Below are 41,133 nucleotides of genomic sequence, written 5' to 3' on the forward strand. Positions count from 1 at the left end.
CCATCGCCGGCCTGGTGGCTGGCGTCGCTGGCGTGGTGCGAGGCGTCGGCGGCGTTGCGGGCGATTTCCTGGGCGGCGGCGCCCAGCTCGTTGATCGCCGCGGCCACGCTGTTGGTGCGGTTGGACTGCTCGTCGGAGTTGGCCATCGACGAGTTGGAGGCGTTGACCACCAGCTGCGAGACGTCATGCAGTTGGCGCGCGGTGCCGGCGACTTCGCGGATCGACTGGTGGATACGCTCGACGAAGCGGTTGAAGGCGTTGGCCAGCACGCCGAATTCATCGTGGCTGTGCACCACCAGGCGCTTGGTCAGGTCGCCCTCGCCCTGGGCGATGTCCTGCATGGCGCGGCCCATGGCGGTCAGCGGCTGCATCAGCACGCGGATCAGCATGCCCAGCAGGAGCAGGATCGCGACAATCGCCACCAGCGCGGCAATCACAGCGGTAGTGCGGAACTTGCTGAGCATGGCATAGGCCTTGTCCTTGTCGATGGACAGGCCGATGTACCAGTTCACCGACGGCAGGCCCTTCACCGGGGTGAAGGCGAGGATGCGGGTATTGCCGTTCAGCTCGCTTTCGCTGAAGCCGGCGCCGACCCGCGGGGTGTTCTGCGGGTAGATCTCGCTGAGGTTCTTCATCACCTGCTGCTTGTCCGGGGCGACCAGCACCTTGCCGTCGCCGCTGACCAGGAAGGCGTAGCCCATGCCGCTGAAGTCCAGCGAGTTGATGATCTGCACGATGGCCTGCAGGTTGAGGTCGCCGCCGACCACGCCGAGGGTCTGGCCGTTGGCCTGGGACGGGGTGGCGATGGTGATGATCAGCTGGCCGGTGGCGGCGTCGACGTAGGGCTCGGTGAGGGTGGTGCCGCCGGCGTTCAGGGCGTCCTTGTACCAGGGGCGGGTACGCGGGTCGTAGCCGTCGGGCATCTTGTCGTTCGGGCGCATGGTGAAGACGCCGTCGGCCTGGCCCAGGTAGGTGAAGTTGAAGGTCGAGGTCAGCGCCTTCTGTTCCAGCAGGGCGCCGAGGGCGGCCGGCGAGCTGTCATGGCTGATGTTCTGCGCGGTCATCTCGACCAGCAGCAGGCGGCCGCTGAGCCAGTTCTGGATGTTGTTGGCGGTCACCTCGCCCATTTCCTGCAGGTAGGACTCCAGGTCGGCGCGGATGGCGTTGCGCTGCAGCGAGTCGTTGTACAGGGTGAAGAGGGCGAACGCGGCGAAAACCACCAGGGAAGCGGCCAGCAGTATCTTGTGGCTGAACTTCAGGTTTTTCATCATCTTGTTTTGCATCCAGGAGGAGGCCAGTGGGTGACGGGGTTCGGCGATGGGTCCGAGTTCCGTTATGGTCGGCCGCGCGCGGGGTAGGCGGCGGTTGTCGGCGCGTCACGCGGATGGCGTGCGGCCTGGTGGCAGTCCTGTGCCGAGCAGCCCTTGCCCGGGGCTGGAGCGCCCGCAGAACGGGGCATCCAGACTAAAAGTCGGCATTTTCTGTCAGAAGCTTTAGCGAGGCGGACGAACGGTCGTAGGTAGGGCCTGAAGTGCAGAGGAAGACCTTCGCGAGCAAGCGCGCTCCTACAGGCGATACGAACGCTTTGCGTAGGAGCGAGCTTGCTCGCGAACATACGAAAAAGGCGCCCTTGGGCGCCTTTTTCGTGGGTGGTTGCTGGGTCAGATGCGGAAACTGTCCACCAACTGGCGCAGGCGGCCGGCCTGGTTCTCCAGGTCGGCGCAGGCGCGCAGGGTGGCCTGCAGGTTCTCCACGCCTTCCTGGTTGAGGGTGTTGATCTCGGTGATGTCCATGTTCAGCGAGTCGACCACGGCGGTCTGCTCTTCGGTGGCGGTGGCCACTGACTGGTTCATCGCGTCGATCTCGCTGATCCGCCCGGTCACGCTGGCCAGGCGCTGGCCGGCGCGGTTGGCGATCTCCACGCTTTCCAGGCTGTAGCGCTGGCTTTCGCCCATGGTGTTCACCGCCTCGCGGGCGCCAACCTGCAGTTCCTCGATCATGCCCTGGATCTGCTGCGCCGATTCCTGGGCGCGGTGCGCGAGGTTGCGCACTTCGTCGGCGACCACGGCGAAGCCACGGCCGGCTTCCCCGGCGCGGGCCGCTTCGATGGCGGCGTTGAGGGCGAGCAGGTTGGTCTGCTCGGAGATGCCCTTGATGACTTCGAGGATCTGCCCGATGTTCACCGTGCGGCTGTTCAGCGACTCGATGTGGGTGCTGGCGTAGCTGATCTTCTCCGACAGCAGGTTCATCGCGCTGATGCTCTGCTCCACGACCTGACGACCGTCGCCGGCCTGCTGGCTGGCGTCGCTGGCGTGGTGCGAGGCGTCGGCGGCGTTGCGGGCGATCTCCTGGGCGGCGGCGCCCAGCTCGTTGATCGCCGCGGCCACGCTGTTGGTGCGGGTCGACTGCTCGTCGGAGTTGGCCATCGACGAGTTGGAGGCGTTGACCACCAGCTGCGACACGTCATGCAGCTGGCGCGCGGTGCCGGCGACTTCGCGGATCGACTGGTGGATCCGCTCGACGAAGCGGTTGAAGGCGTCGGCCAGCACGCCGAATTCGTCGCGGCTGTGCACCACCAGGCGTTTGGTCAGGTCGCCTTCGCCCTGGGCGATGTCCTGCATGGCGCGGCCCATGGCGGTGAGCGGTTGCATCAGCACGCGGATCAGCATGCCGAGCAGGAAGATGATCGCAACTATGGCCACCAGGGTGGCGATGATGGCCGAGGTGCGGAAGTCGCTGAGCATGGCGAAGGCGGCGCTCTTGTCGAGCACCAGGGCGACGTACCAGTTGACCCCGGGCAGGCCCTCGATGCGGGTCATCGAGACCAGCTGGGTTTTACCGTCCACTTCCACTTCCTGGACCCCGGCGCGCACTTGCGGCGCGCCGTGCGGGTAGACCTCGGCGAGCGTCTTGAAGACCTTGTCGGCGTCCGGGTGCAGGAGGATCTTGCCGGCGTCGCTGACCAGGAAGGCGTAGCCGTCGCCGTCGAACTTCAGCGAGTTGATGATGGCGGTGATGGTTTCCAGCTTCATGTCGCCGGCGGCCACGCCGACCAGCTGGCCGTTGCGCATGACCGGCATGGACATGGCGAGGATCTGCTCCTTGGTGCCGGCGTCGAGGAACGGCTCGGTGACGATCAGCCGGCCGGCGGCCACGGCGTCCTTGTACCAGCCGCGCTGGCGCGGGTCGTAGCCGTCGGGCATGGGCGCGTAGGGGCGCATGGTGAACACGCCGCTGGCGGCGTCGCCCAGGTACACCGACTCGAAGTTCTGCTGCAGCACCCGCTGTTCCAGCACGTGCTGGACGCGTTCCGCGGTGGGCTCGCCGTCGGCCAGTTGCGCGGCCTCCATTTCCACCAGGTGGATGCGGCCTTCCAGCCAGCTCTGGATGTTGCTGGCGGTGAGGGCGCCGATCTGCCGCAGCGAGGTCTCGGTGTCCTCCTGGATGGCGCGGCTCTGGCGGAAGTCGTTGAAGAAGATGAAGCAGGCGAAGGCGAAGGTCACCACGAGGGAGGCCGCCAGAAGGATCTTCTTGGCGAAGGACAACGAGCGAAGCATGGGGAAAGCATCCTGCGGGAACAGCGGAGTGGGCAGGGCTTATCGGCCGTTTCCTACGGGACTTTAGCGTGGTGATGGCAAAATGGCGTCAGATTTTTCGCGCAAACGAAAACTCCCATGCTCTGGTGAGGGCATGGGAGTGCTCTGGAATAGTGGACAGGGCAACGTGCTGCATCCTGATGGTTATTGATCAGTTGCCAGAACCGGTACCTGTGAGCGCAGTGGTAATTGCAGTAAAAGTTGCTGCCAGTTGGGTTTTGAGACCGGTCAGTGTGCCAACCAGCGCAACAATGATAAGTCCGGCGATAACCGCGTACTCGATGGCGGTCGCGGCCTCTTCATCCTGGGCGAAAGCCTTGCACTTGCAGTAGAGATTCAACGAGAGGTCTTTGATGTTCATGGCCGCGGCTCCTTGCACGTCCAACTTCCAGGGCGGATGCCCCGAACACGTCTTCAGGCTAGGCAGGCCGGGCGCGAAAGCAAGCGGTCAAATGGCATTAAGACCTTCTGATTAATACCGGGGATATAGTCGGCAAGGTGTTTGGCAAAGCGCCACTATTGCATTTGACGGCAGAGGATGGGCGGCTAAATTCTCAGTCGTAACAAGCAATTTCTTATTATCGGGAATCGTTCTTAAACGTTAGTTTCCGACCGCCGAGAAGAACAAGCAGTAATTGCTCGAACTCGGCATTGCATTGAATAAGCCCGGTTCATCCAAGCGACTCCTGTCCTCCCGAAGTAGTGCAAGGAAGTAGCCATGAATAGCAAGGTGCTGATGGTTTTCGCCGGGCTTCTGCTGGTGGGAGCGGTGGTGGTGGGTTACCTGGGGCTGTCCATCGGCAAGCCCCAGGCGCCGGTGGTCAGTGCGCAACCATCGGCTGTCGAGCTGCCCGCCCAGGTCGACAAGTTGCAGCGCACCCCCGTTGTTGTCGTCACCCGCGACCTGCCGGCGCTGGCCGTGCTGGGCAAGGACGACCTGCGCCTGGAGTACCTGCAGACGCCGCCGGCAGGCAGTTTCGCCAAGCTCGACAGCCTGCTCGGGCAACGTGTCTGGCTGGCGGTGCCGGCCGGCAGCATCCTTTCCGGCGCCGTGCTCGAACCTGGCGGCCCACTGGCGCGGACCATCCGTCCGGACGAGCGGGCCATGGCCATCGCCGTGGACGATGTGGTCGGCGGTGGCGGCTTCGTCCTGCCCGGCGACTATGTCGACGTGATGCTGTATGTCGCCGACCAGCAGGGCATGGAGCGCAATCTCAGCGCCCAGGTGGTGCTGCCGGGGGTACGCGTACTCACCTATGGCGAGCAGATCGCGGTGGCCCAGGATGGCCAGGCACGCGACGACAAGGCCAAGGACGGTGAGCGCAAGGTCGCGCGCACCGCGGTGCTGGCGGTGCCGGCGGACGCCACCGCGCGCCTGATGCTGGCCAGCCAGGCCGGCTCGCTGCGCCTGGCGATACGCAGCAAGGACGAGAACCTCTACGAGAAAGAACAGCAGGGCCATTACCTGCGCGCCTCGCTCGATGCGTCGGGCAGCGAGGCGATCAGCCTCGACCAGTTGCTTGGCCGCCGCGCGCCGGCAGCTGCCGCCGCCCAGCCGGCCAGCCGCCGCCAGGTGGGGCCGGCCGTCGGCGCCGGGGTAGTGGTCTACCGCGGCAGCACAGTCACCCACGAAGCGCCTTGAGCTAGGGAGTAGCGACATGATTCGGGGATTGCGGTCGGGGATTTCCCGGCGCCGCCTTGGCGCCTGCCTGGCGGGCGCGTTGCTGTGTTCGGCGGTGGGGGCCGCCCAGGCGGTGCCCAGCGCCTGCGAAGGCCTGGCCCTGCAGAAGCTGGTGCTGGCGTTGGAGCAGGGCGGCCAGCGCGACCAGCAGCTGCCGCTGCCGATCAGGCGGCTGGCCATCGGTGATCCACAGGTGGCCGACGTGCAATTGCTCGACAAGCGCAGCTTCCTGGTCACCGGCAAGGCCCAGGGCGAAACCAGCCTGCTGGTCTGGACCGGTTGCCCGGGCGACCCGTTGCGCGCCCGTGTGCAGGTCGCCGGGCGCGCCATCGGTGACGTCGCTGCGGCCAGTGATGCGAGCGCCGCCGGCCTGACCAGCCAGGTGCAAACCGACATCCGCTTCGTCGAGGTCAGCCGCAGCAAGCTCAAGCAGGCCAGCACCTCGCTGGTGCGCAAGGGCTCCAACCTCTTCGTGTTCGGCTCGCCGGGCAGCCTCAACGGCATCAGCGTTGGCCAGGACGGCGGCGTCAGCGGTAACTTCGGCACCGGCAGCAGCGGTTTCAACATCATCTGGGGCGGCGGCAGCAGCAAGGTCCTGGGCTTCCTCAACATGCTCGAAGGCAGCGGCTTCGCCTACACCCTGGCGCGCCCCAGCCTGGTCGCCACCAGCGGGCAGAGCGCGTCCTTCCTGGCCGGCGGCGAGTTCCCGATCCCGGTGCCCAACGGCGATAACAACAACATCACCATCGAGTACAAGGAGTACGGCGTGCGCCTGACCCTGACGCCGACGGTGATGTCGACCGGGCGCATCGCCCTGAAGGTGGCGCCGGAAGTCAGCGAGCTGGACTTCTCCGCCGGCATCCAGACCGCCGGCATCTCGGTGCCCGCGCTCAATGTGCGGCGCACCGATACCAGCGTGATCCTCGCCGACGGCGAAAGCTTCGTGATCAGCGGGCTGACCAGCAGCAACACGGTGAGCAACGTCGACAAGTTCCCCGGCCTGGGCAACCTGCCGGTGATAGGCGCGTTCTTCCGTTCCTCGCAACTGAGCAAGGACGACCGCGAGCTGCTCATGGTGGTCACCCCGCACCTGGTCCAGCCGCTGGCGGCCAACGCCAGCCTGCCGAAGATGCCCGGCGAAGGCCTGCGCAACTACGACCCCGGTTTCGGCGAGTTCTATTTCCTGGAGAACGGCAAGTTCGATGGCCGTGGCTCCTCCAGCGGGATGTCCGAGTGATGGCCGGCGACCTGCTGATCCGGCCCGCGGGCCGCGCGTCGACCGCACAGAACAGGAGCGCCAGCATGAGCCAGACGTTCGTCGCCTTGACCCAGCACCCGGGCGAACTGGAGTGGCTGCAGAGCAGCCTGGCCAGCAACGGCCAGGTGATCTCCGCCGGCAGCGGCACCCTGGAGGAGCTGCTGGCACTGCTCGACGTGACCGGCGCCGGGGTGCTCTTCATCAGCCTGAACAAGGCCAACCTGGTGGTGCACAGCGCCCTGGTCGAGGGCCTGGTTTCGGCGCGGCCGATGCTCTCGGTGGTGGCCATCGGCGACGGCCTGGACAACCAGCTGGTGCTGGCGGCGATGCGCGCCGGCGCCCGCGACTTCATCACCTACGGCGCCCGCGCCAGTGAGCTCAGCGGGTTGGTCCGGCGCCTCGGCGGGCGCCTGCCGAGCGTGCCGGTGAGCGCGGCGCGCCAGGGCGAGCTGCTGACCCTGGTCAGCGCGCGGCCGGACGCCGACGGCGCCTTCGTCGCCCTGCACCTGGCCATGGCCCTGCAGACCCAGGCGGAGCACCAGGTGCTGCTGGTGGACATCGGCCAGCCCAGCGGCGAGGCCCTGGCGATCCTCGGCATGGAGTCGGCCTTCAGCTTCGCCGACGCCATGCGCAACCTGCGCCGCCTCGACCAGACCCTGATCGACAGCGCCTTCACCCGCCACGAATCCGGGCTGCGCGTGCTCAGCCTGTCGGACGAGCCGGGGGTGCTGGAGCGCCTGACCACCGCTGAGCTGTACCTGCTGCTGGGCAACCTGCGCAGCGCCTTCAGCCACGTGCTGATCAACCTCACCGGGGTGCCCGAAGGCGAGCTCAGCAGCCAGTTGTTGCAACAGGCCAACCGCATCCTCTGGCTGGTCGACCAGAGCGTGCCGTCGTGCAAGAAAGGCCTGGAGCGCCTGCGCCGCCTGCGCGAACGCAGCCAGGCGCTGCCGCGCATCGAACTGCTGGTGGAGCGTTACCTGCCGGCGGTGCCGCCGGACGAGCAGGCGCTGTGCCGGATGTTCGGCCTGGAGACCTTCGGCGTGTTGCCGGCCTCGGCGGAGGCGCGGCTGCGCTCGAAGAACCTCGGCCGCAGCCTGTTCGAGATCGCCCCGCGCGACCCGCTGTCGGTGAAGCTGCGGGCCATGGCCGAGGAGCTCGGCGCGCTGCCCGGTGAACAGCGTCGGCGCTTCCCCTGGTTCGGCCGGGCCAAGGCGGTGCGCACATGAGCTACGGCGGCGTCGGCGGTTTCGCCAACAAGCACGAGCAGGAGATGCAGGCGCTGAAGATGCGCCTGCATCGCTACATCATCGACGAGATCGACGAAGACGGCATGAACCTGCTGGAGGGCGCGCGCCCGGCGGTGGCCCAGTACGTCTCCGAGAAGGTCTGCGAATACGCCGCGCGGCGCCAGCTGGCGATTTCCCGCTACGAGCTGGACCGCCTGGCCGAGGAAGTGGTCGACGAGCTGACCGGCTTCGGCCCGCTGGAAATCCTGCTGCGCGACCCGGGCATCAGCGAAATCCTGGTCAACGGTCCCGACCGGGTGTTCGTCGAGCACCAGGGCCGGCTGTACCAGAGCGACCTGCGCTTCATCGACGACCACCATGTGCAGCGGGTCATCCAGCGCATCCTCGCGCCGCTCGGGCGGCGCCTGGACGAGTCCAGCCCGATGGTCGACGCGCGCCTGCCCGACGGCAGCCGGGTCAACGCGATCATCCCGCCGGTGGCCCTCGACGGCCCGTGCATCTCCATCCGCAAGTTCAGCAAGGAACTGCTGCAGAGCGCCGACCTGCTGGCCTACCAGAGCGTCGACGAGGCGCTGCTGGGCTTCCTCCGCCAGGCCGTGGGCAACCGCTGCAACATCCTCATCAGCGGCGGCACCGGTACCGGCAAGACCACCCTGCTCAACGTCCTCAGCGGCTTCATCGACGAGCGCGAGCGCATCGTCACCATCGAGGACACCGCCGAACTGCAGTTGGGCCACGACCACGTGGTGCGCCTGGAAACCCGCCCGCCGAACGCCGAGGGCCACGGCGAAGTGACCGCCCGCGACCTGATCCGCAACGCCCTGCGCATGCGCCCGGACCGCATCATCCTCGGTGAGATCCGTGGCGTCGAAGTGCTCGACGTGCTGCAGGCGATGAACACCGGCCACGACGGCTCGATGAGCACCGTGCACGCGAACACCGCGCTGGATTCGCTGCTGCGCATGGAGATGCTGGTCGGCCTGACCGGCCACAAGATCCCCGAGACCACCCTGCGCCAGATGATCTGCGCGGCGCTCGACGTGGTGGTGCAGATCACCCGCCAGGCCAACGGCCGGCGCTGCATCAGCGAGGTGCTGGAGGTGCTGGAGGTACGCGATGGCATCTACGTGACCAACTCGCTGTTCACCCTCGACCGGCGTGGCACCGGGCAGTTCGTGCGCACCGGCGCGCCGTCCGGGTTGAAGTTCCGCCAGGTGCCGGCATGAGCGCCGGTGCCACGCTGCTGATCGTCGCCAGCCTGGTGCTGGTCGGCCTGGCCTGCATGCTGGCGGGCCTGAGCGTGCGCGCGCGGCACAACGAACTGGTGGTGCGGCGCCTCGATCCGGGCCTGGTCCCTTCAGGGGCGACGCCGGTGCGCCAGCGCAGCCAGCACTGGCTGGCGCGACGCATGCGGCGCGCCGGGATCGTCAACATGCAGCCATGGCTGCTGGGGGCGGTGACGGCGGTGGCCGTGCTGACCATGCTGGGGGCGCACCTCGCTGGCGTGCCCGGGGCGGTGCTGGCTGGCGCGTTGGCACTGCTGCTGTGCGGCGGTCTGCTCGGCGTGCTTTACCGCCGCCGGCTACAACGGATGATTCAGCAGATGCCACGCTTCCTCGACCAGATCGTGCGCAGCCTGCACGCCGGGCGCACCCTGGGCGACGCCATCGAGCAGGCGGTGAACGCTGCCGACGACCCCCTGCGCTCGATCTTCGCCCAGGCCAGCAACCATGTGCAGCTGGGCATCAGCCTCCCCGAGGCGTTGCAGGAAATCGCCGAGCTGTACGACGTCGAGGAACTGCACATCCTGGCCTTGGGGGTGGCGGTCAACTACCGCTACGGCGGCAACACCACCGACCTGCTGGACAACATCATCAAGGTCATCCACGAGCGCGAGAAGATCAGCCGCCAGTTGCGCGCCATGACCGGCGAGACCCGCTTCAGCGCGCTGGTGCTGGCGGTGCTGCCGGCGGCGCTGGGTGGCTACATCCTGGCGACCAACCCCGGCTATCTCGCGTCGATGTGGAACGACCACGCGGGGCGCATGATGCTGCTCACGTCGCTGGGCCTGCAGCTGCTGGGCTGCTTCACGCTCTGGCGGATGCTCAAGAGCGTATAGGGAGGGAGCGAGATGGGCGCATCCTGGTACGTGGCGTTGGCCCTGCTGCTGGCGGTGGCCGCCATCGCCCTGGCTGTTTCCCAGAGCCGCGCGGCGAACCGCGAGCAACGCCTGATCGAACAGCGCCTGGGCGGCGGAACGGGCGCCCAGGACCTTGGGCGCTGGAGCAGCCGCACCCTGGAGCGCCTGAGCGGCAGCGGTCTGGGGCGGCGCCTGCACCTGCGCGACAACGAAGTGCGTCAGTTGCTCACCCGCGCCGGCTGGAGCGGCAACCTGCCGCGTAGCCTGTACCAGACCCTGCAAGTGGCCACGCCGCTGCTGCTGTGCCTGCTGGTGGTGCTGTTCGGCGTGATCAATGGGCGCAGCCCGGATGGCCTGGTGTTGCCATTGGTGTTCGCCGGCGGCATCGGTTTCCTGCTGCCCAAGCGCGTACTCGCGCACCTGGCGGGCAAGCGCAGCCGCAAGCTGGCCGAAGAGACCATCGTGTTCATCCAGTTGATCCGCATCCTGTTCGACGCCGGCCTCACCGTCGAGCAGGCCCTGCGCGTGGTCCAGTTGGAGGGGCGCGGCATAGTGCCGGTGCTGGCCGAAGAGCTGGGCCTGGCGCTCGGCCACGCCGACAGCGGCCTGGACCTGGCCGAGGAACTGGAGCAACTGAGCCGGCGCATGCAGGTGAGCGAACTGACCGACTGCTGCGGCGTGCTGCGCCAGATGCTGCGCCAGGGCGGCAGCGCGCGGGCTTCGCTGATGACCCTCAAGGAACTCTTCGAGGACCGGCGCCTGACCTCGCTGCAGGAAAAGATCGGCAAGCTTTCGGCCAAGATGAGCCTGGTGATGATCGCGCTGCTGTTCCCGGCGCTGCTGATCATTCTCGCCGGGCCCGGCTTCATGGCCATCACCAAGGCACTGGGGGGAATTCGATGAGAACACTGTTCGCGCTGGGCCTTTGCGCCCTGGCCCTGGGCGGCTGCGCCAACCTGCCGGGCGGCGCGCCGATGGTCGGCCAGCGCTGCGACGGCGACCTCAGCCAGGCGCAGACGCTGCAACTGGACGTGGCGCGCGACATGCTCAAGGACGGGCGCCTGCACGCGGCGCTGGCGCACCTGGAGACCATGCCGCCGCAGCTGCTGGAAGTACGCGAGAGCAAGGCCATAGCCCTGCGCCGCATCGGCAGTCCGCAGGCCAAGGCGCTGTATATCGGCCTGCTGGACACCTGCAAGGCCGGCGAGGCGCACCATGGCCTGGGCCAGATCGCCCTGCGCGAGGGCCAGGTGGCCGAGGCCGAGCGCGAGCTGCGCGAGGCCGCGCGGCTGCAACCCACCGACAGCATGATCCGCAACGACCTGGGTGTGGTCCTGCTGCGCAAGGGCGACAACGAAGGCGCGCGCTTCGAATTTCTCACCGCCGTCGAACTGGGCGACGGCGGCAAGCTGCCGGCGACCAACCTGCTCAGCCTCTTGTTCCTCGAAGGCGAGAACAGCCAGGCGGCGGCGCTGATCGACAAGGCGCAGCTGTCCGACGAACAGGTGCGCCAGGCCCACCAGCGCGCCGACGCGCTGAAGCCCGGCGCGCCGACGCAGCCGGTGGCGGCGGAGGGCGTGGTGCAGGTCGAGGCGGGGCCGGCGCAGCCGTTGCCGGCGGAGGACAACGCGGCGGCCGAGGTGCGCGACGCCGCGCTGCTGGTCAAGGCGCATTGACGCAGCCCAAGGGGGCCGGGAGAGCGAGCATGAAAGGGATGATCCTCGGCGGCCTGCTGCTGGCCGCGCCGTTGTACCTGCCGGCCGCCGAAGCGCCGCGACCGCAGCCGGGCACCAGCGCCTACGACCAGTGGGAGGTGGACAACTGGCTGCAGTTGCAACGCAGCGGCCAGGTGGCCTCGGCGAACCGCCAGAGCGCCACCCCGGCGGAACGCGAGCGCGCCTACCAGCGCTACCTGAACAGCTACACCCACCCGATTCCGGAATACCTGCTGGACAACTACCAGGACTTCAACACCGGCAAGAAGTGACGCCCGGCGTCAAGGAGTTGAGCCATGTTCGGCACTCGTCAGCGTGGCGCCATCGGCATCATGGCGGCGGTCACCCTGTTGCTGGGGCTGATCTGCCTGGTGCTGGTGGTGGACACCGGACGCCTCTACCTGGAGCAGCGCAAGCTGCAGCGCGTGGCGGACATGGCGGCGCTGGAAACGGCGACCCAGAGCGGCATGTGCGGCACCCAGAGCAGCGCCGCCCTGCTGGCCCTGGCGCGCGCCAGCGCGCAGCGCAACGGCTTTCCCAGCGACGGCACGCTGAGCGCGGCGCTGGGCGATGTCGGTTTCGACGGCAGCGGCCAGCTGCGGCTGTTCAGCGCCGGCAATACCACCTGGAACGACTCGGTCAAGGTCGTGGTCACGCGCAGTGTCGCCTCCAGCATCATCCTCAATGCCGCCGCGGTGTTCGGCGCCAAGACACCGACCCGGGTAACCCTCACGGCCCAGGCGGTGGCGCGGCGCGCGGCGATGGCGGGGCTGTCGGCGGGGGCGGGGCTGGCCAGGGTGAACACCGCCAATTCGCCCTTGCTCAATCCGTTGCTCGGGGCCCTGCTGGGAACCAACCTGTCCCTGAGCGTCGCGACCTACGAAGGACTGGCTGGCGCCAATATCAGCCTGTTGTCCCTGGGCCAGCAGCTGCAGGCCGCCGGCGTCAGCCTCAACCTGGGCTCGGTGGACAGCCTGCTCGGGGCCAACGTCAGCGTGGCCCAACTGATCAACGCCATGGTCAACGCCGCGGACGCCTCCCAGGTCGCCGGGGTCGACGCGTCGCTGCTGCGCACCGCGCTGGCGACGATCAAGGTGCCCACGGCGCAGCTGAGCTTGGGCCAGATCCTGTCGGTCATCGCACCGGACTCGGCCCGTGACGCGGCCCTGGGCGCCGACGTGAACCTGGGCGACCTGCTGATGGCCACCGCGATGGTCGCGAACAAGAACCATGCGGTGAGCATTCCCGGCTTGACCGTCGGTATCGCCGGCACCACCGCGACCATCCAGCTGACGGTCATCAGCCCGCCGACCATCGCCATCGGTTATCCCGGCAAGGACGGCAGCGGCAACTGGCGGACCGTGGCGCGCAACGCCCAGGTCAACCTCGTGCTGACGGCCGACTCCAACCTGCTCAACCTCAACCTGGTCAACGCCCACATCGTGCTCAGCCTCACCGCCTTCCAGGGCTCCGCCGCCCTCGCCAGCATCCAGTGCGCCGGGCCCGGGCAGGACGCCACGGTCGGCGTGGCGGCGGCGCCCGGCATCGCCAGCCTGGGACTCAATGTGACTGCAGGGGTCATTGGCATTGGCGGCAATTACCTGGCCAATGCGACCGTGACCTCCAGCCCGGCGTCGATGAACATCGCCGCGCCAGGCGAGCAGCCACTGAGCTTCGACATCGGCAAGTTGCCCAGTGACGTGCAGACGGCCCAGAGTCCGCTGGGGACGTCGCTGGCGGCCGGCGTGGCCAGCCTGGGAAAGAACCTCAAGGTGGATGTGTCGCTGGGGGGGCTGCTGTGCAACCTGCCGCTGGTTTCCTGGCTGACCTGCGGCTTGAGCAGCGTGGTCAACTCATTGCTCAGTTCGGTGGTCAGTTCGGTGGCCAATCTCGAGGCGATCCTGACAACCGCGTTGAGCAACGTGCTCGGCGCCCTGGCCTCGGTGTTGATCGACCCCTTGCTGCAACTGCTCGGCATCCAGACCGGCATCCTCGACGTACGCATCATCGACCTGCAGAGCGCCGGTGCGGAGTTGCTGATCTAGACAGGGGGAGGGCGCGGCCGCCAGCCGCGCCCGGTTCAGTGCACGGCGTGGCTGCCCTGGCTGGCGCTGGGTGACAGGGCCAGCGCCAGCTGGGTGCGGTTGTGCATGTGCATCAGCCGCAGCACCTGGGATACGTAGAGCTTCACGGTGTTCTCGGTGATGCCCAGCTCGTAGGCGATCTGGTAGTTGGTCAGGCCCTTGCTGACCAGCCGGGCCACCGCCTGCTGGCGCGGCGAGAGCTTGCCGAACAGCGGGTTGTTGATGGTCGCCGGGGCGGCCTGGCCGCCTTCCGGCGCCGGGCTGGCCACGGCTTCCTCGCAGTCGGGCTTGAGCGCGGGGCTGCCCTGGGCGCCGCCGTGGACTTCGTACTTGATCTTGTGGATATCGCGGGAGATCGAGTTCAGCGATTCGGCCAGGTATTCCAGGCGCTGGTTCACCTGGTTCAGGCTGAGCTGGCTGCGGGTATGTTCGTACAGGCGGGTTTCCAGGCGTTCCAGGCCTTGCAGCAGTTCCTGCGGGGCGACCGGTTTCTGGTAGTAGTCGGCGGCGCCGACGCGCATCGCGTCTATCACTTCCTGGCTGCCCTTCTGCCCGGTGAGGATCACCGTCTCGAACAGGCGCCCGGCACCGGCCGCCTCCTTGAGCGCTTCGACCACCCGGATGCCGCTGTCGCGGCCCAGGCCCAGGTCGCAGATGACCAGGCCGATGCCCGGTTCGGCGCGGAACTGTCGCACGGCGCCTTCCCGGTCGCTGCTGGCGAAGCAGCGGTAGCCCTGGTTCTCCAACAGTTCGCAAAGTTCACTGGTCACATCGGGCTCATCATCGATGACCAGCACACTGAAACGGCGATGCGCTGTCTTGTCCATCACGGCACGCTCCTAGCGTTTCCCTTTAATACTTATTGGTTGCAATGGGAGTGAATCTCACTGGCGCTCAATCCTTCGATATCCATGACGCCAGGTATTAGCTCAAAACATATAGTCCCTTGGTCTGAGTATCGGCAAGTCAGCCGGTTGGATTACTGATGAACAGCAGTTGCAGCAGAAACCCGACGAACAGTGCGAAGAGGAAGGGAAAGGATTTGCCCCGCTGCGGCGCCAGCGCGCTCAATTGCCGGGCCAACCCTGGCGGCAGGCCTGGCGTTGCGGCCAGCGGACGCGCGGCGAGCATCAGCACTACCGTGACCAGGCAGGCCAGCGCCAGGCTGTAGAGCAGGGTGAACGGCTCGCTGGCCAGGCCCAGCGCCGGCGCCAGCTTGGCGTCGGCGGCGCCGAGCTTGCCGAGCAGGTAGCCCGGCAGGGTCAGCGCCAGCCCCAGCAGGCCAGCCACCAGCGCCGCGCCAAGGCCATGGCCGAGCAGGCTGTGGCCGGTGAGCGGCAGCCAGGCCAGGGCGATGCCGCAGGCGCCCAGGGTCAGCAGATTGTCCACCCGCCGGCGACGCAGGTCCTGCCAGGCGCACAGCGCCAGCCAGAAGATCACAGCCAGGGTTTCCCACATGATCTCGGATGCATCCTTGTATCGCCAAATGGAATTAATACCTTGAGCCAGGATGCCGACTTTCATCAGGCAACTAGTATTGAACAACAGCCGGCGAAGTTTGCCAGGGCAAACAAGACTCACAACTTTCTGCCGGGCGGCGAAGGCCATCAGGGTTGGCGAAGGTTCCCGTTCTTCACAGGAGTGGCGGGCATGGGCGAAGCGGGATTGGGAAGGCGCCAGGGCGGGGCGATCGCGATCGAGTTCGCGGCGGTGTTCATCCTGTTTTTCGCCGTGTTCTACGGCCTGCTGGCCTACTGCATACCCATGCTGATGCTGCAGTCGTTCAACGACGCGGCGGCGGCCGGGGCGCGGGTCGCTGTGTCGGTCAATCCCTCACTGCAACCGGCGGCCTACCAGGCGGCGGCGCAAACCGTGGTCGGCCAGGCGGTGCGCGATCGCCTGAGCTGGATGCCGAGCGCCTGGTATACCGGCTGCACCGGCAGCGACTACATGGCCACGCCGGTCGCCGAGGGCAGCCACACTCGCATCACCGTCTGCGTTCGCTACCCCGCCGGCAAGGCGCCCATCGTTCCGGTCCTGACCCTGCCGGGCATTGGCGCGGTGCCGCGCCTGCCCGACGTGCTGCAGGGCCAGGCCAGTCTCCTGTTGTAGGACCGCCGCATGTTCGACTTCATCCGCAATCTCACGGGCGGGCAGGGCGACGACGGCCAGGCCTTCGGCACCGCGCCGTCCACCCTGGACGCCGAGCGCGGCGACGCCTGGAGCCTGTTCTGCGGGCACTGGGACATCTGCCTGGAACTGGACGGCAGCGACCGCGTGCTGCGCGTCGGCGGGCGCCAGGCGCACCGCCTGCAGCGTCCGCAGCAGACCCAGCCCGGTGGGCTGGGCGAGTACCTGGAGCGGCGTACCTCGCTCGCCGGCAACCTCGCCGGGCTGCGCCACGGCGAGCGTCTCGACCTGGCCCTGCGCAGCCTCGGCGAGCTGCCGCTGGTGTGCCGCTTCCAGGCGTTGCCCCAGGCCGAGCAGGGCTGCCTGCTGGTGGGCAGCGATATCTCCGACCTCAACTGGCAGAGCGACAACCAGCAGCACAAGCTGCAGTGCTTGAGTTTGAGCAAGCTGCTCAGCCACCGCCTGCGCCACGCCCGCACCAGCCACCTGCCGGAGGCCGTGAGCGAAGTGCTGGAAGCCTTCGCCAGCGCTTTCCAGATGCAGTCCATGGCACTGCTGCTGGGTCGCCCGAGCGGCCAGGCTGGGGTCTACGCCGCCTACGTGCGCGCCGGTACCGACAGCCTGCTGCGCGAAGGCCTGAGCTTGCCGGCCGACGAGTTGCGGGCGGCGACCGGCGCGCAACTGCTGGTTCGCGATAGCGGCCGCTCGGGGCTACTCGAGGCGCTGTGTTGCGGACGCCTGTACCTGATTCCCGCGCCCACCCGAGGCGGCCAGCTGGCCGGCCTGCTCGCCGAGCCGGCGGAAGGCGCGCCGGCCTGGCCGCCACAGGTGGACTGGGCGTTTCTCGCCGAGCAACTGGCCAACCAGGTGCTCGAACGCACCCAGCTGCACAGCCTGCGCGACGACGCGCGCAAGCTCGATCAATTGCAGGAAATGGTCGGCGGCGGCTGGTGGCGCCTGCGCCGCGATACCGCGCGGATGGAGCTGTCGCCGGCGGCGGCGCGCTGCCTGGCGCTGGACGAGGCGACCCGCGAGCTGGCCCTGGACGACCTGCTGCAACGCCTGCACCCGGCCGACGCCGACGAGCTGGCGCTGCGCCTGCGCAGCCTGGCGCCCGCCGCCAACCTGCGCCAGGACCTGCGCCTGCGCGGCGGCGGCTGGCTGCGCCTGAGCGGGCGCCAGCAGCGGCGCGACGGCGCCGGCCTGGTGGACGGCGTGCTGTTGGACATCAGCGAGGGCAAGCAGCAGGAGCGCGACGCCCTGGAAGCCCACGCGCGGCTGCGCAGCCTGATCGACAGCGCGCCCGTGGTGATCTACGTGCAGCGCGTCGAGGACGGCCACCTGATTCCCGAGTTCTTCAGCGAGAGCGCCGGCAACCTGCTTGGCCTGGATATCCAGGCGCGCAGCTGGCAGGCCCTGGCCGAGAGGGTCCACCCGGAGGACCTGGACGTGTTCCTCGAACGCGGCCGCAGCCTGCTGCGCGAAGGTCGCGTGCAGGCCGAGTATCGCCTGCGCGACAGCGCCGGCGAATGGCACTGGCTGTACGACGAGGCCAAGCTGCTGCGCGACGCCCAGGGCATGCCGCGCGAGGCCGTGGGCTTGTGGCTGGACGTCACCGAGCGGCACCAGGCGGCGCTGCGCATCGCCGCCAGCGAAGAACGCTACCGCGCGCTGGTGGAGGATTCGCCGGCGCTGATCTGCCGCTACTCGGCCGACCTGCAGCTGACCTTCGTCAACCGCACCTTCGCCGAACTGCTCGGCGAGCCGGTGGAGGCGCTGCTCGGCAGGCGCCTGGACCAGTGGCTCGGCGAGCGCGATTGCAGCGCCCTGCGCGCACGCCTGCTGGGCGAAGGCGCCGCCGAGGAAAGCTGGGAGCTGCGCTTCAGCCTGCCCGGCCAGCAATACCGCTGGCTGGTGTGGAGCGACCGTCTGCTGCGCGACGACCAGGGCCGGCCCCGTGAAGTGCAGGCGGTGGGCCGCGACGACACGGCGGTGCGCCGCGCCCAGCAACAACTGGCCCAGGGCGCCAAGATGGCCAGCCTGGGCGAGATGGTCAGCGGCATGGCCCACGAGATGAAACAGCCGCTGCACGTGATGCGCATGTCGGTGTTCAATGCCCGCCAGCGCCTGGCCGACCCGGATTACCTGCGCGAGAAGCTGGACCGCGTCGACGCCCAGGTCGACCGGCTGACCCGGGTGATCGGCCACATGGGCGTGTTCAGCCGCCGCTCGGAGCTGGACATGGCGCCGTTCGACCCCTTCCACGCCTGCGAGGAGGCGCTGCAATTGCTCGGCGAGAGCCTGACCCAGCAGGGCGTCAGCGTGGAGCTGTCGGCACCGGCGCAGCGCTGCAAGGTCAACGGCTTCGCCGACCAGCTCGAACAGGTGCTGATCAACCTGCTGGCCAACGCCCGCGACGCGCTGCTGGCGCGCGAGCAAGGCGCGCGCTGGATCGGCATCAGCCAGCAGGCCTGCGCCGAGCCGGGTTGGGTGGAGCTGCACGTGCGCGACAACGCCGGCGGCATCGAGCCGGCGCTGCTGGAGCGGATCTTCGAACCCTTCTTCACCACCAAGCCGATCGGCAAGGGCACCGGCCTGGGCCTGTCGGTGAGCTTCGACCTGATCCGCAACATGGGGGGCAGCCTGGCTGTGGACAACTTCGCCGAGGGCGCCCGCTTCATCATCCGCCTGCCGCTGCTGCGCGAGGCCTGAAACGCACAACGCCTGCACGAGGCAGGCGTTGTGACGGGCGCTTTCCGGCTGTCAGTAGAAGCGCGAGGCCAGCCAGAACAGGCCGGCGGCCAGGCCCATGGAGGCGGGCAGGGTGAGCACCCAGGCCAGCAGGATGTTGCGCACGGTGCCGCTCTGCAGGCCGCTGCGGTTGGCGACCATGGTGCCGGCGACGCCGGAGGACAGCACGTGGGTGGTGGACACCGGCAGGCTGTACAGGTTGGCCATGCCGATCGCCGCGGTGGCGGTGAGCTGGGCGCTGATGCCCTGGGCGTAGGACATGCCCTGCTTGCCGATCTTCTCGCCGACGGTGAGCACCACGCGCTTCCAGCCGACCATGGTACCGACGCCGAGGGCCAGGGCCACCGCGATGATCACCCAGAAGGGCGCGTATTCGGTAGTACTGGTCAGGTCCTTGCGCAGCTTCTCCAGGTCGGCCTTCTCGCGGGCCGGCAGGGTGTCGAGCTTGCCGACCTTCTTCGCGGTGTCGTCCAGGCACAGCAGGTAGCGGCGCACCTGCACGCGGCTGTCCGGGGACAGCTCGGTGTAGCTGGAGACGCTCTGGATATCGCTCAGCAGGCCCTTGAGGGTGGCCTCGGTCTGCTTCGGCTCGCAGCGGTACAGCTCGGGCATCTCGCCGGTGTCGGCCTTGCCCAGGGCGAGCATCTCGCCGAGCACGTCGGTGTGGCGCTGGTAGAACTGGCCCAGGTGCACGGCCGCGTCGCGGGTGCGCTCGATCTGGTAGGTGGTGCTGTTCAGGTCGAGGACGAACTTCGCCGGGACGATGCCGATCAGCACCAGCATGATCAGGCCGATACCTTTCTGGCCGTCGTTGGAGCCGTGCACGAAGCTCACGGTCATGGCCGAGAGCACCAGCACCAGGCGGTTCCAGAACGGCGGATGCTTCTTCTCGTCGACTTCGCGGCGGGTTTCCGGGGTCTTGTGCATCTTCGACAGCGGGTACAGCTTCTTCAGGCCGATCAGCACCAGGGCGGCGATGATGAAGCCGGCGAACGGCGAGAAGATCAGCGACATCCCGATGTCGATCGCCTTCTGCCAGTTCACCCCGTCGGCCAGCGGCACGCCGGTGATCAGCGCGTTGGCCAGGCCGACGCCGAGGATCGAGCCGATCAGGGTGTGCGAGCTGGAGGCGGGGATGCCGAAGTACCAGGTGCCCAGGTTCCAGGCGATGGCCGCGGCCAGCAGCGAGAACACCATGGCCAGGCCATGGCCGCTGTTGACGTTGATCAGCAGCTCAACCGGCAGCAGGTGGACGATGGCATAGGCCACGCCGACGCCACCGAGCAGCACACCGAGGAAGTTGAAGATGCCGGAGAGGATCACCGCGCGATACGGCGACATGGCCTTGGTGTAGATCACCGTGGCCACGGCGTTGGCGGTGTCGTGGAAGCCGTTGATGAACTCGAAGGCCAGGACGAAACCCAGGGCCAGTATCAGGCTGACGCCTACCCAGGGATCGAGTCCGCTGAAGAGATCGAACATGAAATTTCTGTGACCGGTCGGTGACGGGGCGGCGATTATGCCAGAAGCGACGGAAAGTCGTCCGAAAGCTGACGGCTTTCTCGAAATCCGGCGACGCCCGGTTCATGGGCGCTGGCGTGGAGGTGGCAACGCCTTGATACTTTTTGGCCACCCCCAGCGGCCTTCTCAACCCCTTGATCCGCAAGACGTTTCGCGCGAGCCAAGGGGGCTGCGCGAAGGCTCGCGGGGCTCAGGGGGTGTCTGCGGCGTCTTGCCGCTGGGCCTTCTCCAGCTCGCTTTGCATCTTCTCCAGCTCGCGATCGAAAGCCTTGTCCTGCACGGTGGGGCGCTTGCGCCAGGGCTTCTTGTCGGGCTCGGGTTGGGCGGCGTAGAGGGTCACCTCGCCGCCGTAGACGTCCTTGTAACGCTGTTCCTGGCGCTCCAGTTCGGCGCGCAGCTCGTCTTTCGTCACCTGTTTTCCTGATGGCGTTGTGGCTGATGGAAGGGGATATGCCTGCAAAGCATAGCAGCGCCGATTATAAACGCCGGCAGGCGCCTGCGGGGCGCGGGAATTTCAGAGGGCGTCCGATTCGCACAAATGTAACAGCAGGCTACGCTCAGGAAGCGATCAACATTCAAGGAGACCGCTCCATGATCAAGCTCCGCCTTCCCCTGCTGCTGTGCGCCCTGCTGTTCTCGGTGCAGGGCTTCGCCGCCAACACCGCGCAACAGGACAAGATGAAGACCTGCAACGCCGACGCCACCGCCAAGACCCTCAAGGGCGACGAGCGCAAGGCATTCATGAGCACCTGCCTGAAGGCCGGCGGCAGCGCCGACGCGGCGAAGAAACTGACCCCGCAGCAGGAGAAAATGAAAACCTGCAACGCCGACGCGGCGGCCAAGTCGCTGAAGGGCGACGAGCGCAAGACCTTCATGAGCACCTGCCTGAAGAAATAGGCCGGGCGGTTGACGTGAAAAGGGCAGCCTTGGCTGCCCTTTGTCGTTTCCGCGCCAGTGGCGGCTCTGCGTAGGAGCGGACTTCGTCCGCGAAGCATCGGTAGCGCACTCTGTAGGAGCGAGCTTGCTCGCGAACGGACGTGCCGGCGGTTGCGGTGTACGGGTTTGGCACCGTAACCCTCTCCCCAGCCCTCTCCCTGAAGGGAGAGGGGGCCGTTCGGCGTTGCCGGGAGGTTCAGCACCATCCTTCCATCCCGTCATTCCCGCGACCCCAGTGCCTCGCGGTTCATCGTAGGAGTGGAGTCAAACTCCCGAGCACAGCAGCCAGGCCACCGCCAGCAGGTAGAAGAGCAGCGAGCCGTCTTCGGCGAGCGGCGACTGCATCAGCGCGCGGGCGTTCATGACCGGGTCACTGCCGACCAGTACCCCTGCGCATTGCGGAAGGGTTGGCGGGCCATCTGTTCCGGGCGGGTGACCCCGGCGGCGCGCAGGGCGTTGACCAGGGCTGAAAAGGAATGTGCGGTATAGCTCATGGCGGGCTCCTTGCGTTCCGTCGGTTTCTCTCTGGGACGGGCATATGAAACCGCGCGCGGGGCCATCAGCGGAAATGGATGTTTCTGCTTTTGATTATTGATGGAATCGATGAAGCGCCGGCTTACCAGTCCAGGCGCAATTGGCTCTCGAATTCGCGGCGCACGCCACTGAGCGGGTCGTCGAAGGCCAGGTGCCGGGCCAGCAACTGCAGCGGCCGCGTGTAGTCGTCGCTGCGGCGCTGGTCTTCCGGCAGCAGCTGTGGATAAAGCGGATCGTTGCGCAGCCCGGCGCCCAGCGCGGCCATGTGCACGCGCAGCTGGTGGCGCTTGCCGCTCACCGGGTAGAGCGCGTAGCGCCACCAGTGTTCGCCGCGCTCCAGCACGTCGATGCGGGTCTCGCTGTTGACCGCGCCCTCGGCCTCGCGCATCACGATGAAGGGCTCGCCATCCACCATCCGGCTGCGCCGCACATGGGGGAACTCCAGTTGCGGCAGCGGCGGGGCGATGGCCTCGTAGCGCTTGTGCATGCGCCGTTCGCGGAACAGCGCCTGGTAGGCGGCGCGGCTGTCCGGGTTGGCGGAGAACAGCACCAGCCCGGCGGTGGGCCGGTCGATGCGGTGCAGCGGCACCAGCAGCGGGTTGTCCAGGCGCTTGGCCAGGCGCGCCAGCAGGGTCTGCTCGACGTACTGGCCGGATGGCGTCACCGGCAGGAAGTGCGGCTTGTCGGCCACCACCAGGTGTTCGTCGACGTGGAGGATGCTTTCCTCGAAGGGGATCGGCGTTTCCGCCTCGACTTCGCGGAAGTAGTGCACCCGCAGCCCTTCGCGGTGCGGCGTGGCGGCGTCCAGCGGGTTGCCCTCGGCGTCCAGCACGCGGCCCCGGGCCAGGCGTTGCAGCCAGGTCTCGCGGGGGATCGCCGGGAAGCGCGCGCACAGGCAGTCGAGCACGGTCGCCCAGGGGCCGGCCGGCAGGTGCAGGGTACTGGCGCGGTGCTGGGCGGCGGAAAACGGCTTCTCGGACATGGGGCGCGGACGGCGGTCGGGGGCGTGCATTAGGCCGCAGGCCGCCGCCGGCGTCAAAGGCCACCCGGCGGTTCAGGCCGGGTTCACCTCGACGGTCACGTGGGCCAGTTCCTCGTGCACCCCGAGCAGCGCCTTGAAGTCGTCCGGGCGCGCCGCGCTGGCGGTACTCAGGCTGAGGATGCAGGCGAACTTGTCCTTGCCCACGCGCCACAGGTGCAGGTCGGTGATCCGCGCCGGGTAGGGGCCGGCGGCGATGGCCTGGCGGATTTCCTCCAGCACCGGTGCGTCCATCTCGGCGTCGAGCAGCACGCGGCCGCTCTGGCGCAGCAGGTTGCGCGCCCAGATCGCCACCAGCGCGGCGCCGACGATGCCCATCAGCGGGTCGAGCCAGGCCGCGCCCCAGAACATGCCGCCGAGCAGCGCGGCTATCGCCAGCACCGAGGTGGCGGCGTCGGCCAGCACGTGCAGGTAGGCGGCGCGCAGGTTCAGGTCATGCCCGTGCCCGTGCCCGTGCCCGTGCCCGTGCCCGTGGTGGTGGTGGTGATCGTGTCCATGGTCATGAGGGGGATGGTCATGGCCGTGGTGGCCGCGCAGCAGCCAGGCGCAGGCGAGGTTCACCAACAGGCCGAGCGCGGCGATGGCGATGGCCTGGGTGTAGTGGATGGGCGAGGGGTCGATCAGCCGCGCCACCGATTCGAACAGCATCAGCGCCGCCACGCCGATCAGCAGCAGGGCGCTGCTGTAGCTGGCCAGCACCTCGATCTTCCAGGTGCCGAAGGCGAAGCGCCGGTCGCCCTTCAGGCGCCGCGCCGCGACGTAGGCGAAGAAGGCCAGGCCCAGGGCCAGGGCGTGGGAGCTCATGTGCCAGCCGTCGGCGAGCAGGGCCATGGAGTTGAAGTACCAGCCGCCGGCGATCTCCAGCACCATCATCAGCGCGGTGAGGACCACCGCGCGCAGGGTGTTGCGCTCGGCGAGCGGGTTGCTTTCGTTGAAGTCGTGGTGGTGCGATTGATCCGGTGTGGCGTCGTACATGCGAAAATGTCCCTGAGAAGCATGAATATACTATACCCCAGTATACTTTCAGGGAGTTAGAGCATGGCCCACACCATCCGCGACAAGCGCAAGCTGCTGACCCGCATCCGCCGTATCAAGGGGCAGAGCGAGGCCCTGGAGCGCGCCCTGGAGAAGGAGGACGGCGACTGCGCGGCGGTGCTGCAGCAGATCGCCGCCATCCGTGGCGCGGTCAATGGGTTGATGGCCGAGGTGCTCGAAGGGCACCTGCGCGAGCACCTGGCGGCCGAGGAGCGTACGCCGCAGCAACGCTCGGACGACCTCGACCAGGTGATGGGCGTGCTGCGTTCCTACCTGAAGTAGCTCAGTGCGACAGGCGCGCGGCCAGTTCGTCGACTTCCTCGGCCCAGTCCGAGTCGTCGTCCAGGGCCTCGCGCAGGAAGGTGGCCTGGGCCTCGTTCCAGAAGGGCGCGTCGGCCAGCGCCTGGTCGGCCTCCAGGCGGTGCCCGGCGAGGAAGGCGTCGATGTCCTGGCGTTCGTTGGGCAGGCCCAGTTGCTTGAACAGCTCGGCGAAGGTGTGCGGGGTGGTATCCATGGCGGCCTCCTGTGGTCGGGTGTGCATCAACTATAGAAGCTGGGCGCGACCCGGCGACGACGGGATCGATAGGTGGCTTTCAATTTTCCCGGCGCCGGGCAATGATGGCGCCAGCCCCGACCTACCCGCGCGCCAGGCCCGTTCATGAGCTCTCCCGAGCAGCGTCCGCTAGCCGTCACCCTGCAGATCGTCTCGATCGTCAGCTTCACTTTCCTGCTGTTCCTGTGCATCGGCTTCCTGCTGCCGGTGCTGCCCGGTTTCGTCCACCACGACCTGGGCTTCGACGCCACCACCGCCGGCCTGGTGATCGGCGCGCAATACCTCGCGACCCTGGCCTCGCGGCCGTTGGCCGGGCGCCTGACCGACACCTTGGGGGCCAAGCGTGCGGTTCTCTATGGCCTGCTGGCCCTGGCCGCCGGCGGCGCCCTGGTGCTGGCCGCCACCAGCCTGCAGGCGCTGGTCTGGGTCAGCCTCGGGCTGTTGCTGGCCAGCCGCCTACTGATCGGCTTCGCCCAGGGCCTGATGGGCATCGGCACGGCGAGCTGGGGCATCGCCCGGGTCGGCGCGCAGAACACCGCGCGGGTGATTTCCTGGAACGGCATCGTCTGCTACGGCGGCATCGCCCTGGGCGCGCCCTTGGGTGTCGGCCTGGCCGCGCACCTGGGGCTATGGAGCCTGGGCGCGGGCATCCTGCTGCTGGCCGGCCTCGGCCTGCTGCTGGCGCGCGGCAAGGCGCCGGCGCCGGTCATCGCCGGCACGCGGATGGCCTTCTTCGCGGTGCTCGGGCGGATACTCCCCTACGGTATGTGCGTGGCCCTGGGCTCCATCGGCTTCGGCAGCCTGGCCACCTTCATCACCCTCTACTACGGCAGCCGCGGCTGGGCCGATCCGGCCTGGTGCCTGAGCCTGTTCGGCATCAGCTTCGTCGGCGCGCGCCTGCTGCTGTCGTGGACCATCAACCGCTTCGGCGGCTTCAGCGTGGCGGTGTGCTGCCTGCTGGTGGAGAGCGGCGGCCTGCTGCTGCTGTGGCAGGCGCCGACGCCGGGCTTCGCGTTGCTCGGCACGGCGCTGACCGGCGCCGGGCTGTCGCTGGTCTACCCGGCGCTGGGCGTCGAGGCGGTGCTGCGCATCCCCGCCGCCAGCCGCAGTTCGGCGCTGGGCGCCTACGCGCTGTTCTTCGACCTGGCCCTGGGCCTGGCCGGCCCGCTGATGGGCGCGATCGCCGCGCATTCGGATTACCCCAGCATCTTCCTGGTGGCGGCGCTGCTGGCCGCCGGCGGTTTCGGCATCTGCCTGTGGCTGCTGCGCACCACCCGCCAGCGCCACGAGGAACTGGAGTTCGACTAGACTGCGGCATCCTTCGCCACAAGCCCTTCCCATGGATATCGACCTGGCGCGCACCTTCCTCGAAATCGCCCGTGGCGGCAGCTTCGTCGCCGCCGCCCAGCGCCTGCACGTGACCCAGACCACGGTCACCGCGCGGGTGCAGAACCTCGAGGCGCAGCTGGGCTGCCGGCTGTTCCAGCGCAGCCGCAGCGGGGCCCGGCTGACCGCCGACGGCGAGCGCTTCCGTGGCTATGCCAACCAGCTGGTGCAGACCTGGGACGCCGCGCGCCGCGACCTGCCGCTGCCGGTCGGCTACCGCGAGGTGCTCAACGTCGGCGCCGAGCTGAGCCTGAGCAACCCGCTGATGCTGGCCTGGACGGTGTCGCTGCGCCAACGCATGCCGGCCCTGGCGCTGCACGCCGAGATCGGCAGCGGCGAGCAGTTGCAGAAGCAGTTGGAGCTGGGCGTGCTGGACGCCGCGCTGGTCTACCGCCCGGACTACTGGCCGGGGATGCAGGTGGAGCAGTTGCTGGAGGAGAAGCTGATCTTGGTGCGCTCCACCCAGCAGCCGGAGCCCTACATCTATATCGACTGGGGCGCGGAATTCCGCCGCCAGCACGACGCCGCGCTGCCCGAGCGGGCCCACGCCGCCACCAGCTTCAGCCTCGGTCCGCTGGCGCTGCAGCACCTGCTGCAATGCGGCGGCAGCGGCTATTTCCGCACGCGGGTGGTGCACAGCTACCTGCAGGCCGGGGTGCTCGAACGGGTGCCGCTGGCCCCGGAGTTCATCTACCCGACCTACCTGGTGTACTCCCGCGAGAAGGACTCGCCGGCGCTGCAGAGCGCCCTGGCGATCCTCCGTGAGGTGGTCGCCGAGGATATCGATTGGTCGCAGCGCTGGGAGTACGAGGCCTAGAGCCTGTCTACGATCTGCTGCGCGTCGGCATAACTGCGTTAAAAACAGGCGAGCGATGCTCATTTAACGGCCTAAACTCCGCTCCCTCGCCTGTTTTGACTCGCTGCGCTCGCCCTTCGGGCCAGCCTTCGGCTGTTACTCCCGTTGGTCGTTGCGCCTTGTTCTGCTCTAGCTCGCGAGATCGTAAACAGGCTCTTAGACCGCCACCGCCAGCGCGGCGTCGGCCTGGGGTTGCAGCCAGAGGTGGCGGAAGGCGGCGATCAGGTCGCTCTGGCTGAGCATGCCGACCAGCGCGCCGCTGCCGTCGAGCACCGGCAGGCAGTGGCGGCCGTGGTCAGAGAGCAGTTCGATCAGCTCGGCCAGGGGCGCGTCCTGGCGCAGCGACTGCACCCGGTGGCTCATCAGGTTGCCGACCCGCTGGCCGAACGGCGAGCGCAGCTTGCGCTGGCCACGGAACAGGTCGCTGAGGGTGAGGATGCCCACCAGGCGGCCACGGTCGAGCACCGGCAGGGCCTTCAGGTGATGCTTGTCGAGCAGGCCCCAGGCTTCCTCGATGCGCGCGTCCGGGCTGACCGAGCGGATATCGCGGGACATGATGTCGGCCGCGCGGATGCCGCCCAGCAGGCGTCCGCTGGCGTGCTTCTCGGCGGCCAGCAGTAGGCGTTCGAGGTCTTCCGGGGTCACGTCGACGAAGCCGCCGGCGCTGGCCAGGGCGCTTTCCAGGTCGTCGCTGCGCAGGCCCAGGCGCTCGCTCGGCAGCGGGTCGGCGGTCAGGTGCGGGTTGCTCGCCGGGGCCGCCAGCTTGCGCGGGTAGGGCGCGCGGGTCAGGTTGTTGTAGAGCATGGCCACACCGATCAGGGTCAGCGAGGCCACGCCCACCGGCAGCAGCAGGTGCAGCAGTTGCTGGTCCACCAGCGGCCCGCCCAGGGCCAGGCTGAAGGCCATGGCGGTGCTCGGCGGGTGCAGGCAGCGCAGGCCGAGCATCAGCAGCACGGCTACGGCCATGGCCAGCGACGCCTGTGGCCAGCCGTGGCCGAGCCAGTGGCCGAGCAGCAGGCCGACCAGTGCGGCCACCAGGTTGCCGCCCAGCAGCGACCAGGGTTGCGCCAGCGGGCTGGAGGGTACGGCGATGGCCAGCAATGCCGAAGCGGCCAGCGGCGGGCCGACCCGCAGCACCGCGTCGACGCCGAACAGCCAGGCGCAGAACGGCATGCACAGGCCCAGGGCCAGGCCGCAGCCGAGCACGGCGCGCAGCCAGTCGCGGTTGGACGAGGGCCCGGCGCAGGGCGCCAGGCGCCGCAGCCAGGTGGCAAGCATGGCGGAGTTCATCTCGGCACCTCGCAAGAGGCGCCGGGAACGGGGGCAGTGAAAGTATGCATGTCACGCAGGCACCGCGCTTCTCGGGTCCGGCTCGGGGCCGGTCGGGCGGGCGCTTCTCTAATAAGTTGATGGAGCGACGATCCGTCGCGGGGGCGACGGTCGCAGGCCATCCTAGGTGGCGTGACGATTCACTTCCAATGAATATTATTGCGGGTTTGCTGCAACAATTTCGAAGTGTCGGGCTTCACACCGGCGGGAAGGCCTTGAACGCCTCCAGGGTCTCGGCGTAGGCCGCCCAGCCACGCAGCGCCGGGTAGTCGGTGGCGGCCACGCGTTCGGCGTGCACCAGCTGGATGAAGGTCCAGGCCACGGCGGCGCTCAGCCCGGCCTGGTCGAGCTGGCCGTCGCGCGGCAGCGGCTGGGTCAGCAGCTCCAGTTCCAGGCCGGCGCAGGCGGCGCGCAATTGCTGGTCGACCCGCGCGTACCAGGCGCCGTCGCGCAGCTTTTCGTCGCGCTGCAGCTCGTAGTACAGCTGCACGGCCTTCTCGCTGGCCGCCATGGCCAGCCCCAGCAGGCGCGTGGCGCGGATGCGCGCGGCCGGTTCGGCGGGCATCAGGCTGCGCCCGGCCTGGTGTTCCAGCAGCTCGATGATCAGGCTCGAATCCATCAGCACCTGGCCGTCGTCCAGCACCAGGCTGGGCGCCTTGACCACCGGGTTGATCGCGCGGAACTCCTCGACGTGACGGAACACCGAGAGCGAACGGTGGCTGAAGTCGATGTCCAGCAGGCGCAGGCTGATGGCCACGCGGCGGACGTAGGGCGAGTCAAGCATTCCGATCAGTTGCATGGGCACATCCTGTTATTGGAAATTACATGGGTGGCGGGCCTGCGCGGCCCTGTCCTTACGCTGATGGCCCACAATCTAGCGGTTGAACGGGCGGGAAAAAATCGATGATTAATAACTGCAAAGGTTAGCCAGGCTTACATGAGCGCCTATCCACCCTTGTCGGCCCTGCGCAGCTTCGAGGCCGTGGCCCGCCTCGGCAGCGTGACCCAGGCCGCCGCCGAGCTGCACGTCACCCATTCGGCGGTCAGCCAGCAATTGCGCCAGCTGGAGGAACTGCTCGGGGTCACCCTGCTGCAGCGCGAGGGCCGCGGCCTGCGCCTGAGCGAGGAAGGCCGGCTGTACGCCCTGCAGGTGCGCCGCGCGCTGCGCGACATCGCCGAAGCCACGCGGCTGGCGCGGGCGCGGCCCAGTGAAGGCGAGCTGGTGATCGCGGTGCTGCCGTCGTTCGCCCAGCAATGGCTGCTGCCGCGCCTGCCGGATTTCCGCGCGCGCTACCCGCAGTACCGCCTGCGCCTGCTCGCCAGCCTGGAGGTGATCGACCTGCGCCAGGGCCTGGCCGACGTGGCCATTCGCATCGGCCAGGGGCACTGGGAGGGCCTGGCCCAGCAGCGTCTGTTCGACGACGAGCTGGTGGCGGTGTGCGCCCCGCACTTCAACGGCGGGCGCCTGCCGAAGACGCCGCGGGAAATCCTCGCCAGCCCGCTGGTGCATGGCTTCGAGACCTGGCTGCCGTGGTGCCAGGCCGCCGGCGTGGCGGTGCCGGCGGACGAGGGGGTGTTCACCATCAACGACTCCAACCTGGTGGTCGAGGCGCTGCGCCTGGGCCAGGGCGTGGCTGTGGAACGCCGCAGCCTGGTGGCCGGCGCCATGGCGCGCGGCGAGCTGGTGCAGCTGGGTGACATCCGCGCGCCCTACGCCTATCCCTACTGGCTGGTGTGGCCGCAACGGGAGGAGACGCGGACCAAGGTGGCGGTGTTCGCCGAGTGGCTGGCCGAGCAGGTGGAGCTGTACCTGGCGCCGGGGTGATTCGCATCCATCGTAGGGCGCATAACCGTTCGCGGTTATCCGCCGCCGGCCGTGCCACCGGGGCGCCCGGCGTGGCCGGTGAATCCAATCGCGGACGGAGTCCGCTCCTACGCCCGTGCTTCCCTGTAACCGCAGGAGCGGACTCTGTCCGCGATTCGGCGGATTGGGTGCCATGCGCACGATCGCGACACAGAACGTCGCCGTGCCCCGCTAGAATGCCCAGCCAATGGAAACCCCGCGCCGCACGATTGGAGACACCATGAGCGAAGCCCTGAGCCCCGGCCTGATGGTCATCCACGGCAACCACCCGGAAGCGCTGCGCGACCTGCTGGTGGCCTGGATGGCGCGCTACCCGCTGGCGCCGCTGGAGAGCGAGACCATCCTGGTGCAGAGCAACGGTATCGCCCAGTGGCTGAAGCTGGCGCTGGGCCGCGACGTCGCCGACGGCGGCTGCGGCATCACCGCGGCGCTGGACGTGCAGTTGCCCGCGCAGTTCCTCTGGCAGGCCTACCGGGGCGCGCTGGGCAAGGACGCGGTGCCGGAAGTCTCGGTGCTCGACAAGGCGCCGCTCACCTGGCGCCTGATGCGCCTGCTGCCGACCCTGCTCGAGCGCGAGGAATTCCACGCCCTGCGGCGCTTCCTCGCCGACGACGCCGACCTGCGCAAGCGCCACCAGCTGGCCGAGCGCCTGGCCGACCTGTTCGACCAGTACCAGGTCTACCGCGCCGACTGGCTGGAAGACTGGAGCGAGGGCCGCGACCAACTGCGCACCGCCGGCGGCGGCCTGCGCCCGCTGGACGCCGACGAACGCTGGCAGGCCGCGCTGTGGCGGGCGCTGCTCGACGAGGTCGGCGCCGACGGCCTGGCCGGCAGCCGCGCCGGGGTGCACCGGCGCTTCCTTGAACGCCTGCGCGAGGACGCGCCGCCCAAGGGCCTGCCGCGCCGCGTGGTGGTGTTCGGCATCTCGGCCATGCCGGCGCAGACCGTGGAGGCGCTGGGCGCGCTGTCGCGGGTCGCCCAGGTGCTGCTCTGCGTGCACAACCCCTGCCGCCACCACTGGGCCGACATCGTCGCCGACAAGGACCTGCTGCGCCACGAGTACCGTCGCCAGCAGCGCCGCCCCGGGGTGCCGCTGCAGCTGGCCGACGACCTCCAGCACCAGTACGCCCAGCCGTTGCTGGCGGCCTGGGGCAAGCAGGGCCGCGACTACATCAACCTGCTCGACCGGTACGACGACCCGGAGAGCTACCGCAACCGCTTCGGCGAGGTCAGCGGCGGACGCATCGACCTGTTCAGCGACGAGGCGCCGGCGCACCTGCTCGGCCAGTTGCAGGACGACATCCTCGAACTGCGCCCGCTGGCCGAGAGCCGCGAGCGCTGGCCGGCGCTGGACCCGGCGACGGACCGCTCGATCCGCTTCCAGGTCGCCCACAGCGCGCAGCGCGAAGTCGAGGTGCTGCACGACCAGCTGCTGGCGCGCTTCGACGCCGACCCGACGCTGCGCCCGCGCGACGTCATCGTCATGCTCCCCGATGTCGACGCCTACACCCCGCACATCCAGGCGGTGTTCGGCCAGCTCGGGCGCGACGACAAGCGCTTCATCCCCTTCACCTTGGCCGACCAGGGCCAGCGCGGCCGCGAGCCGCTGCTGGTGGCCCTGGAACACCTGCTGCAACTGCCCGACAGCCGCTTCGCGGTGAGCGAGATCCTCGACCTGCTGGACGTCGGCGCCCTGCGCGCGCGCTTCGGCATCGCCGAGGCCGACCTGCCGCTGCTGCAACGCTGGATCGACGGCGCCGGGGTGCGCTGGGGCCTGGACGGCGAGCAGCGGGAAACCCTCGACCTGCCTGCCGCCGCCGAGGCCAACACCTGGCGCTTCGGCCTGCGGCGCATGCTGCTCGGCTTCGCGGTGGGTGAGGGCGAAGCCTTCCAGGGTATCCAGCCCTACGCCGAGATCGGTGGCCTCGACGCCGCCGTGCTCGGCCCGCTGGCCGGCCTGCTGCAACGCCTGGCGGAAACCTGCGAGAGCCTGGCCACGCCGGCCGCGCCGGAACAATGGGCGAAGCGCCTGGAGCAACTGCTCAAGGACTTCTTCCTGACCCGCGACGAGCACGACGAACTGCTCCGCCAGGAGCTGCTGAACCTGCTCGAACGCTGGCTGGAAACCTGCCGCCACGCCGCCTTCGCCGAGCCGCTGCCGCTCTCGGTGGTGCGCGAGGCCTGGCTCGGCGGGCTCGACGCCGGCGGCCTGAACCAGCGCTTCCTGGCCGGCGCGGTGAGCTTCTGCACGCTGATGCCGATGCGCGCCATCCCGTTCCGCCTGGTCTGCCTGCTGGGCATGAACGACGGCGACTACCCGCGCCAGCAGGCGCCGCTGGACTTCGACCTGATGCGCAACGACTACCGCCCCGGCGACCGCTCGCGGCGCGAGGACGACCGCTACCTGCTGCTCGAAGCGCTGCTCTCGGCGCGCGAGCAGTTCTATGTCAGCTGGGTGGGCAAGAGCATCCGCGACAACAGCGAGCGCCCGCCGTCGGTACTGATCGGCCAGCTGCGCGACCACCTGGCCGCCGGCTGGTCGCTGCCGGGCCAGCCCGGCGACGGCCCGGCGCTGCTTCACGCGCTGACCACCGAGCACCCGCTGCAACCCTTCAGCCGCCGCTACTTCGAAAACCTCGGCGACGGCGTGGACGGCTTCTACACCTACGCCCGCGAGTGGCGCGAAGTGCACCGCGACGAGGAACTCGCCGAGCAGGACGACGCACCGCTGCCGGCCTTGCTGCCGGAGGGCGCCATCGGCCTGCGGGTGCTCGGCGACTTCCTCGCCAACCCGGTCAACGCCTTCTTCCAGCAGCGCCTGAAAGTGCGCTTCGCCGAGGAAGACCTGATCGGCCACGACGAAGAACCCTTCGCCCTCGACGGCCTGCAGGTGTGGAAACTGCAGTTCGAACTCTGCGAGCGCCTGCGCCCGTGGATCGAGAACGACTGGCAGGATGGTGAACTGGCGGGCCGCATCGAACGGCAACTGGGCCGCCTGCAGGGCGAGGGGCGCTTGCCGCTGGCGGCCTTCGGTGCCTTCTCCGCCCGCGAGCTGAGCGCGCCGCTGGGCGAGCTGCTGCAACGCTACCGCGACGAACTGGAACACTGGCGCGAGGCCGAGGAAGGCCAGCGCGAGCTTATCCACAGCCACGCGGCGAGCGGCGTCGAGCTGGGCGACTGGCTCGGCGGGCTGCGGCGCAACGCCGAGGGGCAGTGGGCCAGCGTGCAACTGGTCAGCGGCAAGCTGCACGAAGGGCGCGGCTACAAGTGGCACAGCCTGCTACGCCCCTGGGTACGTCACCTCGGCCTGCAGCTCTGCGGCGCGCCGGTGCGCAGCCTGCTGGTCAGCCAGACCGGCACCCTGGAGCTGCCGCCGCTGGCCGCGCAGACCGCCCGCGAGCACCTCGACGGCCTGATCGGCGCCTGGCTCGAAGGCCTGCGCCGGCCGCTGCCGGTGGCCGCCAAGGCGGCCTTCGCCTGGCTCGGCGCCGGCACCGATGAGGAGCGCGCCGCGCGTGAAGCGGCCAAGCGCTACGACGGCGGCTTCAACCTGGGCGGCGAGGCGCAGGCCTCGCCGGCGCTGGCGCGGGTCTACCCGGACTTCGCCAGCCTGAACGCCGGCGGCGAATTCGGCGCCTGGGCCGAGACCCTCTACGGTCCGCTGTACCAACTGCTGCAACGCCGCGACGACGAGGAGCAAGGCCAATGAGCCGGGAACTGCGCGCCCTGGAATTCCCCCTGCACGGCAGCCGCCTGATCGAGGCCAGCGCCGGCACCGGCAAGACCTTCACCATCGCCCTGCTGTACCTGCGCCTGGTGCTCGACCACGGCGGCGAACTGGCCTTCGGCCGGCCGCTGAGCCCGCCGGAAATCCTCGTGGTGACCTTCACCGACGCCGCCACCCAGGAGCTGCGCGAGCGCATCCGCGCGCGCCTGGGCGAGGCCGCCACCTGCTTCGCCGAGCCGGCGCTGGCGCACGACCCGTTGCTGGTCGAGCTGCGCGCCAGCTACCCGGAGGAACGCTGGCCGGGTTGCGCGCGCCTGCTGCGCCTCGCCGCCGAATGGATGGACGAGGCCGCCGTGTCGACCATCCACAGCTGGTGCTACCGCATGCTCCGCGAGCACGCTTTCGACAGCGGCAGCCTGTTCACCCAGGACCTGATCACCGACCAGAGCGAGCTGCTCGCCGAAGTGGTGCGCGACTACTGGCGCCGCACCTTCTACCCGCTGCCGCCGCAGGCCGCCCTGGAAGTGCTGCGCTGCTACGCCTCGCCGGAAGACCTGGCGCGTGCGCTGCAACCGCTGCTGGCGCAACAGGAGGCCGGCTTCCGCTACGCCGACCAGCCGCTGAGCGCGCCCGATTCGCTGCGCGAGCTGCTGGAACGCACCGGCGACTACTACGCGCGCCTGGACGACCTGCAACAGCGCGCCCGCGACGCCTGGGCAGCTGACTCCGCGGGCCTGCGCCAGCTGCTGCGCGACCTGCGCCCGCAGCTCAACGGCAACAGCTACCGCAACAAGGACGATGACGCCGTCTTCGACGGCTGGCTGCAGGCCCTGGATGCCTGGAGCCTGGGCGGCGAGACGCCGGACAACCTCGGCAAGTTCGGCCAGACGCGGATCAAGGTGAAGGCCAAGACCCTGGTGCCCGAGCACCCGGCGCTGGGCGCCATCGACGCCTGGGTCGAGGCTGGCGACGCGCAGCCGGACATCGCCCCGCAACTGCTGCTGCACGCCCTGAGCGAAGTCAGCCGCGCGCTGGAGGCGGAGAAACAGCGCCGCGCCGAACTGGGCTTCGACGACCTGCTGGCGCGCCTCGACCGCGCCCTGGCCGGCCCCGGCGGCGAGCACCTGGCCGAGCGCATCCGCCAGCAGTTCCCGGTGGCGCTGATCGACGAATTCCAGGACACCGACCCGCTGCAGTACCGCATCTTCGAGCGCATCTACCGGATCGCCGACAACCCCCGCGACTGCGGACTCTTCATGATCGGCGACCCCAAGCAGGCGATCTACGCCTTCCGCGGCGCCGACATCCATACCTACCTGCGCGCCCGCGCCGCCACCGAGGGCCGCCACTACACCCTGGGCACCAACTACCGCTCGACCGACGCCGTGGTGGCGGCGGTGAACCACTGCTTCGCTTTCGCCGAAGGCCACGCGCGCGGCGCCTTCCGCTTCGCCGGTGAGGATGGCAACCCGGTGCCGTTCCAGGCGGTGGCCGCCAAGGGCCGCGCCGAACGCCTGCTGATCGATGGCGCCGAAGCCCCGGCGCTGACCTTCTGGAGCCTGGCCAACGACGGCCAGGTGGTCGGCAGCCGGCTCTACCGCGAGCAACTGGCCGAGCGCGCCGCCAGCGCCATCCGCACCTGGCTGAGCCTGGCCCAGCAGGGCCGCGCCGGCCTCTACCGCGCCGACGGCACGGGCCGCGCGCTGCGCCCGGCGGACATCGCCATCCTGGTGCGCGGGCGTGGCGAGGCCGAGGCCATCCGCAGCCAGCTGGCCGAGCGGCGCCTGGCCAGCGTCTACCTGTCCGACCGCGACTCGGTGTTCGACAGCCCCGAGGCCGGCGACCTGCTGCACTGGCTGCGCGCCTGCGCCGAGCCGGGCAACGACGCGCTGCTGCGGGTCGCCCTGGCCACCCGCACCCTCGGCCTGGGCTGGCAGACCCTGGAGCGCCTGAACAACGACGAGCGCTACTGGGAACAGCTGCTCATGCGCTTCCGCGACTACCGCAGCCAGTGGCAGCAGCAGGGCGTGCTGCCGATGCTGCGGCGCCTGCTGGCCGACTTCGAGCTGCCGGCGCGCTTGCTGCGCCGCGCCGACGGCGAGCGCGGCCTGACCAACCTGCTGCACCTGGCCGAATGGCTGCAGCGCGAGGCCGCCGAACTGGATGGCGAGCATGCCCTGCTGCGGGTGCTGGCCGAGCAGCTGGCGAGCCCGTCGAGCGAGGAAATCCTCCGCCTGGAAAGCGACGCCGACCTGATCAAGGTGGTGACCATCCACAAGTCCAAGGGCCTGGAATACCCGCTGGTGCTGCTGCCGTTCATCTGCAGCTGGCGCGAGCTGGACGGCAAGGGCAGCACCCCGCCGAGCTTCCAGGGCGAGGCGGGCCGGGTGGTCGAACTGGCGCGCGGCAAGGAACTGGCCGAGGAGGCCTACAAGCGCGCCAACGACGAACGCCTGAGCGAGGACATGCGCCTGCTCTACGTGGCCCTGACCCGCGCCCGCCACGCCCTGTGGCTGGGCGTGGCGCCGCTGGTGATGAGCAACAGCAAGAGCCCGGAGCTGCACAAGGGCGCCTTCGGCTACCTGCTCGGCGGCGGCGCGGCCGTCACCCTGGACGGCTTCGAGGGCAACCTGCAGGCGCTGGCCGCCGGCTGCCCCGGCATCCATGTCGAGGCGGCGCCGGAGGCGGACGCCAGCGTCTATGACGAAACCCGCGCCGGCCTGCTCGGCCAGGCCCGCGAGCCGCAGCGGCGGGTGGCGGAGAAGTGGTGGATCGCCAGCTACTCGGCGCTGGCCACCCTCGACCCCGAGGCCGACGCCCCCGAGCCGATCAGCGCCGAACAGGCGACCCTGCGCGAGGGCGACGTCGACGCGCCGCTGGCCGAGCTGGCGCAGAGCGCGCCGGCCGCCGGCAGCCTGCATGCCTTCCCGCGCGGGCCGAATCCCGGCAGCTTCCTCCACGGCCTGCTGGAATGGGCCGCCGACGAAGGCTTCGGCGCCGTGGCCGAGGCACCGGAAACCCTGCGCGACCTGCTCGCCCGGCGCTGCCAGCTGCGCGGCTGGGAGGGCTGGATCGATCCGCTGGCGCAATGGCTGCCGGCCTGGCTGAACCTCGACTTCGCCCTGGCCGACGCGAGCCCGGTGCGCCTGGCGGGCCTGGCCAGCTACCAGAAGGAAATGGAGTTCTGGTTCGCCGTGAAACCCACCGACAGCGCGCGCCTGGACGCCAGCGTGCGCCGCCACACCCTGGGCGGCGAGGCGCGCCCGGCGCTGCAGCCGACCCAGCTGGGGGGCATGCTCAAGGGCTTCATCGACCTGGTCTTCGAACACGAGGGGCGCTACTACGTGGCCGACTACAAGTCCAACTGGCTCGGCTCCGACGCCGCCGCCTACACCCCGGCGGCCGTGCGCGCGGCGGTGCTGGAGCATCGCTACGACCTGCAATACGCGCTCTACCTGTTCGCCCTGCATCGCCTGCTCAAGGCGCGCCTGGCCGATTACGACTACGACCGCCACATCGGCGGCGCGCTCTACCTGTTCCTGCGCGGCGGCGAGCACGGGGTGTTCCACGAACGCCCGCCGAAGGCGCTGATGGAGGAGCTGGACGCACTGTTCAGCCGCAACGCCGAGGAGGTGCCGGCATGACCCGCGAAGCACTGCTCGAACTCCTTGGCCAGTGGGCCGGCCGTGGCTGGCTGCGCGAGCTGGACCGCGCCTTCGCCGCCTTCCTGCTGGAGCAGGCGCCCGACGCCGAGCCGCTGCTGGTGCTGGCGGCGGCCCTGGCCAGCCACCAGTTGGGGCGCGGCCACGTGTGCCTGGACCTGGCGGCGACCCTGGCCGACAGCCGCTTCGCCCTGTCGCTGCCGCCGGACGGCGAGCTGGAAGGCGAGCCGCTGACCCTGCCCGGCGAACTGCTCGACGGCCTCGACCTGGCCGGCTGGCGCGCCGCGCTGGACGATCCGCGCCTGGTCGGCGCCGGCCCCGGCGCCACGCCGCTGGTGCTGGCCGGCTCGCGCCTGTACCTGCGCCGCTACTGGCAGTACGAACGCGAAGTGCGCGCCGGCATCGACCAGCGCCTGGCGCGCGGCGAGGCCCTGCGCGCGGCGCTGCCGACCGAGGCCCTGCGCCAGGCCCTGGACGCGCTCTTCCCGAAACAGGCCAACGCCCCGGCGGACTGGCAGAAGCTCGCCTGCGCCCTGGCCGCCGGCAACGCCTTCGGCATCGTCACCGGCGGCCCCGGCACCGGCAAGACCACCACCGTGGTGCGCCTCCTGGCGCTGCTGCAGAGCCTCGCCCTGGGAAGCGCCGAGGCGCGCCCGCTGCGCATCCGCCTGGCCGCGCCCACCGGCAAGGCGGCGGCGCGGCTCAACGAATCCATCGCCAACGCCGTGGACCGCCTGGACCTCGACGCCTTCGCCAACGGCGAGGAAGTGCGCAAGCAGGTGCCCAAGGAAGTCACCACCCTGCATCGCCTGCTCGGCAGCCGTCCGGACAGCCGGCAGTTCCGCCACCACCCCGGCAACCCCCTGGCGCTGGACCTGCTGGTGGTCGACGAAGCCTCGATGGTCGACCTGGAAATGATGGCCGCGCTGCTCGGCGCGCTGCCGGCCAAGGCGCGGCTGATCCTGCTCGGCGACAAGGACCAGCTGGCCTCGGTGGAAGCCGGCGCGGTGCTCGGCGAGCTGTGCAGCCGCGCCCGCGAAGGCCACTACAGCCCGGCCACCCGCGACTGGCTGGAAGCCGTCAGCGGCGAGCGCGTCGACCCGGCGCTGCTCGACCCGCAAGGGCTGGCGCTGGACCAGGCGGTGGCCATGTTGCGCCACAGCCACCGCTTCAGCGCGGCCAGCGGCATCGGCCAGCTGGCCGAGGCGATCAACGCCGGCGACGTCGCCGCCACCCGCGAAGTCTGGGAGCGCGGCTACCCCGACCTGGCCCGCCTGGCCCTGGACGCCCGCGACACGCGCAGCCTGCGCGAGCTGGTGGTGGAGGGCGGTGGCCGCTACTTCCTCAACGCCGGCGGCCGCGCCGGCGTGGCGCCGCCGCTGGGCTATCGCCACTACCTGGAGCTGCTGCGCGCGCGACGGCCAGGGCTGGACGCCACGCAAGAGACCTTCGACGCCTGGGCCAAGGCGGTGCTCGATGCCCACGGCCAGTTCCAGGTGCTCTGCGCGCTGCGTCGCGGCCCCTGGGGCGTGGAAGGGCTGAACCTGCGCATCGCCGAACTGCTGCAGGGCGAAGGCCTGCTGCAAGTGCACGGCGCCTGGTACCTCGGCCGGCCGCTGCTGGTGACGCGCAACGACTACGGCCTGGGCCTGATGAATGGCGATATCGGCATCACCCTGGCGCTGCCCCGCGACGAGGGCGGCGAGCGCAGCTGGGCGCTGCGGGTGGCCTTCGCCGACGGTCGCGGCGGCATCAAGTGGGTGCTGCCCAGCCGCCTGCAGGCGGTGGAGACGGTGTTCGCCATGACCGTGCACAAGTCCCAGGGCTCGGAGTTCACCCACGCCGCCCTGGTGCTGCCCGACGCGCTCAACCCGATCCTCACCCGCGAGCTGGTCTACACCGGCATCACCCGCGCGCGAAGCTGGTTCAGCCTGGCCAGCGCCGGGCGCGGCCAGTGGGTGCTGGAGGCGGCCATCGAGCGCCGCGTGCAGCGCGCCAGCGGCCTGCTGGAGGCATGAGGGCACTATGAGAATCGTCTGATAGTGGCGTAGGGGGGCGGGCTTCAGTCTTGAGCCATGAGGCTTGAGAATTTCCTGCACGTGCCCGACACCCCCAGTGCCGCCCTGCGGTTGCTGCGCCTGCTCGGCGCGGCGCTGCTGCTGTGCCTGTTGTGCAGCCTGGCGTTCGCCCTGAGCCTGGCCTTCAACCACCAGGTTTCGCTGAGCCGTCGCGCGATGAATGCGGCCATGTACGAGGCGCAGGCCTACCTGGGCCAGCGCGAATCGCTGCTCGAACACCTCGGCCGCGGGCTCCTGCCGCTGGCGGCGCGGCCGGCGCTGGAGCAGACGCTGATTCTCGCCCGCGCGACGCCGGGCCCCGCGCTGCTGCCGCTGGGCGATGGCCGCCAGGGCCTGCTGCTGTCGCCGCGGGATTTCGCCGAACTGCGCGAGCGACGCCTGGGACTGCTGCTCATCGGCCCCGGTGGGCCGGGCGATGTGCAGCGTCTGAACGCCTCCGGCGGCCCCGAGGCGCCGCTGCCGGCCGGGGTCCTGCGGGCCCTGCGCCAGGCCGGGACGGACGGGGGCGTGCGCTGGCTGGCCGACCCCGCCGACCCTCAGCGGCGGCTGTTCCTGCTGCAGCGCGTCGGCGACGCCGACAACTGGCTGGGCCTGGAGATTTGCGGCGCCGACCTGGACGCGGCACTGCGCCGGCCCGAGGCCGGCGACTACCTGTTGCTCGACCGCCAGGGGATCCCGGTGCTCGGCGACTGGCATGGCGCAACGGCGCTGGCCTCCCTGCGTGGCCAGGGGGAGGGCGACGGCTTCGACTTCGCCAGCGACGGCCTGCTGCCGCAGTGCGTGTTGCTGCGCAAGCACCTGGGAGCGGCGCGCTGGGAACTGGTCTACTGCCTGGGGCTCGGCCGCCTGCTCGCCGAGCTCTGGCCGCTGCCGCTGGCGGCGCTGGCCATCCTGCTGGTGGTGGGGCTGCTCCTGCGGCGCCTGGAACGGCGCTTCGAACGCCGGCTGATCCGCCCGGCCCGACGGCGCCTGGCCGCGCTGCGGGAAAGCGAGGCGTTCTCCCGCGCGGTGATCCAGGCCTCGCCGGTGGCGCTCTGCGTGCTGCGCCGGCTCGACGCTTCGGTGGTCCTGCAGAACCCCCAGGCGCGGCGCTGGCTGGGTGGCGGCCGGATGATCGCGCGCCACGGCGAGCGCTGGATCGCCCGGGCCTTCGGCGGAGACGGCGGCGCGGCCTGCGAGGAGCTGGCCAGCGACCAGGGGCGTTACCTGCAACTGAGCTACACGCCGACCCGCTACAAGGGCGAGGACGTGCTGTTCTGCGCCTTCAGCGACATCAGTGCGCGGACGCGCGCGGAAGCCGAGCTGGCCCGCGCCAAGCGCCTGGCCGACGCCGCCAACCAGGCCAAGACGGTGTTCCTGGCGACCATGAGCCACGAGATCCGCACACCGCTGTACGGCGTGCTGGGCACCCTCGAACTGCTCGAGCGGACGCGCCTGGACGCGCAGCAGAGCGCCTACCTGGAAACCATCCAGCGCTCCTCGGGCATCCTCCTGCGGCTGATCAGCGACGTGCTCGATGTGTCCAGGATCGAGGCCGGGCAGCTGCTGCTGGAGCTGGTCGAGTTCTCGCCGCTGGAGCTGACCGAGGAAGTGCTGCAGACCTTCGCCGCCGCCGCGCGGGCCAAGGGCCTGCAACTCTTCGCCTGCATCGACTCGCGCCTGCCGGCGCTGGCGCGCGGCGACGCGGTACGTATCCGCCAGGTGCTCGGCAACCTGCTGAGCAACGCGATCAAGTTCACCGACAACGGCCGCATCCTCCTGCGCCTGCGCGTGCAAACCCGGGAGGGCGCGCGCCTGTGGCTGCTCTGGCAGGTGCTCGACAGCGGCATCGGCATCGGCAGCGAAGACCAGCGGCGCTTGTTCGAGCCCTTCTACCAGGTTGGCGGCAGCGCGCGGCGGGTCGGCGGCACCGGCCTCGGTCTGTCGATCTGCCAGCGCCTGACGCGCTTGATGCATGGGCGCCTGAGCCTGGTCAGCGAGCTCGGCCTGGGCAGCAGCTTCACCCTCA

33 protein-coding genes are annotated in these 41,133 nt (G+C 69.5%); 20 read left to right on the forward strand and 13 right to left on the reverse strand.

What is annotated here, in order from left to right:
* From P3W75_RS08375 to P3W75_RS08385, 3 genes are all read right to left on the reverse strand, one after another.
* On the reverse strand, window positions 1-1,271 hold a 1,271-nt coding region (locus P3W75_RS08375; protein WP_276226904.1), incomplete at its 3' end, for a methyl-accepting chemotaxis protein.
* Window positions 1,272-1,661: 390 nt separating this feature from the next.
* Window positions 1,662-3,557 carry a methyl-accepting chemotaxis protein gene (locus tag P3W75_RS08380; protein WP_276226905.1) on the reverse strand — a complete coding sequence of 632 codons (1,896 nt, stop codon included), beginning with the start codon at window positions 3,555-3,557 and terminating at the stop codon, window positions 1,662-1,664.
* Window positions 3,558-3,747: 190 nt separating this feature from the next.
* The gene (locus tag P3W75_RS08385) at window positions 3,748-3,951 is read right to left on the reverse strand and encodes a Flp family type IVb pilin (protein WP_276226935.1); all 204 of its coding nucleotides are present in this window, start codon (window positions 3,949-3,951) and stop codon (window positions 3,748-3,750) included.
* Between the two features lie 363 nt (window positions 3,952-4,314).
* Between P3W75_RS08385 and cpaB the strand changes: the two genes are divergently transcribed.
* From cpaB to P3W75_RS08430, 9 genes are all read left to right on the forward strand, one after another.
* Window positions 4,315-5,238 (forward strand): Flp pilus assembly protein CpaB, encoded by a 924-nt coding sequence (gene cpaB / locus P3W75_RS08390; RefSeq protein ID WP_276226906.1) that lies wholly within the window; start codon window positions 4,315-4,317, stop codon window positions 5,236-5,238.
* 16 nt (window positions 5,239-5,254) lie between these two features.
* The gene (locus tag P3W75_RS08395) at window positions 5,255-6,514 is read left to right on the forward strand and encodes a type II and III secretion system protein family protein (protein WP_276226907.1); all 1,260 of its coding nucleotides are present in this window, start codon (window positions 5,255-5,257) and stop codon (window positions 6,512-6,514) included.
* Window positions 6,515-6,579: 65 nt separating this feature from the next.
* Entirely contained in the window at window positions 6,580-7,764 is a 1,185-nt protein-coding gene (gene tadZ / locus P3W75_RS08400) for a type 4b pilus Flp biogenesis protein TadZ (RefSeq protein ID WP_276226908.1), read from the forward strand.
* Window positions 7,761-9,011: a type 4b pilus Flp biogenesis ATPase TadA gene (gene tadA, locus P3W75_RS08405; protein WP_276226909.1), complete on the forward strand. Its 1,251-nt coding sequence runs from the start codon at window positions 7,761-7,763 to the stop codon at window positions 9,009-9,011. Before tadZ ends, tadA begins: the two co-directional genes overlap by 4 nt.
* Window positions 9,008-9,904 (forward strand): type II secretion system F family protein, encoded by an 897-nt coding sequence (locus P3W75_RS08410; RefSeq protein WP_276226910.1) that lies wholly within the window; start codon window positions 9,008-9,010, stop codon window positions 9,902-9,904. Before tadA ends, P3W75_RS08410 begins: the two co-directional genes overlap by 4 nt.
* A gap of 12 nt (window positions 9,905-9,916) precedes the next feature.
* Window positions 9,917-10,828: a type II secretion system F family protein gene (locus P3W75_RS08415; RefSeq protein WP_276226911.1), complete on the forward strand. Its 912-nt coding sequence runs from the start codon at window positions 9,917-9,919 to the stop codon at window positions 10,826-10,828.
* On the forward strand, window positions 10,825-11,601 hold the full coding sequence (locus P3W75_RS08420) for a tetratricopeptide repeat protein (RefSeq protein ID WP_276226912.1): 777 nt from the start codon (window positions 10,825-10,827) through the stop codon (window positions 11,599-11,601). Before P3W75_RS08415 ends, P3W75_RS08420 begins: the two co-directional genes overlap by 4 nt.
* Before the next feature lie 29 nt (window positions 11,602-11,630).
* Window positions 11,631-11,912, forward strand: coding sequence for a DUF3613 domain-containing protein (locus P3W75_RS08425; protein ID WP_276226913.1), 282 nt, complete (start codon window positions 11,631-11,633; stop codon window positions 11,910-11,912).
* Window positions 11,913-11,936: 24 nt separating this feature from the next.
* Window positions 11,937-13,685 carry a pilus assembly protein TadG-related protein gene (locus P3W75_RS08430; protein ID WP_276226914.1) on the forward strand — a complete coding sequence of 583 codons (1,749 nt, stop codon included), beginning with the start codon at window positions 11,937-11,939 and terminating at the stop codon, window positions 13,683-13,685.
* Between the two features lie 35 nt (window positions 13,686-13,720).
* On the opposite strand, the gene P3W75_RS08435 is transcribed toward P3W75_RS08430, so the two are convergent.
* Both P3W75_RS08435 and P3W75_RS08440 read right to left on the reverse strand, forming a co-directional pair.
* Window positions 13,721-14,551, reverse strand: a complete 831-nt coding sequence (locus tag P3W75_RS08435; protein WP_276226915.1) for a response regulator transcription factor — start codon at window positions 14,549-14,551, stop codon at window positions 13,721-13,723.
* A 139-nt stretch (window positions 14,552-14,690) separates the two neighbouring features.
* On the reverse strand, window positions 14,691-15,182 hold the full coding sequence (locus P3W75_RS08440) for an A24 family peptidase (protein ID WP_276226916.1): 492 nt from the start codon (window positions 15,180-15,182) through the stop codon (window positions 14,691-14,693).
* 42 nt (window positions 15,183-15,224) lie between these two features.
* Between P3W75_RS08440 and P3W75_RS08445 the strand changes: the two genes are divergently transcribed.
* Together P3W75_RS08445 and P3W75_RS08450 are read left to right on the forward strand one after the other, a co-directional pair.
* Complete coding sequence (locus P3W75_RS08445) at window positions 15,225-15,836, forward strand: TadE/TadG family type IV pilus assembly protein (RefSeq protein ID WP_430765351.1); 612 nt, start codon at window positions 15,225-15,227, stop codon at window positions 15,834-15,836.
* 9 nt (window positions 15,837-15,845) lie between these two features.
* Window positions 15,846-18,566, forward strand: a complete 2,721-nt coding sequence (locus tag P3W75_RS08450) for a PAS domain-containing sensor histidine kinase (RefSeq protein ID WP_276226917.1) — start codon at window positions 15,846-15,848, stop codon at window positions 18,564-18,566.
* Between the two features lie 51 nt (window positions 18,567-18,617).
* Here P3W75_RS08450 and P3W75_RS08455 read toward each other — a convergent pair whose 3' ends face one another.
* Complete coding sequence (locus P3W75_RS08455) at window positions 18,618-20,087, reverse strand: inorganic phosphate transporter (RefSeq protein WP_276226918.1); 1,470 nt, start codon at window positions 20,085-20,087, stop codon at window positions 18,618-18,620.
* A 229-nt stretch (window positions 20,088-20,316) separates the two neighbouring features.
* Entirely contained in the window at window positions 20,317-20,538 is a 222-nt protein-coding gene (locus P3W75_RS08460; protein WP_276226919.1) for a hypothetical protein, read from the reverse strand.
* A 179-nt stretch (window positions 20,539-20,717) separates the two neighbouring features.
* Between P3W75_RS08460 and P3W75_RS08465 the strand changes: the two genes are divergently transcribed.
* Window positions 20,718-21,023, forward strand: a complete 306-nt coding sequence (locus P3W75_RS08465) for a PsiF family protein (RefSeq protein ID WP_276226920.1) — start codon at window positions 20,718-20,720, stop codon at window positions 21,021-21,023.
* A gap of 398 nt (window positions 21,024-21,421) precedes the next feature.
* On the opposite strand, the gene P3W75_RS08470 is transcribed toward P3W75_RS08465, so the two are convergent.
* The 3 genes from P3W75_RS08470 to dmeF form a co-directional block, all read right to left on the reverse strand.
* Window positions 21,422-21,556 (reverse strand): hypothetical protein, encoded by a 135-nt coding sequence (locus P3W75_RS08470; protein WP_276226921.1) that lies wholly within the window; start codon window positions 21,554-21,556, stop codon window positions 21,422-21,424.
* Between the two features lie 122 nt (window positions 21,557-21,678).
* Window positions 21,679-22,578: a pseudouridine synthase gene (locus tag P3W75_RS08475; RefSeq protein WP_276226922.1), complete on the reverse strand. Its 900-nt coding sequence runs from the start codon at window positions 22,576-22,578 to the stop codon at window positions 21,679-21,681.
* A 72-nt stretch (window positions 22,579-22,650) separates the two neighbouring features.
* A complete protein-coding gene (dmeF, locus tag P3W75_RS08480) occupies window positions 22,651-23,610 on the reverse strand; it encodes a CDF family Co(II)/Ni(II) efflux transporter DmeF (RefSeq protein WP_276226923.1) in 960 nt (319 codons plus the stop codon).
* Window positions 23,611-23,673: 63 nt separating this feature from the next.
* Between dmeF and P3W75_RS08485 the strand changes: the two genes are divergently transcribed.
* Window positions 23,674-23,952, forward strand: a complete 279-nt coding sequence (locus P3W75_RS08485; RefSeq protein ID WP_276226924.1) for a metal/formaldehyde-sensitive transcriptional repressor — start codon at window positions 23,674-23,676, stop codon at window positions 23,950-23,952.
* Between the two features lies 1 nt (window position 23,953).
* Here the strand turns inward: P3W75_RS08485 and P3W75_RS08490 are convergent, their stop codons facing one another.
* Window positions 23,954-24,184 carry a DUF2789 domain-containing protein gene (locus P3W75_RS08490; RefSeq protein ID WP_276226925.1) on the reverse strand — a complete coding sequence of 77 codons (231 nt, stop codon included), beginning with the start codon at window positions 24,182-24,184 and terminating at the stop codon, window positions 23,954-23,956.
* Window positions 24,185-24,328: 144 nt separating this feature from the next.
* Between P3W75_RS08490 and P3W75_RS08495 the strand changes: the two genes are divergently transcribed.
* Together P3W75_RS08495 and P3W75_RS08500 are read left to right on the forward strand one after the other, a co-directional pair.
* Window positions 24,329-25,531 (forward strand): MFS transporter, encoded by a 1,203-nt coding sequence (locus P3W75_RS08495; RefSeq protein WP_276226926.1) that lies wholly within the window; start codon window positions 24,329-24,331, stop codon window positions 25,529-25,531.
* Window positions 25,532-25,562: 31 nt separating this feature from the next.
* Window positions 25,563-26,426, forward strand: coding sequence for a LysR family transcriptional regulator (locus tag P3W75_RS08500; RefSeq protein WP_276226927.1), 864 nt, complete (start codon window positions 25,563-25,565; stop codon window positions 26,424-26,426).
* Window positions 26,427-26,621: 195 nt separating this feature from the next.
* On the opposite strand, the gene P3W75_RS08505 is transcribed toward P3W75_RS08500, so the two are convergent.
* Window positions 26,622-27,755 carry an HPP family protein gene (locus tag P3W75_RS08505; RefSeq protein ID WP_276226928.1) on the reverse strand — a complete coding sequence of 378 codons (1,134 nt, stop codon included), beginning with the start codon at window positions 27,753-27,755 and terminating at the stop codon, window positions 26,622-26,624.
* Between the two features lie 235 nt (window positions 27,756-27,990).
* Entirely contained in the window at window positions 27,991-28,593 is a 603-nt protein-coding gene (locus P3W75_RS08510) for a glutathione S-transferase family protein (protein WP_276226929.1), read from the reverse strand.
* 138 nt (window positions 28,594-28,731) lie between these two features.
* On the opposite strand from P3W75_RS08510, the gene P3W75_RS08515 reads away from it, so the two are divergent.
* The 5 genes from P3W75_RS08515 to P3W75_RS08535 all read left to right on the forward strand — a co-directional run.
* Complete coding sequence (locus P3W75_RS08515; RefSeq protein ID WP_276226930.1) at window positions 28,732-29,619, forward strand: LysR substrate-binding domain-containing protein; 888 nt, start codon at window positions 28,732-28,734, stop codon at window positions 29,617-29,619.
* 259 nt (window positions 29,620-29,878) lie between these two features.
* Window positions 29,879-33,367, forward strand: a complete 3,489-nt coding sequence (recC, locus tag P3W75_RS08520; RefSeq protein ID WP_276226931.1) for an exodeoxyribonuclease V subunit gamma — start codon at window positions 29,879-29,881, stop codon at window positions 33,365-33,367.
* Window positions 33,364-37,029, forward strand: a complete 3,666-nt coding sequence (gene recB, locus P3W75_RS08525) for an exodeoxyribonuclease V subunit beta (protein WP_276226932.1) — start codon at window positions 33,364-33,366, stop codon at window positions 37,027-37,029. The genes recC and recB overlap by 4 nt, the downstream gene beginning before the upstream one ends.
* On the forward strand, window positions 37,026-39,065 hold the full coding sequence (gene recD, locus P3W75_RS08530; protein ID WP_276226933.1) for an exodeoxyribonuclease V subunit alpha: 2,040 nt from the start codon (window positions 37,026-37,028) through the stop codon (window positions 39,063-39,065). Before recB ends, recD begins: the two co-directional genes overlap by 4 nt.
* An 81-nt stretch (window positions 39,066-39,146) precedes the next feature.
* The coding region (locus P3W75_RS08535) for an ATP-binding protein (RefSeq protein ID WP_276226934.1) at window positions 39,147-41,133 on the forward strand (1,987 nt) is incomplete at its 3' end.

This window comes from Pseudomonas citronellolis, assembly GCF_029335315.1.
Classification (GTDB): domain Bacteria; phylum Pseudomonadota; class Gammaproteobacteria; order Pseudomonadales; family Pseudomonadaceae; genus Pseudomonas; species Pseudomonas citronellolis_A.

Bases quoted from the DNA above. Each gene is read 5' to 3' on its own strand.
- P3W75_RS08380 (WP_276226905.1), bottom strand. From the start codon at position 3,557: ATGCTTCGCTCGTTGTCCTTCGCCAAGAAGATCCTTCTGGCGGCCTCC.
- cpaB (WP_276226906.1), top strand. From the start codon at position 4,315: ATGAATAGCAAGGTGCTGATGGTTTTCGCCGGGCTTCTGCTGGTGGGA.
- P3W75_RS08395 (WP_276226907.1), top strand. From the start codon at position 5,255: ATGATTCGGGGATTGCGGTCGGGGATTTCCCGGCGCCGCCTTGGCGCC.
- tadZ (WP_276226908.1), top strand. From the start codon at position 6,580: ATGAGCCAGACGTTCGTCGCCTTGACCCAGCACCCGGGCGAACTGGAG.
- tadA (WP_276226909.1), top strand. From the start codon at position 7,761: ATGAGCTACGGCGGCGTCGGCGGTTTCGCCAACAAGCACGAGCAGGAG.
- P3W75_RS08410 (WP_276226910.1), top strand. From the start codon at position 9,008: ATGAGCGCCGGTGCCACGCTGCTGATCGTCGCCAGCCTGGTGCTGGTC.
- P3W75_RS08415 (WP_276226911.1), top strand. From the start codon at position 9,917: ATGGGCGCATCCTGGTACGTGGCGTTGGCCCTGCTGCTGGCGGTGGCC.
- P3W75_RS08420 (WP_276226912.1), top strand. From the start codon at position 10,825: ATGAGAACACTGTTCGCGCTGGGCCTTTGCGCCCTGGCCCTGGGCGGC.
- P3W75_RS08425 (WP_276226913.1), top strand. From the start codon at position 11,631: ATGAAAGGGATGATCCTCGGCGGCCTGCTGCTGGCCGCGCCGTTGTAC.
- P3W75_RS08430 (WP_276226914.1), top strand. From the start codon at position 11,937: ATGTTCGGCACTCGTCAGCGTGGCGCCATCGGCATCATGGCGGCGGTC.
- P3W75_RS08435 (WP_276226915.1), bottom strand. From the start codon at position 14,551: ATGGACAAGACAGCGCATCGCCGTTTCAGTGTGCTGGTCATCGATGAT.
- P3W75_RS08440 (WP_276226916.1), bottom strand. From the start codon at position 15,182: ATGTGGGAAACCCTGGCTGTGATCTTCTGGCTGGCGCTGTGCGCCTGG.
- P3W75_RS08450 (WP_276226917.1), top strand. From the start codon at position 15,846: ATGTTCGACTTCATCCGCAATCTCACGGGCGGGCAGGGCGACGACGGC.
- P3W75_RS08455 (WP_276226918.1), bottom strand. From the start codon at position 20,087: ATGTTCGATCTCTTCAGCGGACTCGATCCCTGGGTAGGCGTCAGCCTG.
- P3W75_RS08465 (WP_276226920.1), top strand. From the start codon at position 20,718: ATGATCAAGCTCCGCCTTCCCCTGCTGCTGTGCGCCCTGCTGTTCTCG.
- P3W75_RS08470 (WP_276226921.1), bottom strand. From the start codon at position 21,556: ATGAGCTATACCGCACATTCCTTTTCAGCCCTGGTCAACGCCCTGCGC.
- P3W75_RS08475 (WP_276226922.1), bottom strand. From the start codon at position 22,578: ATGTCCGAGAAGCCGTTTTCCGCCGCCCAGCACCGCGCCAGTACCCTG.
- dmeF (WP_276226923.1), bottom strand. From the start codon at position 23,610: ATGTACGACGCCACACCGGATCAATCGCACCACCACGACTTCAACGAA.
- P3W75_RS08485 (WP_276226924.1), top strand. From the start codon at position 23,674: ATGGCCCACACCATCCGCGACAAGCGCAAGCTGCTGACCCGCATCCGC.
- P3W75_RS08490 (WP_276226925.1), bottom strand. From the start codon at position 24,184: ATGGATACCACCCCGCACACCTTCGCCGAGCTGTTCAAGCAACTGGGC.
- P3W75_RS08495 (WP_276226926.1), top strand. From the start codon at position 24,329: ATGAGCTCTCCCGAGCAGCGTCCGCTAGCCGTCACCCTGCAGATCGTC.
- P3W75_RS08500 (WP_276226927.1), top strand. From the start codon at position 25,563: ATGGATATCGACCTGGCGCGCACCTTCCTCGAAATCGCCCGTGGCGGC.
- P3W75_RS08505 (WP_276226928.1), bottom strand. From the start codon at position 27,755: ATGAACTCCGCCATGCTTGCCACCTGGCTGCGGCGCCTGGCGCCCTGC.
- P3W75_RS08510 (WP_276226929.1), bottom strand. From the start codon at position 28,593: ATGCAACTGATCGGAATGCTTGACTCGCCCTACGTCCGCCGCGTGGCC.
- P3W75_RS08515 (WP_276226930.1), top strand. From the start codon at position 28,732: ATGAGCGCCTATCCACCCTTGTCGGCCCTGCGCAGCTTCGAGGCCGTG.
- recC (WP_276226931.1), top strand. From the start codon at position 29,879: ATGAGCGAAGCCCTGAGCCCCGGCCTGATGGTCATCCACGGCAACCAC.
- recB (WP_276226932.1), top strand. From the start codon at position 33,364: ATGAGCCGGGAACTGCGCGCCCTGGAATTCCCCCTGCACGGCAGCCGC.
- recD (WP_276226933.1), top strand. From the start codon at position 37,026: ATGACCCGCGAAGCACTGCTCGAACTCCTTGGCCAGTGGGCCGGCCGT.